This window comes from Vibrio kyushuensis, from assembly GCF_050337325.1.
GTDB lineage: Bacteria > Pseudomonadota > Gammaproteobacteria > Enterobacterales > Vibrionaceae > Vibrio > Vibrio kyushuensis.
The window spans coordinates 1-50,780 of record NZ_JAKJSV010000018.1 but is presented as its reverse complement, the minus strand read 5'-3'; the positions used below and the strand labels follow the sequence as shown (position 1 = coordinate 50,780).

At 41.6% G+C, this 50,780-nt stretch carries 40 protein-coding genes and 8 pseudogenes; 31 read left to right on the top strand and 17 right to left on the bottom strand.

The genetic code is table 11. The features are described 5' to 3' along the window. Positions 1-1,049 (bottom strand): dihydrodipicolinate synthase family protein (locus tag L4D20_RS23690; RefSeq protein ID WP_428804037.1); only part of this gene is annotated, 1,049 nt, incomplete at its 3' end. Positions 1,050-1,063: 14 nt separating this feature from the next. Continuing rightward, positions 1,064-2,098: an NAD-dependent epimerase/dehydratase family protein gene (locus L4D20_RS23685; protein WP_428804036.1), complete on the bottom strand. Its 1,035-nt coding sequence runs from the start codon at positions 2,096-2,098 to the stop codon at positions 1,064-1,066. Positions 2,099-2,276: 178 nt separating this feature from the next. Here L4D20_RS23685 and L4D20_RS23680 point away from each other — a divergent pair. Further along, positions 2,277-2,949: pseudogene (locus L4D20_RS23680) on the top strand (transposase family protein); the annotation flags it as partial. A 98-nt stretch (positions 2,950-3,047) separates the two neighbouring features. Here the strand turns inward: L4D20_RS23680 and L4D20_RS23675 are convergent. Further along, complete coding sequence (locus L4D20_RS23675; protein WP_428804035.1) at positions 3,048-4,589, bottom strand: Fic family protein; 1,542 nt, start codon at positions 4,587-4,589, stop codon at positions 3,048-3,050. A 1,272-nt stretch (positions 4,590-5,861) separates the two neighbouring features. On the opposite strand from L4D20_RS23675, the pseudogene L4D20_RS23670 reads away from it, so the two are divergent. After that, positions 5,862-6,180: pseudogene (locus tag L4D20_RS23670) on the top strand (IS3 family transposase); the annotation flags it as partial. A gap of 542 nt (positions 6,181-6,722) precedes the next feature. Here L4D20_RS23670 and L4D20_RS23665 read toward each other — a convergent pair. The 3 genes and pseudogenes from L4D20_RS23665 to L4D20_RS23655 all read right to left on the bottom strand — a co-directional run. Then, a pseudogene (locus L4D20_RS23665) lies at positions 6,723-7,078 on the bottom strand (recombinase family protein); the annotation flags it as partial. Positions 7,079-7,083: 5 nt separating this feature from the next. After that, positions 7,084-7,353 (bottom strand): annotated as a pseudogene (locus L4D20_RS23660) (recombinase family protein); the annotation flags it as partial. Positions 7,354-7,934: 581 nt separating this feature from the next. After that, positions 7,935-9,011, bottom strand: coding sequence for a replication initiation protein (locus L4D20_RS23655; protein WP_428804034.1), 1,077 nt, complete (start codon positions 9,009-9,011; stop codon positions 7,935-7,937). Between the two features lie 949 nt (positions 9,012-9,960). On the opposite strand from L4D20_RS23655, the pseudogene L4D20_RS23650 reads away from it, so the two are divergent. The 9 genes and pseudogenes from L4D20_RS23650 to L4D20_RS23610 form a co-directional block, all read left to right on the top strand. Then, positions 9,961-10,349 (top strand): annotated as a pseudogene (locus L4D20_RS23650) (hypothetical protein); the annotation flags it as partial. 17 nt (positions 10,350-10,366) lie between these two features. Then, a pseudogene (locus L4D20_RS23645) lies at positions 10,367-10,732 on the top strand (metal-dependent hydrolase); the annotation flags it as partial. Between the two features lie 58 nt (positions 10,733-10,790). Beyond that, positions 10,791-10,955, top strand: a complete 165-nt coding sequence (locus tag L4D20_RS23640; protein ID WP_428804033.1) for a prepilin-type N-terminal cleavage/methylation domain-containing protein — start codon at positions 10,791-10,793, stop codon at positions 10,953-10,955. 692 nt (positions 10,956-11,647) lie between these two features. Further along, positions 11,648-12,757, top strand: a complete 1,110-nt coding sequence (locus L4D20_RS23635) for a tetratricopeptide repeat protein (RefSeq protein WP_428804032.1) — start codon at positions 11,648-11,650, stop codon at positions 12,755-12,757. A 15-nt stretch (positions 12,758-12,772) separates the two neighbouring features. Then, on the top strand, positions 12,773-14,296 hold the full coding sequence (locus L4D20_RS23630; RefSeq protein WP_428804031.1) for a 4Fe-4S dicluster domain-containing protein: 1,524 nt from the start codon (positions 12,773-12,775) through the stop codon (positions 14,294-14,296). Next, entirely contained in the window at positions 14,296-14,604 is a 309-nt protein-coding gene (locus L4D20_RS23625) for a hypothetical protein (RefSeq protein WP_428804030.1), read from the top strand. The genes L4D20_RS23630 and L4D20_RS23625 overlap by 1 nt, the downstream gene beginning before the upstream one ends. 96 nt (positions 14,605-14,700) lie before the next feature. Beyond that, entirely contained in the window at positions 14,701-15,855 is a 1,155-nt protein-coding gene (locus L4D20_RS23620) for an FMN-binding protein (RefSeq protein ID WP_428804029.1), read from the top strand. Continuing rightward, a complete protein-coding gene (locus L4D20_RS23615; RefSeq protein ID WP_428804028.1) occupies positions 15,855-16,064 on the top strand; it encodes a hypothetical protein in 210 nt (69 codons plus the stop codon). Before L4D20_RS23620 ends, L4D20_RS23615 begins: the two co-directional genes overlap by 1 nt. Positions 16,065-16,124: 60 nt before the next feature. After that, complete coding sequence (locus L4D20_RS23610; RefSeq protein ID WP_428804027.1) at positions 16,125-17,003, top strand: helix-turn-helix domain-containing protein; 879 nt, start codon at positions 16,125-16,127, stop codon at positions 17,001-17,003. A 198-nt stretch (positions 17,004-17,201) separates the two neighbouring features. On the opposite strand, the pseudogene L4D20_RS23605 reads toward L4D20_RS23610, so the two are convergent. The 4 genes and pseudogenes from L4D20_RS23605 to kdgR all read right to left on the bottom strand — a co-directional run. Beyond that, positions 17,202-17,669 (bottom strand): annotated as a pseudogene (locus L4D20_RS23605) (ParB family protein); the annotation flags it as partial. Between the two features lie 150 nt (positions 17,670-17,819). Beyond that, positions 17,820-18,548, bottom strand: coding sequence for a 3'-5' exonuclease (locus tag L4D20_RS23600; RefSeq protein ID WP_428804026.1), 729 nt, complete (start codon positions 18,546-18,548; stop codon positions 17,820-17,822). A 5-nt stretch (positions 18,549-18,553) separates the two neighbouring features. Beyond that, on the bottom strand, positions 18,554-20,422 hold the full coding sequence (locus L4D20_RS23595) for a DUF294 nucleotidyltransferase-like domain-containing protein (RefSeq protein WP_428804025.1): 1,869 nt from the start codon (positions 20,420-20,422) through the stop codon (positions 18,554-18,556). A gap of 82 nt (positions 20,423-20,504) precedes the next feature. Continuing rightward, a complete protein-coding gene (kdgR, locus tag L4D20_RS23590) occupies positions 20,505-21,290 on the bottom strand; it encodes a DNA-binding transcriptional regulator KdgR (protein ID WP_428804024.1) in 786 nt (261 codons plus the stop codon). A 253-nt stretch (positions 21,291-21,543) separates the two neighbouring features. On the opposite strand from kdgR, the gene kduD reads away from it, so the two are divergent. From kduD to L4D20_RS23545, 9 genes are all read left to right on the top strand, one after another. Then, positions 21,544-22,305 (top strand): 2-dehydro-3-deoxy-D-gluconate 5-dehydrogenase KduD, encoded by a 762-nt coding sequence (kduD, locus tag L4D20_RS23585; protein WP_428804023.1) that lies wholly within the window; start codon positions 21,544-21,546, stop codon positions 22,303-22,305. A 32-nt stretch (positions 22,306-22,337) separates the two neighbouring features. After that, entirely contained in the window at positions 22,338-22,853 is a 516-nt protein-coding gene (locus L4D20_RS23580; protein WP_428804039.1) for a YgjV family protein, read from the top strand. Positions 22,854-22,872: 19 nt separating this feature from the next. Continuing rightward, positions 22,873-23,193, top strand: a complete 321-nt coding sequence (locus L4D20_RS23575) for a cupin domain-containing protein (RefSeq protein WP_428804022.1) — start codon at positions 22,873-22,875, stop codon at positions 23,191-23,193. 44 nt (positions 23,194-23,237) lie between these two features. After that, positions 23,238-23,873: an RpiB/LacA/LacB family sugar-phosphate isomerase gene (locus tag L4D20_RS23570; RefSeq protein WP_428804021.1), complete on the top strand. Its 636-nt coding sequence runs from the start codon at positions 23,238-23,240 to the stop codon at positions 23,871-23,873. 196 nt (positions 23,874-24,069) lie between these two features. After that, positions 24,070-24,999 (top strand): 2-dehydro-3-deoxygluconokinase, encoded by a 930-nt coding sequence (gene kdgK / locus L4D20_RS23565; RefSeq protein WP_428804020.1) that lies wholly within the window; start codon positions 24,070-24,072, stop codon positions 24,997-24,999. Positions 25,000-25,030: 31 nt separating this feature from the next. Continuing rightward, positions 25,031-25,654, top strand: a complete 624-nt coding sequence (locus L4D20_RS23560) for a bifunctional 4-hydroxy-2-oxoglutarate aldolase/2-dehydro-3-deoxy-phosphogluconate aldolase (protein WP_428804019.1) — start codon at positions 25,031-25,033, stop codon at positions 25,652-25,654. A 485-nt stretch (positions 25,655-26,139) separates the two neighbouring features. Continuing rightward, a complete protein-coding gene (gene uxaC, locus L4D20_RS23555; RefSeq protein ID WP_428804018.1) occupies positions 26,140-27,546 on the top strand; it encodes a glucuronate isomerase in 1,407 nt (468 codons plus the stop codon). A 7-nt stretch (positions 27,547-27,553) separates the two neighbouring features. Beyond that, on the top strand, positions 27,554-29,554 hold the full coding sequence (locus L4D20_RS23550) for a heparinase II/III domain-containing protein (RefSeq protein ID WP_428804017.1): 2,001 nt from the start codon (positions 27,554-27,556) through the stop codon (positions 29,552-29,554). A 344-nt stretch (positions 29,555-29,898) separates the two neighbouring features. Continuing rightward, positions 29,899-30,330, top strand: a complete 432-nt coding sequence (locus tag L4D20_RS23545) for a GNAT family N-acetyltransferase (protein WP_428804016.1) — start codon at positions 29,899-29,901, stop codon at positions 30,328-30,330. Between the two features lie 251 nt (positions 30,331-30,581). Here the strand turns inward: L4D20_RS23545 and L4D20_RS23540 are convergent, their stop codons facing one another. Next, positions 30,582-31,619 (bottom strand): LacI family DNA-binding transcriptional regulator, encoded by a 1,038-nt coding sequence (locus tag L4D20_RS23540; protein ID WP_428804015.1) that lies wholly within the window; start codon positions 31,617-31,619, stop codon positions 30,582-30,584. Between the two features lie 224 nt (positions 31,620-31,843). On the opposite strand from L4D20_RS23540, the gene L4D20_RS23535 reads away from it, so the two are divergent. The 4 genes from L4D20_RS23535 (at position 31,844) to L4D20_RS23520 (ending at position 36,673) form a co-directional block, all read left to right on the top strand. Further along, positions 31,844-33,625 carry a glycoside hydrolase family 36 protein gene (locus L4D20_RS23535; protein ID WP_428804014.1) on the top strand — a complete coding sequence of 594 codons (1,782 nt, stop codon included), beginning with the start codon at positions 31,844-31,846 and terminating at the stop codon, positions 33,623-33,625. A 66-nt stretch (positions 33,626-33,691) separates the two neighbouring features. Next, positions 33,692-35,056: a melibiose:sodium transporter MelB gene (gene melB / locus L4D20_RS23530; protein ID WP_428804013.1), complete on the top strand. Its 1,365-nt coding sequence runs from the start codon at positions 33,692-33,694 to the stop codon at positions 35,054-35,056. 166 nt (positions 35,057-35,222) lie between these two features. After that, positions 35,223-36,341 carry a carbohydrate porin gene (locus tag L4D20_RS23525; RefSeq protein WP_428804012.1) on the top strand — a complete coding sequence of 373 codons (1,119 nt, stop codon included), beginning with the start codon at positions 35,223-35,225 and terminating at the stop codon, positions 36,339-36,341. Positions 36,342-36,409: 68 nt separating this feature from the next. Then, positions 36,410-36,673, top strand: a complete 264-nt coding sequence (locus L4D20_RS23520) for a hypothetical protein (RefSeq protein ID WP_489686424.1) — start codon at positions 36,410-36,412, stop codon at positions 36,671-36,673. A 145-nt stretch (positions 36,674-36,818) separates the two neighbouring features. Here the strand turns inward: L4D20_RS23520 and L4D20_RS23515 are convergent, their stop codons facing one another. From L4D20_RS23515 to L4D20_RS23505, 3 genes are all read right to left on the bottom strand, one after another. Continuing rightward, the gene (locus L4D20_RS23515) at positions 36,819-37,895 is read right to left on the bottom strand and encodes a ParB family protein (RefSeq protein WP_428804011.1); all 1,077 of its coding nucleotides are present in this window, start codon (positions 37,893-37,895) and stop codon (positions 36,819-36,821) included. Next, positions 37,895-39,094, bottom strand: coding sequence for a ParA family protein (locus tag L4D20_RS23510; protein ID WP_428804010.1), 1,200 nt, complete (start codon positions 39,092-39,094; stop codon positions 37,895-37,897). The genes L4D20_RS23515 and L4D20_RS23510 overlap by 1 nt, the downstream gene beginning before the upstream one ends. A gap of 441 nt (positions 39,095-39,535) precedes the next feature. Next, a complete protein-coding gene (locus tag L4D20_RS23505) occupies positions 39,536-40,909 on the bottom strand; it encodes an MATE family efflux transporter (protein WP_428804009.1) in 1,374 nt (457 codons plus the stop codon). 36 nt (positions 40,910-40,945) lie between these two features. On the opposite strand from L4D20_RS23505, the gene L4D20_RS23500 reads away from it, so the two are divergent. Continuing rightward, positions 40,946-41,149 (top strand): IS66 family transposase, encoded by a 204-nt coding sequence (locus tag L4D20_RS23500; RefSeq protein WP_428804038.1) that lies wholly within the window; start codon positions 40,946-40,948, stop codon positions 41,147-41,149. Positions 41,150-41,394: 245 nt separating this feature from the next. Here L4D20_RS23500 and L4D20_RS23495 read toward each other — a convergent pair whose 3' ends face one another. Further along, on the bottom strand, positions 41,395-42,336 hold the full coding sequence (locus tag L4D20_RS23495; protein ID WP_428804008.1) for a TonB-dependent receptor: 942 nt from the start codon (positions 42,334-42,336) through the stop codon (positions 41,395-41,397). 795 nt (positions 42,337-43,131) lie between these two features. Here L4D20_RS23495 and L4D20_RS23490 point away from each other — a divergent pair. From L4D20_RS23490 to L4D20_RS23470, 5 genes and pseudogenes are all read left to right on the top strand, one after another. Further along, a complete protein-coding gene (locus tag L4D20_RS23490; protein ID WP_428804007.1) occupies positions 43,132-43,899 on the top strand; it encodes an FCD domain-containing protein in 768 nt (255 codons plus the stop codon). Between the two features lie 126 nt (positions 43,900-44,025). Next, on the top strand, positions 44,026-45,210 hold the full coding sequence (uxuA, locus tag L4D20_RS23485) for a mannonate dehydratase (protein ID WP_428804006.1): 1,185 nt from the start codon (positions 44,026-44,028) through the stop codon (positions 45,208-45,210). 39 nt (positions 45,211-45,249) lie between these two features. Continuing rightward, positions 45,250-45,336: pseudogene (locus L4D20_RS23480) on the top strand (cupin domain-containing protein); the annotation flags it as partial. A gap of 67 nt (positions 45,337-45,403) precedes the next feature. Next, positions 45,404-46,336 carry a 2-dehydro-3-deoxygluconokinase gene (gene kdgK, locus L4D20_RS23475; protein ID WP_428804005.1) on the top strand — a complete coding sequence of 311 codons (933 nt, stop codon included), beginning with the start codon at positions 45,404-45,406 and terminating at the stop codon, positions 46,334-46,336. A gap of 54 nt (positions 46,337-46,390) precedes the next feature. Beyond that, entirely contained in the window at positions 46,391-47,014 is a 624-nt protein-coding gene (locus L4D20_RS23470; protein WP_428804004.1) for a bifunctional 4-hydroxy-2-oxoglutarate aldolase/2-dehydro-3-deoxy-phosphogluconate aldolase, read from the top strand. Between the two features lie 618 nt (positions 47,015-47,632). Here the strand turns inward: L4D20_RS23470 and L4D20_RS23465 are convergent. Beyond that, positions 47,633-48,817: an alginate lyase family protein gene (locus L4D20_RS23465; protein ID WP_428804003.1), complete on the bottom strand. Its 1,185-nt coding sequence runs from the start codon at positions 48,815-48,817 to the stop codon at positions 47,633-47,635. Between the two features lie 701 nt (positions 48,818-49,518). Here L4D20_RS23465 and L4D20_RS23460 point away from each other — a divergent pair. Beyond that, positions 49,519-50,253 carry a site-specific integrase gene (locus tag L4D20_RS23460; RefSeq protein WP_428804002.1) on the top strand — a complete coding sequence of 245 codons (735 nt, stop codon included), beginning with the start codon at positions 49,519-49,521 and terminating at the stop codon, positions 50,251-50,253. Between the two features lie 237 nt (positions 50,254-50,490). Here the strand turns inward: L4D20_RS23460 and L4D20_RS23455 are convergent. Continuing rightward, on the bottom strand, positions 50,491-50,780 hold a 290-nt coding region (locus L4D20_RS23455), incomplete at its 5' end, for a hypothetical protein (protein ID WP_428804001.1).

Here is a 50,780-nt window from a genome sequence, read left to right as displayed (position 1 = left end):
TCAATATGAGTGCTCACAAACTCATCATCATGAAGATGAGGGTAGCTTTCATAAACCCGCTCGATTTCAGTCTGCTGGCCCGGTGAAAGATCGCCATTTCCAGGATAACAATAGATCCCTTCAAAGAACCCTTGCTTCCTCAATACTTCGTGGATCCCAGCGATACATCCGTCAAAGTTGCCTAGAACGTCAAAGAAAGCGCTGTTAGCATCGGTCACTTCCACAGCTCTGGTCAGCATTTCTTGAGAGACTGTGCTGCCCTGTCGCTGTTCTTTAATATCTTGAAAGAGATCGACCGCCGTTTTCGCCCACACACTCCAGTGCCCCAGAAGTCCACCACGCACAGGCACCTTAACTTCTTCACCTTCTACGTTAAAGGTATAGGTCGTCAGGAGATCGGTAACGATGGAATCATCATTACCCGTGTACAGGGCAACCGGAACTTTTCGCTTCGCCGCCGTGTTCGCACAAGCGCGCGCCACTTCGATAGTGCGGTATCGATCGAAAGGCGCGGCTTTAACGCCAACGACTCGTTCGTTTTGTAATACTTGCTCCCAGAACTCGTAAGGCAGTTCACGCCCGCCCACAGAGGTTTGCATGTAGAACCCAAATACAGGGGTAATTTCTGAAACCGCGCGATAATAATCTACCAACACATCCAAAGGCGTGTCATTGGAGTAGGCTGAGACAGAAAGTAGCCCTACATCGTAGCCAAGCGTTTGAATGTAATCGGCTTCACGCTTTGCCTGCTCTAGCTCACCACTAATACCGGCAACCCGTAGAATTTGTTTCCCTGTGCGAGACTCAAATGCGTCGATTTCCTCAAGAACCAACACCATGAAACGCTCATATGTCTCTTTGTGTTGGCGAATTTCAAATTGAGTGGTGTGCACCGCTGCAGCGATCCCGTCCACCCCAGCGTCGAGGTAGTAACGTACTAAAGCTCTTTGTCGCTGCTCGTTAAACGACAGGTCTTCATTTAAGGCAAGAGGGATAGCCGGGATAAAAGCCCCATCCATCACAAGGTCATATTTTTGTTGAGACAACATATCTTCATTACTCCTTAGTACTTACCATCACGCGTTTCAAAATGGGTTGGCTTATTTAGGGTTTCCCCACTATTGGCCACCCAATGAGCGGTCCAGTCAATCATGGAAAGCAGAGAGACCTTCGGGTAGCCGAAGAGCTGTGAAGCTCGGCTGGCATTGCTCAGCAAAGCTGTCTCTTTCTCCACACCCGTAAATTGCACCTCTTTCCCGAAACGTTTTGCGAATTCCTGAGCCAAATAACGGACAGGCACGGTTTCTGGGCCAGTAATATTCAGCGGTCGAGCCGGGGTTTCGCAATGGTTCAAAGATAAGATGGCTTGACGGACGACATCCCCTTGCCAGATCACATTGACATGCCCCATGGTGACATCAATAGGTTTTCCGGCGTAGACACTTTGTGCAATCTCCAACAACACCCCATAACGCAGATCGATGGCGTAGTTCAAACGAAACAGAAGCGTCGGAAGCTTGTGAGTCTCCGCATAATACTCAAACACACGCTCACGACCGACGGCAGAATTGGAGTAATCACCCACAGGGGTGATATCATTCTCCTCAATAGCCCCCATTTGTTTAATGTCCATCAGATCGTAAACACAGCCCGTAGAAAAGGCCACGAAACGGCTTTCTGAAAAGTGCTCACAGACATTTTTAGGCACCAGAGTGTTCATAGCCCACGTCACGTGGGTGCTGCCGGAAGTCCCAAATTTTTTCCCAGCCATGAAGATGATATTTTTCACCTGAGGCAGTGTTTTCACCTCGTCCAGATTCAGTAGATCACAAGAAATCGTCGTGATCCCATTCTCTTCCAACTCCTGCTTCGCCGCCTGATCTGAGAATCGCGAAACCCCATACACCTGCTTATCAATGCCAAGGGTATCGATTCCTCTTTGTATCATCCCACCCACATGACTGCCGACTTTCCCGCCAATCCCTAGAATCATGATGTCGCCATCCAGTTTAGACAGCATGTCCATCACTTCTTGGTCGGGACGGGTAATGAATTCATCCAACTCCTGCTCGGAATTAAAATGCTCTGGCTTTGCCAAGAAACTCTCTGTATTTACCATAAATATCTCACGAAAATAAACAAACCATATAGTTGGTTTATATACTGTTAAGTATCGGGGATCATGTCAAGAGCTATCTTTCCAGTTTGTTTGTTTGATCCGAACCAGCAGTTTTAGACATTGATTTAAGTGAGTCTAATCACTAACGAGGTGAACAATGACCACGAAGAAAACACGAATCAAACATGCTCCTTAATTTAAAGCAGACGAACTCAAGCTAGCCAAGAAAGTGAGCGTCGCTGCTGCGCGTTATATGAATCTCAAATCTATGGAAGGCGTAAAGCTGTCAAAAAAGATACAAATGCGAGCGATAGAGAGAAAGAGTTAGACATCGTAAAAAAGGCCACCACCTACTTCGCGAAAAATCTCAAGTAGATTGCTAAGAGCTTATGCTTGAACACCTGATGTAATATAGGGTTGCCCGTATGACTAAGGTGTTTGGGGTTTCTCGTAGTGGATTTTATTATTGGATTGAAAGGCGCCATAAAGTCACTCAACGCAACGAGCACTGTAAGCAGCTTGATAGAAAAATTCTAGAGGTCTTTGATGATAAAGCAGAACGCGATGATGTAAGACGTATTCAAAAAGAGTTTAAAGAAAGTGGTGATAAACATGATGTGAACTCCATGGCGGCTAGTATGAAGCGACAAAGCCCGGTGGCGAAGGCCGCTCGTAAGTTCAAATGTATGACAGACAGTAAGCATAAGCTTCCCGTTGCCCTAAATTTACTTGAGCCTAATTTCAATGCCACAGCACCAAATCAAAATAGGGCTGGAGACATCACTTACCTAGTGACAAGTGAAGGCTGGATATACTTAGCCTTCATAATTGTCTGACTGAAACAGATCATCAATGGGACTCAATCTAGATTGCTCTATAAAGTTAGGGGGCTATATAGTGCGATAATTAAGTTTGTCTTTCTTGACATTTAAGTCGGCATTAAACCTTTTATAAACTCCGCAAACGGTACAATGTTACTCTCAATCGAGGCCGATTCTAGTGCATTTAGATAGGCGGTACGTTCAGTGACAGGAACAACGGTCCAGTGATAACCACCCAGCAAGAACATAAAATTCATCAAAAATCGACTCGTTCTTCCATTTCCATCCGGGAAAGGGTGTATGTAGCCTAAGAAAAAATGCCCCAGTACGGCTTTTACTGCAAAATTTGGCTCGTTGACAATGAGGTCTTTCAGTTCATCCATACAATCCATAAGCTGCTCACTCTGGGGAGGCATGTGTCTTGATGTCCGGATCATAATTGGCCCTTTACGATAACCGGCCAAATCACGATCATGAACGATCCCCGCAGTCACGCATGGCTTAAACAACGAGGTGTATATCTGCGTAAGGCTAACATCAACAAGATACGCAAGGTCTAAGTCATCTTTACCTTCGTTATACGCTTCCTCAATAAGCACTCGCAATGTTTGAAAAGCTTCAAAGTAACCTCTGGCCGCGAGTGCGTCTTTTTGCTGCTTATCCGCTTGAATATGCTCAGTATTCCATTCCCCGTTTGTGACTCGATTAATCAGCGCTTCGGTGACCCTATACCCTTCAATAGACAGCGAGTGGTAAGCATCGGAGACATACACTTTATCCATTGAATCGAGTTGTTCTTCAAGCGGGCATTGAAAGAAATCTGAAACAATCATATCTGTAAATATTTGCTCTACATCACCGCGAAGTTGTTGCCAAAGCAACCGAACTCTTATCGCAGCCGCACATCTCTGCCGCTTATTTCCCATTTTAATAACGGGCACTTCAAATGGATTCTCTGCTTTAAGCGGCCCTAAGCCGGCAGCATCGATGATATTCATTAGGTTACGAGAGTCGGCCTTCTTGCCGATCTCCAAATACGCGCCAATCAAACGATTCGTCGACTGTACATTCTTTGTGATCAGCAAGCTTCTTGCTACAGCATTCACATCAGATTGACCGAGCGCTACCTGCACCGCCAGAGGGTTTGAACGATAAATACTAGGGGCGAGACCGGCCAATCCAAACTCCAAAGAGAGTACGTTCACGCCATTTATCTCGATGATCTCTTCTGGCCTCTCTGATTTTTTGATCACCATCAAGCTCATATTATTAGGTAACAGAATATGCTTCGTTGTCCCCTCGCAGGTAAAGATGACAAGCTGTTGTGGTAAAGCGTTGTGCGCCGTATGCAGGTCAATCGATGCTTCTGGATTTAGCCAATAATCATCACCATAATACTCATTCAGGTATTGACCAATAAAATGCCAAATCGATTGATACCATAGTGCAGACTCTCCGGCTTTATTCATAGAGACATCGGCATCAAACAGGTACCATCCACGGACAATCTGCTTTAAGTAGCCTTGCTTAACTAATAGGGTTCGAGTTGGTGATTTTAGATTACGGCTGTTAACTATATTTCCAGATCGTATCGCCGTTGCCTCTCTCAGCGCGTCCGCTAATTTTTCATTACCCGTTTTTGCCATCATAGTGCCCTTCTCTTAATGTCTACGCTGCTTAACTGAAAACAGAACTATCACTTACGAGACTATAGCACTTTCTATTACGAGTTTGAATTACTCTCAGTTATGCGTGTTATTTACTCTTACTTGTGCATGTAATTCACTCAATGAAGATCTAAAGCGCTCCAATAAGCTAGAAAAACTAGAAGCGTCGAATGTTAGTAGCAAGGTGAACCCTTTCAAACTTACCTCTTGTTATCAAAATTCAGCCTGAACATTGACAACTTTCTCCAACATCAAAGTTTCTAACAATAACGTATGTTTTTGTATGACGTTCCATTAAACAAGCCCCAAAAAAACGTGTTTTTATTTTGGTGGCATACCTGCTTTGCGTATGAATTTTATGTACCAATTGGAATCTTGTTCTGATTGATTTTATGGGTTAGATCAAATATTTGCGTTTCTTATTTATACCGAATTCGCATATAAATCTAACCCGAAGAGCCTTTGGGTTATTAAGAACATATCGAATTTTTGTGTGACCATTTGTGTGGGCAGACTATTTTGAACCGTAAATTATTTAAATATGCGTGTGACCATTTGTGTGGGCAGATTATTTTGAACTGTAAATTATTTAAATATGCGTGTGACCATTTGTGTGGGCAGATTATTTTGAATTGTAAATTATTTAAACATGCGTGTGACCAAGTGTGTGGGCAGATTATTTTAAACTATAAATTATTTAAATATGCGTGTGACCAAGTGTGTGGGCATCGTATATTGATTGTCTAGCAACCCTCAATACTCCCCCTTTAATTAAATAATAAGTTAATTACCTTTTTTAATAAAAGGGTTTACCCGCCTCTCTCAGAAAACAGCCCAGAAAAAACCGAACCCAGAAACCATCCTGTGCGAAAATTCAAAAAATGGTTCTATAAACTTTAATTCGACAAAAGTCGAAATGTAAGGTTGGTTGATCTTCTAGAAAATTTGGTACAATATTAAATTGCCCTTGGCGAAAGTAATCAGATGGCTAAGGTCATTGGCATCAGATGCCCTTGCATCACCTAACCGGGAGGTCCCATTCACTTCCTACTTTAAATTGGGAAGCAAGCTGAACCAAATACTTAAAAGCGCTTTAAACTAGTTCAGCACTGAAATTTAAAAACAATATCTAAACCAAATAGGGCTGCAGAAATTTAGTCTTTTTTATTCCCTCAAGAACGCTGTCTAAACAATCCCCGCATAATCCGTACTAATAGTTTTGGACACAGAGTTAAGTGAGCACAATCGTGAACAATGACAACTAAGAAAACAAGAATTAAACATGGCCTAAATTTAAATCAGAAGCACTAAAGCTACTCTATAAAATGGGCGTTGCTGCTACGGCAAAACATGAAAGCCAGAGATAGAGATAAATAATTAGCGGTTGAAAGTAGCAAACTCAAACGATTATTAGCCGAGCAAGCCGAAGAGTTAAACATCGCAAAAAGGCCACCACCTATTTCGCGAAAAATCTAAAACAGATTGCTATGAGCTTTTACTCGAACACCTGAAGCGATATAAGATTGTCCGTATAGCTAAGGTGCTTGGGATTTCTCGAAGTAAGTTTTATTACTAGATTGAGATTCGCTATTAACGGTTAGCACATAAACACGTTGTTTGTATTTTGATGCGCAACCCCTTCCCTACTTTGCCGGATTTTAGCAAGACAGGAAAACCTCGCCTGCTTGCTGACGAACAGGCGCGTGCAATTTCGCATTATTCCATATTATGTTGAACTTGAACTGATATCCCCATCCATTTAATAATGATGCGGCCTATCGGGATCATCTTATCCCATGTATTGATATGAGCTTTCTAAGGGTGTCGATGCTCTAGTGACTAACAAAAAACGATCGTATCTAAGAGCTCAACGTCTAGTTAAATCACTTCGCTTCAGTCTCACTAAACCATTCGTTTGTACTCCAATCACCTGAGGTTTGGCTTGTGCGGATTGAGACTAGAAGCTCTATAAGCGTTCGTACTTATTGAGCTCACCTTACTAATATCACCAGTACTATTTTCTATCAGCACCATAGATCTCGATTTTCTAGCAGACGTTAACGTACCAAAATAATTCCAAACAAAATTATTTATCCCTTGCTCTGTAAGCTAATGAATGCGTTTCCTTTCCATCTCCGCAAAGGCTGAAATGGTAGTATAGATGACATACCCAACATCGCTATTTATATCCAAATCCCCAAGATCATGAAAAACAAGCCCAGCCCCATTTCATTAAGCTTGTCAGCGATTTGAAGCGCATCGATGGCGTTACGCGCAATACGGTCAACTTTAGTGACGTGCATGATGTCGCCGTCTCAGCCAAACTCTCGACGGAATAGCTCTTCACGATCTGCTGATTTTCCGCTGGCTTTCTCCTGAAATATTTTCTCACAACTGAGCTGAATTAGTTGCTCAAGCTGAACGTAGAGAGTTTGTTCGTCAGAGCTGACACGTGCGTAGCCGATCTTCAAGGAGACATCGACCCATCAAATTGCATATTTTGCTTAGCCATATAAACATTCACACCCTTATTAAATCAGACTTTTATACCTCTAGTGCTTGTAAGGTTGAACTGGCGATACGGCTTACCTCCGCAAAGATCAGTTTATCCCCTGTATCTAAGCCGTTTATTAACGGCCCTAGCTTTTATTCATGCCACTTCTTTTTCCCGGTAACAGCGTCTTCAAAAAAACTTTGCCACGTTCTGGCTGTCTGATGAAACTCGCAGGTAAGCATAGTTCGCCATAAATTCTCCTTGGTTAATTAGAAGATTTATAGCAACGTTGAAATTGGAAAAAGTATGGTTACACCTAAAATGTGACCTTTAAAAAAACAAAGGGAAAAAAAAGAGAATTTTTGCTGATGTGGTTAAGTGTGTAAATCTTTGATTTTCCACTTATCCACATAGGCTATAAGATCTATATTTAACTATTTATTACTATAAATAGTATAAATACTATAAGAACTATAGAGTAAATAAGTCTTTGTTTTTTAAGAAAAAAAAGGCACTTTGTGATCATATATTAGGTGTTCAAGTAACACTATTTAGGTGTTTATGATCCTTTTTTAGGTGTTGTTGATCACTTATCAGGTGTTTATATGACAGTTTTTAGGTCTAATTGATCACTTATTAGGTTAATAGGTGACAGTTTTTAGGTGATTGCACATAATGTAGGACACTATATAGGTGATTTAGGCTAGGTATTACCGTTAACTAACAGTTTTTAGGTGGTGAAGAGCTAGTTGCACCTAAAATGTGTCTTCTATCACGCTTGAATACCTAAATAATGTCCTTTTTGAGATCTGTATACCTAAATAATGTCTTGTTTAATAGTCTGGGTTGTCACTAAGCTCTGACAATGTATTGATTTTATCGAGTAAAGAATCGAGTTCTTCTTGTTCCGTTTCAATCACTTGCTGATCTTGTTTAAGGTGTCGTTTTGACAGGCTCTGCTCTACTTTTATCGCTTGCTCTTCTTTACCTATATAGCGATAGGCAATCGCGAGCGCTTCCAGTTCTGGTTCTTCTAGAGCGATATTGTGCTGTAACCGTTTTAGCTCAAGCTTTTTAATTGTCTTCATCGCTTCGTGTTGGTTTAGTTCGTCTATCGTGCCGAGTTTTAACCAACGAAAAAGAAACTTGATACCGATGATGGTTTTGCCTTTTTTAACCAGTTCAAAACCTTTGTCCCCTTTGTCACTGTCTAAGAACAGCAGCTCTTTGTTGATTTGAGTGTGCTCTGATAGCTCTTTTATACTCTCTCGAATGCAACGCTTCATGAAGACACTATTATTTTTGAAAGAGCTTTTGTCTTTTTTAAGCTTACCGGCCTCATCGAGTAGCCCAAACACGCCTTTTAGTTCATCAATTTTCTGAGCATGCATTTCAAACCCTTTGTCTTTGAATCGACTAAGTAGCTCATAGAGACGCTTTGAGTACTCTTTCTTTACATCGAAAAAGTTTCTTGTGTTGATAAGAGCAAAACCTTGATTATATTCAATGTATTCAGGCTTTAGCATGTCGTTTGGCACCATGGTCAGCACCCCGTTTTTATAGGCGATATGTTTAAACAAAGGGCGATAATCAAACTCGGTGTCACCTTTTTTGGTTTCCACTTTGATGCCTATTTTTCGACTGGCTAAGCGGTTAGCTACAGGGCTTAAATTACTTCCGATGTGCTTAGATTCGACACCAAGCCACTCTGATAACTGGTGTGATGTGAACTCATAATGAGGGGTGTTTGTAGACCAATCAGCTTCTTTCATATGAGCAATCATAAGGGCAAACATATCAGCTTCACGTGCCGAGAGATCTTGGCGACTAAACACCAATTGATGACCTTTCTTTATATGCTTTGGCAGGTTATCGCTTACTACTGGGTAGTAATACTCTTCATCACTCATAGGTTGCTTCTTATCAGACATAATCTAGGTTAAGTATGACACGATATAGGTATCATAGCGAAGTAATCACCTAAATTGTGTCACACATCAAATTTCGTTTGATTTTTAAGCTTAGAGAGATCACGGTATTAGCCTCTATCGAAATGAAAGGAGGCCGCATTACACGAAAATGGCTCTACATCGGTGATCTTATTATCGGGAAAAATGCTCTTTTCTAGCTTCAAATGAACATGTGTATGTAAGTGATCTATCGACAGCCTATCGGTGTTTGCATCGTTACAATGCAACCTTCACATTTTCGATATTCTATATCAGTATCACTATTGGCCACATAAGCTTTCCTTGAGGGAGTGATACAGACTTCTCGTTTTTAGGGAAGTACAAATTTCTCTCTATTTTTTCTCTATACAGGTATATCCTGCAGCATTTTTTAAGACGTATACTATTAGTACATCAAATGGAAGTAATGATGATTTGAAATATTCTCTTTGCGTAAGCTTCCAACATACTAATTTATCCTTGGCAAAGAACTATAAGGTGAGAGTATGAATGGTAAAGATTTAAAACACTGGTCGATGGTAAGAGATAAAGGTTTTTTTCACTATATCGTAAAGAAGATACTTATCGTGTTCGGCTTTTACTTTCCTATCAATATTCTGGATTATTTAAGAAGGCACAATGTATTTTCTTGGCAAGAATATCTATCAGAACAAGTGTGTATATTGGCTGTTTTTCTAGCGTTATTGTGTTTTGTATTTTTGGCGGGGTGGATTATTCAAGAATCAAGATATCATAATTCCATCATGAAGGAGTAAGAAAGCAATCCTACTGTCGTAGGTCACGAAATCCTACCGCTATCTTAACGCTGTTTAGCTCTTTCTTGGGTCATGAAAACGGATGGGGAATAGATCTTCCCTGGAACCAACCAGAAATAGCGCCCCCTGAAATTATGCCTTACGAATTGCCCATATTGAATGGCAACGAGCAGCACTATAAACCCCTCCCCCGCTCTCTCTCGCCCCTTTGACTGACCTTGATGTGATTATTAATACGGTTTTAAAATGCTACCCAGAAAAGAGTAAACTCAATATTTAATTCACTTAGGTTGCAGGCATGAAATCCAATAGCGATGATTGGCCGGAAGTTTCAGAGTACAACATCGGTGGTGAGCTTTACCAGTGGGTAGCGAATGTCACGGAGGAAGTCGCACTGTTAGAAAAAGTCGCAGCAACGCATCGAGATGTATTGGCGAATGAGGCGAAAATTGAGTACCGTTTGGCTTTAGTCGCGATGTGTGAAGAAAGTTACACCGAACAGATGAACGTTTGTTTGCAAAAATAGCTTACCTGCCAAGACCAACTCATATATTCACGCACTGGCTGATAGCGGTTATCGCCTTCACGCTTGTATGAGATTATCACGGGATAGGGATGGCGTTTGCATGGGGTGGGGTAAGCTACATGTTGACCGATGCGATGACTGTTTCAGACGTGCATTTTTCGCCCTACAGTGACAGGCGTTCTCATCTTTTTTGGGGGCGTTTAATAACCGGAGACCCAGTAGAGTACGTCATATCTTCAGTGGTGGTAATTATCTGCAGTATTTTGTCTCAACTCATTGGAAGACAAGGCTTTGTACCGTTTTTTTATGAATGGTCTGGCATGTGTGAAAGAGGGCTAATAGATGCGTTTGAAGGGAAGGGAAAGCGATTTAGGCTTATTTTTTATTGGAGAAACTTGTCAATGTTCAGGCTGAACATTGACAACAAAAGAGGAAAAAATGAAAGGATTCACTTTACTAGAATTACTGTTCACACTGATGATATTAGACGTAGTACTCACATTTGGCGCTTCTAGCTTTTCTAGCTTGTTGGAGAGTTCTAGAGCCAACCGTTGCAAACAGAGCTTTTCAATTTTTATGTGTATGCTCGTTCTGAGGCGGTAATGCGTAATCAGAGCTTTACCTTCACTTTGTTGGGCCTGATGAGGGCGTGGGCACAACACAAAACTGATGTTTATTGCTAAGTCAAGATGTGACCGTTCCTAGCTGTAGGGATGAGGTAATACAACTTTTATAAGGCAGTTTGTTTGGTAGTATCCACATGGAGCGAGTAACAAGCCTTTCATATATTACTCGAGATGGGGGAGAGCAGAGCTAAATAGCCTCAATATAGAGGAATATGCGAGCTTACTGGGTTATTACGCCAAGCAGGGGTAACCAATACCGTTTAAAGCTCATATTACAGGTTGTCCTCAGGTATGCAGCATTAAACTTAATCTTTAGTACCGAATTTAGACTTACTTTTCCTCATGTATAGAACTTTTTCAATGTGGTCAAATTTGCTAATCCACTGCAGTTCAGCCTTATAGTAACTCAATATAATATACATAATCGTACTTTTATTCATTATTCTATTGGTTGGGCATGTATTTATATTGTTAACTACCAATGACTACCAATTGATATAAGCAATATTATTTATACTTTCATAATAAGTGCGTGATTGTATTTTTTGATACATATCAATCTGTTCATATAAGGTAATAAAAGTATCACTTTGTGTATTATTTTCACCTTATGACCCCTGCTTTAATTCGTTACTGTTTAGGCACTTAGTAACGAAGTAGGGAATAATCATGATCAATAACAAGTGGCTGCAACTTTATAAGCACATAAAACAGAATCATAGTGGCCTTCTTCCTTCGATCACGTTTTCAGGGCTGCTAATTAAGAAAGTAGAACTACTAAAGGAACAGTTCAGTGATCTAAACACTACCGATAATCCCCAGCATAATGATTGGTTAGAGCATGAAGCGTTTACATCAGTTTTCAGTAATTTAATACGAAACATGACGGTATCGAAAACTGATATTGATTTCCTTTATGAGACTTTAATGGCTGCTCAGCTTTGTCAGCTCGCATTATCGATCGTTAATAATCATAAACAGGTATTAGAAACCGATGACCTTGCTTTTAAAACCGGGGTTATTTATCAAAAACTCGGAGATTATGAGCATTCGAAAGAGAAGCTTGAAGAAGCGCTGTCGATCAATCCCCTTAACGATCAAGCAGCGTGCTACCTTGGCTTGAATTATATGTATACAGGTGAGACAGAACATAGCATTTCATTGCTGAAAAAAAGTATTGAGATCAACCCAAACAATGCTGCTGGCTATCAAAATCTGGCTGGTCTGTATTATCAAGAAAGTGAGTTTGAAAAATCGGCTGAGTTATGTGAAGGAGTATTTGTGCTTAATAAGTCAATTACCGCAGCCTATATTACCGCGATTAGTAGTTACCTAGCACTTAATAATATCGGATATGCAGAGCGTTGGATCCAGCGTTCAATATCGAACAATATTTCATCAATGGAGTTGGTTAGATTAGCAGGAATATCAGCACATAAAGCAGAGCGTTATTCTGAATCTATTGAAGCTTTAAGTCACTACTTAAGTGTCTATCCTGAGTCTTTTGATGTGCTTGCCATTCGTGCAAGATCTAAAATTGCACTCGGTTTATGGTCTGAGCTTGAACCCGATTTAAAGCAGTTGCTATCTTTTGACGCCCACGATGTTTGGGTGTTAGAGCAATTATTTTTAACCCACTTTCATACTAAAAAATGGTCCGAGGCTCGCGTTGTTATGAGTGAGCTTAAAAAACTTGGTGGAACATTCAAAATAACCTATCGCAATGAAATTGATGCGATTAACCAAGCCCTGAGTATTGAAGTTTTAGAAATTGACTGATACATGGAGTACAACGTGGAAAAAAATAGTGGAAATAAGACCCATGTAGAAAGCACGTCTCGGCGTGATTTTCTTAAAATGGGAGGAGTCATTGCTGCAACGGCTACAGTGGGGGCTGCTGCTGGCGCAGGTTTTGCGTTGGGTCGTGATCCTGATGCAAATGTGGGCTATGGTCGTACAGAAGCTGGAAAGGACATGTTCTTTAATCGTGAACCCTTCCGAGTTAAAGAAGCTCCAACCCTACATGTTGCCGGCAAGCTCGAAAGACCGGAATGGAGTGATTTTCTTTTCCATCGTACCCGTGTTTTCACAAGTCTAATGAAGGACGGTTGGGTGCCGAGCAAAGACTGGCAAGATATTCCTAATGAGAAAGTGAAGGAATATTACTCGCGTTACCCTGAACGCTGGCTAGATATGTATGATGCATTTATCGAAAAAGACAAACATGCCAAAAATATCGAAAGGCATCGTGACCAATTTGCTTTAGGTTGGGCACACTCGGCTGCATACGCTAGAGGAAACTCATCAAGTAATTTTCCACCTCAGCCAAATGGTCACCCAGATGAAGTTGATTTTCAATGGGTGAAACGTGATCCTATGCCCTTCAAATCACCGAAACATGCCTCTGAATTAATAAGACAGATGGCATTTAAATTTGGCATGAGTTGTGTGGGGATTACAAAGTTAGACCCTAACTTTGTATTCAAAAATACGATGCGTGGCATGCCTTCTTGGGATGACTCAATTCCCAAGCACTGGAAAAACGTCATTATTTTTGGCACCCCAATGAATTGGGACCCACTCTATGCCGCAATTGGTTACTCAACTTCTTACGATGGCTACTTCAGAGCTCAAAATGCGTCTGCGTTAATGTCGGCTTATTTAGGTGAACTTGGCTACTCTGCTCGACCTCAATGGCCTGGTTCTAACTATGAAATCATTGTGCCGCCGTTGGCCATTCAGGCCGGTATGGGAGAAGCATCTCGAAATGGGATTTTGCTTACTCCAGAGTTAGGGCCAAATATTCGTTTAGCGGCGGTAATCACCGATCTGGACTTGGAATATGATGAGCCGATTGATACACGAGTTAGCCATTTCTGTGAAGAATGTAAGATTTGCGCAGATTCATGTCCAAGTGGTTCAATCAGTTTTGCGGATAAACCAGATACAGTCGTTCGTGGTTATCGAAAATTCGACTTTAATCAAGATAGCTGTTGGAAACAGTGGCGAGCAGGACCAACAGAAACTGCGATGGGTTGTCGAGTGTGTATTGCTGTTTGCCCGTACACACGTAAAAACAACTGGATTCATGCCCTTGTAAAAGAAGCCGACCCTCGTGATCCAACCGGATTGACCCGCAAAGCACTGTTAGCGATGCAGCACAACTTCTTCTATTACCCAGATGCTGATGCTTATCAAAGTGATTGGAATGGTGGCCGGTTTGCTGGCTACCATCAACCACCGGAGTGGTTACGTAGTGAGAATTACCTCAATGTTGAAAAAACTTGGGAATACGATGGTAACTGGGAGGGCTTTTAATGTTTCCACAATCAACAATATTAGATCCAATCTTTTGGATGGTTCTTGGTGCCTTACAGGTATTGGTAATCGCAGGAGCGAATCGTTGGTTCAATGAGCTTCAATTAGGCATGAACTGGTGGCGATGGACTTTAGTTGGCGTTTGGTGGGCATCTATGATGCTAACGATTGCAGGTGCGTTTACATTGTTAGGTGAGAATGAAGGCATGGCAGGTTGGTACGTGCTTGGCTTCTTTGGAACTCTTCTTATCATAGCAGGGGTTGTCTTAGCTCGCGTGATTATTATGTTAAAGCCGAAGTCGGCATAATGCGATAGGAATGAGCCACTTTTCACGGTGGCTCATATATTTATGACACTAATTAAAAAAGTAAATAATAAGCATTTTGATAAGTTTTTTAGCATAATGTCTATCACGCTGTTGGCATTTTGTTGGATTGCGGGAGGCCAGCAGCGGCAAGATATTCAAATTGAATTCTTGTCTCATGCCGTGACTGATAATGAGCAATTAGTCCGCTCTGGAAATAACTTATTTAAAGTAATGCCCGTTCTTGATGAGCAAGTAAGCAGCAAGTGGATTAGCATCGACAGTGGCGTAGGCTACGGTGGAGAGTTGTCTGTTGCAACTATCATCTCAGATAAAGGACAGCTTGAGTCTTTATCCATTCTAACCTCACAAGAAACGTCATCTTATTTAGACAAGGTCGTTTCAAATAAATTACCTCACAGCCTGCTAGGAAAAAACATTAAGACTAATTTAACTGCTGATGGTGTGTCCGGCGCAACATTAACGTCGCAGGCAATCGTTGATGCAACAGATAACGCCGCCGATAAAGTACGTAGTAAATTATTTGGTTATCAACTCAAAGAGCACAAGTCATTATTTGCTTACGGCCAATGGGTGGATGCGTTTGCTATCGTGTTTTTTATTCTTGCCGTCTTGCTAAACAAATCACGAGTTAAACAGAAAGCAGCCCTCAATTGGGGATTATTGATTAGTTCGATTGCAGTGTTCGGATTTTATTCGGCAACTCTGTATTCTTCAACAACGATGGGAGCGTTGATCACAGGGACTTGGCTTCAAGGTGTCGCGAGCTATACCCCTTTCATCTTATTATTGCTTAGTGTTGGTTATATCCTTTATTTTAATCGAAATATTTATTGCCAAAGTTTGTGTCCATTTGGTGCTGTGCAACAATGTTTAGCTAAAATTGGTAATGCTAGATCTTCTACGGTAAGAGCAAGTGTATTTATATGGTTTCCAAGGGCACTACTGTTAGTTACGCTTTGTTTAGGTGCCTATTTTAGAAACCCAATGGCTTTCAATTACGACCCTTTTGGTATCATGTTTGGCATGGTGGGTGGCATTTATCTTTTTGTTTTAACCGTAGTGATTGTTTTAACATCATTAGTTGTTCGACGCCCATGGTGCCAAAGTCTGTGTCCTATTAATGCAATGACCGAGTTTGTAGTATTCAATAAAAACTGGCTTAAGAAAAGCTTGAAAAACAAGCAAAAATATTCGAGCTTAGATAAAAAGATCAAAGTGAGAAGCAAGTGATGAGAGAAAAAATCAGCATACTTTTTTTCTGTGTAGCATCGGTATTAATAGTTATGCAGATAATAACCAGTTTCTCAGCCGTTCAGGAAGATAGAGTAGGCGCAAAACCACTATATTCTTTTCATTTGGAGCAGCCAATAATTGAAAAAATTGAGGTGAATATCGATTTTAGAAAACTAGCTGAAGACCTTTCAAAAGATAAATATTAAACTTACGATGACTTGTATTTAACGGCTTAATACAGGTTGGCCCGTTTCGTTGAGAGTATCATGGAAAAAAGACGTATCCCTATTGTGCGGCATGAAGATTCTATTGTTAATCTTGGAACCAAAATATACAAATTGGAAGAGTTGTACCGTAGCCCCTGGCGAAATCAGTTATCAACACCGCATCGCCTCAACTTTAATGCACTAATCTATATATCGGCCGGAGAGGGTGTACATTGTGTTGATAATAAAACCTATAAACTCACTTCAGGCTCAATCGTAGCTATTAGCCAGAATCAAATACATTATTTTTCGACAGAATTATCGCTTGAAGGGTATGTTATTACCTTTGAAAACCATTTTTTGCTCACGGGATTAAATGACCCTCACCATGAAGTAATGAGCATCGCTATGCTAGAAGTGAACCATCTACTTTCAACAGATAGAGTCATTGGGCTATTCTTTGCACAGCTTCATGAAGAGTATAATGCAACTGATTGCATACTAAAGGTCGAAGTCATTCGTCATCTTGTACGCTTAATTTTACTTAAATCAATTGTTCCCCATTTCAATGTAACGCATCAGAATATGCAAAATAGTCCCAGTGACGATTTTTTGAGACTAAAAAACTACATTGATACACATTTTGAATGCAGACCTTCTAAAGCACAGGTAGCGAAAGGGCTGGGGAAAAGTGTCAAGCAATTAGATAAGCTGGCAACAGAAAGTGCACACTGCACCGTTAAAGAGTTAGTTGATACACGTGTCATAGTAGAAGCAAAACGTCTACTAGCTTTCAGTCAGTTTTCAATTTCAGAAATTGCTACTCAGTTGGGGTTTAATGAACCTACTAATATGACCAAGTTTTTTAAACGCCATACTGAGATGAGCCCTAAAGATTATCGTATGCTGTGTCACTCTGATATATTACGGCGTTTATAGCTGGGCTAATTTAGATAATAGAGATAGTAGATTAGAAAAATTGGCCACTTGGTCATAAGATTTTCAATAAATAACATAATCTATGAAATGCTAATTTAGGACGGTGTATAACTCATTCTTGTCCAATAATGAGTCTGATAAGCTAACTGGTTAAAACAAAAAATATCAAAGGCTAACCGAAGTTAGCCTGTTATTCTTTTAATCTGCACTCGTTTCAAACACCTTCGCTATCGTCTCACCCAGATCTTTTTGAACAGTCTTCGACAAGCGGGCAAACTCATACGAGAAGTTACGACCCTTCATACGTTTACGAGCAAACATGCCTTTGCTGTCGAACTGGGCGAGGAGAGTGACTTCTGCTTTATCCGTTTCGCTCTTAGCTTCTACTATTTTAAGATCAGCTTTGATGACCGACAGGACACTATCATTAAACTCATCACTGCTTTGTTCAGACTGAACATTGACAAGATTCTCACTCACTTTCTTAGTAAAAGTCGTGAGGCATTTCTTATCGTTTTCAAATGCTTTCATCACTTTACCGAGTAAGGAATAGTCAGTTTGTGATAGTTTATTGACGACAGGGAATAGGGTGATTATACGCTCATCAATGCTCGCAGCCTTCAGCGCTTTACTCACCGCAAGGCGGCTAATTTCGACCATTTTCGCCATTGATCTGCACCAGATAGACTGGACACTCTATTGGATGTCATGATTGTATTGACTTAACTTCGAGTCTAACGCTCTTAGGGCGGATCACTTGAAGTCGATGAACAAAATTGATCATAGTCTGTTTGTCATCCGCGCCTTGAATTAATATCAACTAGACTTCCAACTTAATTCACCGATGGTTGAAGTGTTGATAAGTTGGAATTTTTTTATTTGCACTAGAAAGAGTTCCGCACAGGCTACCGCATCACTGGCCGCTGAGTGAGAGTAATAAGCGGGTAGATTATGGTGGTCTCGAAGATCATCTAATTGATAGCTAGGGTGATAATTACTTTTTCCTTCATAGCTAAATTGTTTCTCGATTTTCAGTGTATCAATGAAGTAGCAAGGAAATGTTGAGAGGTCATATTTTTGACTCAAATAACGTTCGATAAATTGCTTTTCAATACAGGCACTGTGAGCAACAATCGCTTTACCTGTAATACGTTTAAGTAACCAGTTCATCGCGGTATCGAGATCCACGCCTTGGGCTAGCTGCTTTGGGGTGATCTCATTGATTTTGGCGGTTTCTGCTTTTATAAAATGGCCGTGTTTGATAAAGACCTCTTCACTACTCGATAGGTCTACACCGTCTTGAGTGACATTAACAACCCCAATGGACAAGACTTTGTCTATATCGAAATTTAAACCCGTGGCCTCAAAGTCGAGAGAGACAAACTCAATGTCGTTTAAGGCGTCTTTCGGCTCTGGCTGTGGCGTTTCCAGATATTGTTGTAGTGGAGAGCTCCAGTTTGGATTCGCGCGAATATTACGCCTCACCTTTTCTTGAGAAAGGCTCTCAGAGTGGTGAAGCCATGAATTGAGCCATTTACTAAACATAGCGATTAAGCATCTTTAACGAATCGAAGTTTGGCGACATCTTGCAGTTTATTGATGATCTTAAACGCCTCTTTAAGGTGCTTACGTTCAAAGCTACTGATTTCATCTGGGTAGATATTATTGTTTGGCTCGCTATTCATATTCAGTGCGTTGAGTTGATGTCTGAATCGAACCTGAGTAATAAAACGAAATGCGCCAATGATATTGTCACAGCTATCTTGCGACATCGTGCCGTGTTTCGCGGCGTAACGAAAACGCTCTTCGGTACCCGTAAGTGAGCCACCTGCCGCTAGGCTAAAGATTCTTGCTAAATCAATGATCAGATTAAGTGCGTACTTCTTGATGTTCAGTGTATTGCTGTTTTCGCCCCCTTTTTCGAGCACCAAGCTATTAAAAATACCGAGAGGCGGCTGGGTTTCTATGGCGTCACGTACCAAAGCGGGAATGAATCTTGGGTTGTTTTGGATGCATTCATGCATGTAGTTTTGAATGTTCTCCACGAAATCAGCATTCCCGTGGATAGCACGAACTTCGAGAAAGACGCTGATGCTTAAGAGTCTATTGTATTCAGGGCTAGATACCCATTTGTGGTAATACTCTTTCCAACGTGACACTGGCTGACACCACTTAGGTGTGGCTGCCATGTATTTCCCATCGCACAAAGGGTAGCCACACGCGGCAAGGCCATTGCATACACGCATCGCTAAATGGACAAAATAGAGCTTATGGTCGTCACTGGCATCATCGGCCAAAACGATAGCACTGTCTTGGTCTGAAAGCATATGGACTTCATTACGCGCATGCGAGCCGGCAACGATCCAAGCGTATTCGCAGGGAGCAGGGCCGAGAAGATCCTCGGTGAGCTGAATGAGTCGTCTGGTAAAGGCATCCATGATCATCGACATCACTTGTCCTTGGATCTCGGCGCTGACACCGCTTTCAACTAACGCTTGGAAGATGATCTGCTTTTCACCTTTTAATGCAGCGAGTGCAGTGACTGAATTGGCATATTTAATCTTCTCAATGAGAAACAGTGACTGAGTTTTATGGTTGTGAACTAAGTGAGTCGTTGTGAGCAGCCCAGTGACTTTGCCCTCTTTGATAACAGGTAAGCAGCGAATGTTGTATTGCAGCATGAGCGATATCGCTTGAATGACTTTATCGTCGCTTTGGATTAACACTGGAGAAGCTTTCATGACTTCTTTGATCGGCAGGTTGGTATCAATCTCAGCCGATACCACATTTCTCGTCATATCACGATCGGTGACCATGCCTACAATATCACCCTCTTTCATTACCACAGCACATGAGCTGCGTTGATCACCACACATGGTTTTCGCTACGTCTTTAATCGAAGTGCTATCATCAACGATCGCGACATTTTCACTTGCCACCTCACCGACGCTACGAAAAAACAGTCCTTTCTCTTCTTTACGACAAACGTAATCAACCGCTGAGCTTAATCTTACGTTGGCTTGCGCGGCAAAGTTGTCGGCAAACTCTGGGTAGTTAACACAGGCGTTTTTTACTTCTTGATGAGGAAGGAGGTACAGCAAAGTATCTTCAATGGCTTGAGCTTGATAACCCTCTTCAGCATCTTGAAGCGGCTCAAGAAAGGTGAAGCCAAATTGATCCTCTTCCCCTAGACGTGCACGAAGCTCTCCGTTCGGGGTCTTTTGCTCTATAGCGCCGGTACGAATGATGTATAGGTGTCGCTTCTGGCACAGCGCGCTGAACTCAATGATCTCACCTTCGGTTAGATACTTTATCACGACACAGCTGGCGAGTGATTGCATCAGCGATGATGGAAGCTTATCAAAAGGATCGATGCGACTTAAAAAATCACTTATATTTGGTGTGACAGAAGTACCCATAGAGATTACCTTATTATAAAACGACGTTTCACAACATAATTTAGTGGCAAAAAAAGCAGCGAATCGCTGCTTCTTATTTTTTTTAAGCCGATGGGTATTCGTGGTACCCGAGCTGTTCTGATATGTTTTTCCCCGCGTTATGCAAAAGACCAACATAGTATTCCATGCGTGCTTCATCAAAACGAATGGTTGGGAAAGAGATAGAAACACCCGCTATGATTGTTCCAAATCGGTCATAGATTGGAGCTGCGATACAGCGCAAGCCGGGCTCCTGCTCTTCGTTATCTTCGGCAAAATGCTGTTGACGCACCTCTTGAAGCGCAGAGAGTACCTGATCGGTATTTTCTAGCGTTTTTCTTGTGTGTTTAACAAAATCAACATCGGCGAGTTTGTTTCGTACGAACGCTTCGTCTTTATCTGACAACAAAACCTTGCCAATAGCCGTACTGTACAGCGGATTACGACGGCCAATTTTGGATTGCATGCGAAGGTTGTAACCTGAGTCAATTTTGTGCACGTATATGATGGCGCTTTCATCTAGAGCCCCAAGGTGCAGTGCCTCATTAGTCTGCTCTGAGATAATACGCATCTCTTTATCAGCAAGCTCGATAAGTTCTACATACTCTAAAGATTTTGCGCCTAACTCATAAAGCTTAAGCGTTAGTGAGTATTTGTCCGCCTCTCCTTCTTGAGAAACATAACCAAGCGTCTTCATCGTTTGTAAAAAGCGATAGGTTGTTGCTTTAGACATCATTAAACGTTGAGAAAGCTCGGAAACCCCTATCGCTTTTTGATCGCCCAATGCCTGTAAAATACTAAAAACCTTTAATACTGAAGATACAGCTTCTGGTTGTGTCGACTTTTCCATAAAACGGCCCTAATTGTTATCTGTTTGCATTATATCTGTAGTCACTATCATTACCAGTAATTTCAAAATGCCTTTTCAGAAATTTGTAACCGCGCACCATCGCTTATTCTTAAAAAAGAAGTCCCTTGTCGATATTTTTGAAACGCTCTTTCAAAAAAGTTTGTCAAAGTGAAAATAAATCTGTTATGTTTGCGTCATTGCAGTGAACCACGAACACGTTCACGTTACTTATTACCTCTAAGGAAGTTTTAAAATGACACTTGAATCATTTAATCTGAAGGGCAAAGTTGCCCTTGTTACTGGTTGTAATACTGGCCTAGGTCAGGGTATGGCTCTTGGTTTAGCAAAAGCTGGCTGTGACATTGTTGGTATTAATATTTCAGAAGCAACTGAAACACAGCAACAAGTAGAGGCACTAGGACGTAAGTTTGTCGATGTTCGCGCTAATCTAATGAAGCTAGACGATATCCCATCAATTGTTGATCGTGCAGTAACAGAGCTCGGTCGTATCGATATCCTAGTGAACAACGCTGGTATCATTCGTCGCAATGACGCGATTGACTTCTCAGAGCAAGATTGGGATGACGTAATGAACATCAACGTTAAGTCTCTATTCTTCATGTCTCAAGCTGTCGCTAAGCAGTTCATTGCTCAAGGTGAAGGTGGCAAGATCATCAACATCGCATCTATGCTTTCTTTCCAAGGCGGTATTCGCGTTCCTTCATACACAGCTTCAAAAAGTGGTGTTATGGGCGTAACGCGCTTAATGGCAAACGAATGGGCTGCACACGGTATCAACGTAAACGCGATTGCACCGGGTTACATGGCAACAGACAACACAACTGCGCTACGTGCTGATGAGCAACGTAACAAAGAGATCGTTGACCGTATTCCTGCGGCACGTTGGGGGCTGCCATCAGACCTAGAAGGTCCTTGTGTGTTCCTAGCGTCAAGTGCATCTGACTACATTAATGGCTACACAATTGCTGTTGATGGTGGTTGGTTGTCTCGCTAATAAAGAGTCTTTATAGGCAGTGAGACAATATGATGGAATATCTAAATTTGGCTCAAGTTTTGGGTTACGTAAGTTTTGTTTTAGGTGTTTCAGCTTTCTATCAAAAAGACGATAAAAAGCTAAAAATCATCATGGTTATCTTTAACCTTAACCACATGCTTCACTATCTATTATTAGGTTCTATTGTCTCGGTGTTGAGTGCGCTACTTTCAACGCTGAGAACCGCAGCCGCGATATATGTTTCATCTAAAAAGGTTGCTGCAGTATTTATTTTTATAAGTTTGGTCAGTGGTGTTTGGTTGTCCAACTCCATTTGGGAACTCTGGCCAATATTAGGGACGATAATTGGGACTTATTCTGTCTTTGTGCTGAAAGGTATTCAGATGAGAATCGGTTTTTTAATTGGTGCAACGTGTTGGCTGACTAACAATATTCTCGTGGGTTCGATAGGGGGCACGTTATTAGAAGTCACGCTTATTAGTGTGAATTTGATGACGATATTCCGCCTGCTTAGAGAGCAGCGCCAAACACTTGCAACAAGCAAATAAACAGATTATTTGGTGACACATGTTTGTATACAATAATGACGTTCAATTAGAAGACCTAGGTGATGGTATCTCGCGTAAGGTTTTGGCTCATAACGACAACATGATGGCTGTTGAAGTGCATTTTGAAAAAGGCGCAATTGGCGTAATGCACAACCATCCTCATGAGCAGCTTACCTACGTTCTTTCTGGTGCGTTTGAATTTACGATCGGTGATGAAACTAAAATCGTGAAAGCAGGCGACACTATGTATAAAGAGCCGAGCATTGAACATGGCTGTGTATGCCTAGAAGCGGGAGTATTGATTGATAACTTTACTCCAATGCGCAAAGACTTTGTTTAACTATAAAATTCAATTTATCGCAGTGTAAACTGCAGGAGAAACACATGAAAATCGCTCTAATGATGGAAAACAGCCAAGCACCAAAAAACGCTATGGTTGCAGGAGAACTAAACAACGTTGCTGGTGACCTTGGTCACGATGTATTCAACGTAGGTATGACGGATGAAAATGATCACCACCTAACTTACGTTCACCTAGGCATTCTAGCTAGCCTTGTTCTTAACTCTAAAGCAGCAGATTTTGTTGTAACGGGTTGTGGTACAGGTCAAGGCGCAATGATGGCGAGCAACCTGCACCCTGGTGTTGTTTGTGGTTACGCTCTTGAGCCATCAGATGCTTTCCTATTCAACCAAATCAACAACGGTAACGCGATTTCTCTGGCATTCGCTAAAGGCTTTGGTTGGGCTGGTGAATTAAACGTTCGCTACATCTTCGAAAAAGCGTTCACTGGCAAGCGTGGTGAAGGTTACCCGATCGAGCGTGCTGCTCCACAACAAGCGAACGCAGCTATCTTAAACGACGTAAAATCAGCCGTTGCTAAAGACGTTGTTGAAGGCCTTCGTTCTATCGATCAAGACCTAGTTAAAGCCGCTATCGGCGGCGCGCACTTCCAAGAGTTTTTCTTCGCGAACTGCCAAGTTTCTGAGGTTGCTGAGTACGTTAAGTCTCTACTAGACTAGTTCAGTACTCACTCATTTATCGGGAAATAAATTGAGTTATGAAAGCTAGCCTTAATCGGCTGGCTTTTTTTTCGTTTTCAATCGCATTAAACACAATTAAAGGGTTGGTTCATGTTTATTAAAACAAAGGTTTATTTATTCTTGTCAACTTTGTGCTTTATGGGATAATGAATACATAAATTGAGAGGAGAGTTTTATGACCCCCATTACTCGTGTCGCTGTGATTGGCGAATGTATGGTTGAATTAACAAAAAATCAGGGCCAGTTAAAGCAAAGCTTTGGTGGTGATACATTAAATACCGCTGTGTATCTTTCGCGATTAACGAAGCAGCACGGAGTGAGCACGTCATACGTGACAGGGCTAGGTCAAGACTCGTTCAGCCAAGAAATGCTAACCGCATGGCAAGAAGAGAAGATCAATACCGAGATGGTATACCTCTCTGCGACAAAACTACCAGGTATGTACTCCATCGAGACAACTGAAGACGGTGAACGTAACTTCCATTACTGGCGAAACGACTCTGCAGCGAAGTATTGGCTTCGTGATCATTCGATTGAAGATCTAGTGAATCAATTTTGCCAGCATCAAATAATCTATTTAAGTGGTATTAGTTTAGCGATTTTGCCCCAGGATTGTTTAGACTCTCTGATCAAACTGCTTAAGGTTTGTCGCAATGAAGGCGTAAAGATCGCGTTTGATAACAACTTCCGCCCTGCATTATGGAATGACTTAGATGTTGCCCGCTCTGTGTATAAAGAGATTCTATCGATCACTGATATTGCGTTTTTAACGTTTGATGATGAAGTGCTGCTTTGGGGCGATGACACCGAACAGCAAGCCATTGATCGTACGCAAGCTCTTGGGGTAGAAGAGATAGTGGTGAAACGCGGTGGTGACGAGTGTTTCGTTGTGAACCAGGAGAGGTTTGAGTCGGTTGCAGCAAATAAAATTGACAAGATTGTCGACACAACAGCGGCGGGTGATTCTTTTAGTGCCGGTTATCTTGCAAAACGTATTCTTGGCGGTGATATGACGAACTCCGCAAGTACAGGCCACTTAGTTGCTGGGACAGTAATCCAACATCGTGGTGCGATTATTCCTACAGAAGTCATGCCGACTATCTAAACGAATTAAAGTAACAATTAAGGGAAACAGAATGAAAACGCTTAATGAACGACTATCTGAAATCAAAGTTGTACCTGTTATTGCAATCAAAGATGCCTCGAAAGCGGCGAAGCTTGCTGAAGTTCTGATAGAGAACGGTTTGCCGTGTGCTGAAGTTACCTTCCGTACTGAACAAGCCGTTGACGCTATTAAAGCAATGCGTAAAGCCTTCCCTGAAATGCTGATCGGCTCAGGCACGGTACTAACAACCGAGCAAGTTGATCAGTCGATTGAGGCGGGTGTGGATTTCGTCGTTAGTCCAGGCTTTAACCCAACTACTGTAAAGTACTGCCAACAACGTAATGTAACGATTGTTCCTGGTGTGAATAATCCAAGCCTAGTTGAGCAAGCGATGGAAATGGGTCTACGCACATTGAAGTTCTTCCCTGCTGAACCTTCTGGTGGCGTTAACATGCTTAAAGCGTTAACGGCCGTTTACCCAGTTAAATTTATGCCAACAGGTGGTGTAAGCCCTAAGAACGTGAATGATTATCTAGCCATTCCAAGCGTACTAGCGTGTGGTGGTACTTGGATGGTACCTAACGACTTGATTGATAACGAGAAGTGGGATGAGCTTGCAACTTTAGTTCGCGATGTTGCTGGTATCATCGACTAAATCGTCAAACCTACTAAGCAACAAAGAGCGCAGATGATTGAATCAGCCGAGCCGATGAATCAAGCGTTGTCGAAAAGTGAACCTGAAGTGTACGAGTTCATTAATAGAATCGTAAATCATTAACCTTATTTTAGGTTGTTGCTACTGGATGAACTAGGAACTGACTTCAATTCGGTCTAGTGGCAATCTATGTTAATGATTATTAGCAATAAAAGTTGATATCAGATCATCGGCATCGACTTTATTCATAGAGGACTTAAGCGCAGTAGTAAACTCAACTGTGCTGATTTGCAAAAATAAAACATCGTTTCAAGTGTCACGTTTTCAATCTTTTGATCTGTATTTACAACAGCAAAAATCATACAATTAAAATGCAGTATTTATTAAATTAAACCATGATTTTATTATTTTGTTTTCGCAATCTTGTTGGAAGTTAGTACGTACAAGATCGTGTGAGTTGTATACGAGAGAATGAGAACACCTCAATGGCACATTGTTATGTATCTGAAGATTTCCTTCTAAAAACGCCTTTAGCCGAGCAGTTATATCATCAGTATGCCTCGGCTATGCCCATCATCGACTACCATAGTCACCTAGAAGCTAAGGACATATACCTCAACCAATCTCACGAGAATATCACTCAAGTTTGGTTAGCATCTGATCACTATATTTGGCGAGCAATGCGCAGCGTAGGGATTGATGAGCAGTACATTACCGGCACTGCCAGTGATCAAGATAAGTTTGCAAAGTGGTGTGAAGCGATGCCTAAGCTTGTTGGTAGCCCGCTATACCAATGGTGTCATCTAGAGTTAAAAAAGTACTTCAATATTGATGTGTTGATTTGCCCTGAAAACCAAGAATTTTTATGGCATCAGTGTAACGAAGTTATTTCTTCTCAGGCCTTAACGCCACAAAATGTCTTGAAGATGAATAAGGTACATACCGTTTGCACAACAGATGATCCAACAAGCAACCTAGAGTTTCATCAAAAACTCGCGAACGAACCGTGCTCGGCTAATGTTCTACCAACATTTCGCTTCGATGGTTTGATCAATCTTTCTAATCTTGAGATTTATGGGCAATATCTCGATAAGCTTTCAGGTTCTGTTGGCTATGAAATCAAAGATCTAGCCTTGTTAAAGGCTGCCATTAGAGAGCGTGTAGCATTTTTTGACGCTGTGGGTTGCAAGATTTCTGACGTTGGATTGAATAATTTTCATTTCATTGTTTCGTCAGAGCAGAGCGTAGCAGCTTCTTTCGAACTCATGCGTTCTGGAGCCGCTATATCGGACGAAGAGTGCCTTGCGATAAGAAGCCACCTTTTAGTCTTTTTAGGACAGTGCTTCTGTGAATTTGGCTGGGCTATGCAGATTCACCATGGCGTATTAATGAATGTTAATGAGAGACGCTTTGACACACTTGGTCCAGCAACAGGATTTAGTGTTATGGATGATGCACCGCTTATTAGGCCGTTATCCCAATTTCTAAGCCAGTTAGATCTAATCAATCAGCTACCTAACACCATTCTTTATAGTTTAAACCCTAAAGATACATGGCCTCTGGCATCACTTATTGGTGCATTTCAAGAATCGGGTAGCGCGAGTAAAATACAACTGGGCGCAGGGTGGTGGTTCAACGACCATAAGCACGGGATGATTGCTCAAATGACCGCTCTCGCGAATTTGGGAGCATTGGGATGCTTCGTCGGAATGCTCACAGATTCACGAAACATTCTATCTTTGTCTCGCCATGACTATTTCCGTCGAGTGTTATGCGACATGCTAGCAGATTGGGCTCACTCTGGTGATGTACCTAATGATGAAGCGCTTCTTTCAGAGACCATAAAAAACATCTGCTTTAATAACGCACAGCAGTATTTTGATTTTCATTGAGGTAACCATGATTCAATTTTCCCAACCGCAATTAGAGCGTATTCGTCAAAAAGCGTCGGCAGCAACGATTGAGCAGATTAAGCGAGATAACCAAGTTGTTCTCGACTATGAAATATTGGTTCCTGAGGACAATCGAGCAACGTGGAATCTATATTATTTCTGCCCTGAACATGGGGTGCGTTTGACATGGAACCGCCATAATTCAGAGGAACATTGTTGCCCTGTTGATGGTAAAGCATTCACAGGTGAGCCTTATGACGGTGCTTGGTGGCGTTGGTTGAACGGGCTAAATGCGAAAGCGTGTCGCGAGCTAGGTTTACTATGGCAAATAACAGGAGAACAGCACTACTTTGACAAAGTAAAAGCCATTTTACTCCAATACGCGAAATACTACCCTGACTATGAAGAACATGGTGGTATTCCCTACAATGGGCCAGGTAAAGCGAATGCTCAGACATTGTGTGAAGCGAATTGTAATTTGGATTTCGCGCTTGGGTATGACTTTGTCTGTGAAGCTTTAAGTGGTGAAGAGCGTCTGTATATTGAAGAGCGTTTATTACGGGAAGGGGCTGAATTTTTAATGCAGCACCGAACTGATCAGCTGCATAATCATGAGATGAAAATAAACGCAACGATTGGTATTATCGGTTTATTACTTAATGAAGATAAATATCTTGATTTTGCGCTTCACAGTAAATATGGCATTCACTATCAGTTAAAGCATGGTATGAGTGCAGAGGGTCTATGGTTCGAAGGTTCAGTTCATTATCACTATTATGCACTGCAGGCATTGCTAGCATTTGAGAAACTGGCACGCAATACTGACTATTCGGTGCGAACTAACCCGAATTACCACACCATGCTGCAATTTCCATTAAAGCTCGTGCTAAATACAGGTGAGTTCCCAAAACTTAACGATTGCATCGCTGGGCAAGAAAAACTGAACCATGTCCACCTATTTGAATTTGCTTACGCTGAGTTCCAAACCCCAATCTTTGGTTCTGCGTTAAACACCATTTATCAAAGTATGTCTCGCGATAATATTGATGCCTTATTGTATGGCGTAGATAAGTTACCAAAATTGCCTTTGATCACAGGGAGTGCGATTCATGCATCGGAGTCTGGCATTACGATCTGTGTCGATAAAGAGCGAAACAACTCACTGCTCTACAAACATGCCCCTTATGGTGGTGAACATGATCATTATGATCGCTTGGGGTTAATCCTGATTAAAAATGGTAAGGAAATCCTACCAGATCTTGGCACAACGGGTTATGGCGCTGAACTTCACTATGGCTATTACAAAAACACCGCAAGTCACAATACATTAGTGGTTAATCAAAATAATCAAACACCAGCGATTCCCAAATTACAACGCTATATCGAAAATGAAGAATTTACGTTTGTTGATGCAGTCGTAGATTGGAGTTTGCCACCTGCCACTGTTGATAGCCATACTTTGGTTCATTGGGATGAAAATAGCTATAAAGATATAGTATTTAGACGTTCGATTCTTTGGCTTGGAGATTCTGCAATTGAAATTAACCAGGTGAGTAACCCGCATAAACAGCAACTGGATCTGACACTGCATACTCGTGGTGAAATGATAAAGGCTTCTGCCGAACTAAATGACGTAGTCAATACGCTAGAAGGCCCGTTAGCGAGAATGACCAACTGCAGTACCACCGTAGCATTACCAGACATGGTGAAATTTGACTATGACGTAGCGCTTGATACGACTTATTCTCAAACGATCTACTCTGAGGGTGGTGATTCTATCTTAACGGGTAATGCTCCAGACAACCCCGCCACATCAGAATTAAGCTATGTACTGCTTCGTAGTCAGCAACCTCAATTGAAAAGTATTGTTGTGCATGATTTAGAGGGTTCTATCAACCTTACTCATGCTGATTGGTCAGAAGAAAAGCTTACGATGAGCATGGATAGAAACGGAAAAAATCAAATCGTGAAGATTTCTTTCCTTAATGGAGAAGTGACTGTAAATTAGAATACCAAACTTATTTTTATTATTTAGTCCCTTTTTTAGGTTTGCCCATTAATTGAATGGGCATTGTTATGGTTACATCGCCAAACTGTAGTGGGTGAGTTAATTTGGCCACTAGCGTAGAGGTTTTGTTATACCCCCAGTAATCAATGAAGTACTAATTTAGGGAAAGATGTAACTCAGAAATGCCCCAATCGGTGTTAGCCTTGCTATTCATCCTTATGCTGATTGTTGATATTCTCCTAAATAAAAGTAATGTCGATGCTAAATGGACGGACATATACTTTGTCGGTAAAATGCGCTCTCGCGGCTGCACATGAATTTCAGTCAACTTTAGAGAAAACCTAATGATTGTAGAAAATGTGCTTCCTGAACATTACGCAGAAATGCTTAATGTTTGGGAGAGTTCAGTCCGAGCAACTCATGACTTCATATCAGAAGAAGACATTGAATTTTTTAAACCAATTATCATTGAGCAGGCTTTTCCTGCTGTCACGTTAAGATGTGTGAAAAATGAAAGTGGTTCAATTCAAGGTTTCGTGGGGATCTACGACTTAAAGATTGAAATGCTTTTCATCTTAAACGAGGCCAGAGGGCAAGGAGTTGGTAAGGTTCTGCTGCAATACGTAATAGAGCAGCTAGGCGCAACCAAAGTCGATGTAAATGAACAAAACCCACTGGCAGTAGGTTTCTACGAGCATATGGGCTTCAAAATCGTTTCGCGCTCGCCACTTGATGATATGGGAAAACCTTTTCCAATTCTGCATATGACACTTTAAAGCTCGGTTTGTCGTAACCAAGTTTGTTAGAAGATACGCCCAAAGCTAATAACTTTGGGCGTTTCCGTATACGCGAGCGTTGTTATGACTTGACTAACTTTTTTACCTTTCTGTTTTAGTTGAATTTATCAATAGTCCTAACTCTAGAGCTAAATGGTTAAGTTTAACTGATACTAGAAGGTAGCATACTCGCCAATAAGCTGAGAATTATGCTCTCAGCTATAATTTGTTCGTCAATAATGTATACGTACTCAACGTCCTATGAAACTTGAATCTCTTTTGTATAGTGACATTGGGACAGTGTACTTCGTGGTTTCTGTACTACCTAATAGGGCTTCTATAGTTGTGACTGCTATTTGGCTATAGTCCACGCCAACAGAGCTAAGCGCTGGCCTTTGATACTGATTGAAAGGGCTGTTATCGAATCCTACTATGCCAATTTGATCAAGATAATCAGGTGCTTGCTCCCTAAGCGTTTGAATGAAACCATAAGCAATCACGTCAGCAGAACAGACAAAAGAGTCTGGACGTGATGTCATTGCTAGCACTTTTTGTGCAGCTTCCTGTCCTGATTTTTCTGAAAAAAGTGCATCAAATACAACGTGCTCTGCACCTGCTTTATTGATGGCTTTTGTGTAGCCTTCTAGTCGGCTACGAGCCGAGTGTTTATTGTCTGAACCACCGATAAACGCAATAGAGTTAAATCCTTGTTCATATAAATGCTCAACGGCGAGTCTAGCGCCACCTGAATCGTCGGTGAAAATATTAATACTAGACTTGGCCTCTTTGACCTCTCGGTCTAGCACTGCGATTCGATAGTCATCATTAATGAGGTTATCTATAAAGGTAACGTCATTTGACAGTCCTAGAAAAACCGCAGCTGCAATTGTTTTAGAATCAAAGTCTTTACGTATTTGTAACTCAACTTCTTGTTCGTCATCTCCATATTCTATGAGTTCCACAACAAGCTTATGGTTGTGGTTTTTTGCTGCTTTAATGAAGTTGGATATTATTCCCATTACATAGGGTGATTCTAAAGAGCTAAGAGAATCACTCTCCATATCCACCTCGTAAGCGTATGCATATAGTGCAATCACGGTTTGTGGTACGCCTTTGAGTACCTGAGCAAAGGCATTTGGTTGATATTTGTGCTTATCAATAACAGATAGAACTTTGTTTTTTGTATCTTCGGGGATATCTGGATAATTATTGATGACTTTCGAAACTGTGCTTCGGGATACGCCCGCGAGCTTAGCTATTTGCGTTGCATTGATTGGTTTGTGAGACATGACAACCTCTATAAAATGGCTGCGAAAATAATACCAGTAAAAGCGTCTCTGGATTGAATAAATATTTCAGGGTCGAAAAGTTGGTTTGTAGATCTGAATCACAATTTACAATTAGAGTTTAGTGAATGTGCTTTGGATCACTTACACGTAATTAAAATTTCTATAAGTTTACGAACAGCTGTTCGTAAGCCTGTGATTTCTGATTTTAGTAGATAGAGATATATATGAAGCTAGTAGATTATTTGACGTTTGAAGCAACTTGTCTTGATACAAGTGCTATGGAAGTGACCGCAATCCCTCGTTTTGAAGAGGAGATTGTGTTTTTGGATATTGAGGTTAAAGCAAAAGAACCAACTAGGTTCCCTGAAGTCACGGTAGACGTTCATTTTCCCTTTATCGACATGCACAACCTTTGGACGCCTTGTCCTCATGGTAATCCTAAGGCATTGCGCAACAAAGGTATCCCAGAATGGTGGCCTTCTTACTCGAGTCATATTAGCCACGTAGCTCCGGTCGGGTGTTTTTACTCTCAAAGTAGCCAAAGCCGCTTGGCTTTTGCATTTTCGGATTGCAAGAACATTGTTAACGTTCATGCGGGTGCATACGAGGAAGAAAACGTTGGCCGAATTAGACTTCGCCTATTTAGCCTGTCAAACGAGGAACTTACTAGCTACCGAGGAACACTGCGCTTAGATACAAGAGAAATGCCAGTATTTGACGCCATTGAATCTATGGCCTTGTGGCATGAAGAACAGCTTGGTGGAACTCAAATGCAAGTTCCTGAAGCCGCTTTGGAACCCGTCTATTCAACCTGGTATGCGTTTCATCAAGATCTCTCTCAACAGGAAATTGAAGCGCAGTGCGAGATGGCTGTATTGGCAGGTTGCAAAACAATTATCCTCGACGATGGTTGGCAAACGGATGACAGCAATCGTGGCTATAAATACTGTGGTGATTGGCAGGTAGCGACAACGAGATTCCCTGATTTTGCAGCGCATGTGAGCAATGTACAGAGTTTAGGTATGAAATATATGCTGTGGCTCAGTGTGCCGTTTATGGGCAAGGGATGCGAAAGCTGGAACGAGTTTGAAGATTATTTATTGTTCTATAGTGAACAAAATGAGACCGGAACGCTTGATCCGCGTTATCCGCAGGTTCGCCGTTATCTAGTAGAAACTTTCAGTAGAGTAGTACGTGAATACAATCTTGACGGTTTAAAGCTGGATTTTATTGACGAGTTTGACATGAAAAATGCTGAAGGGAATGCGCTAAAACCAGACCCACGCAGAGATACAGAATCTCTTCCAGAAGCAGTAGACATGATGATGATGGAAGTTCGACGATCTCTGGAAGCGATTAACTCTAATATAATGATTGAGTTTAGACAGAGATATATCGGTTCAATGATCCGAAAATATGGCAATTTGTTTAGAGTTCATGATTGTCCAAATGATCCTATTGCGAATCGAATGGGTATTCTTGATCTGAGAGCTTTTTCAGGAAATACCTCCGTTCACTCTGATATGTTTACTTGGTCACCTGAAGATACGGTAGAAAGTGCGAGCTTACATTTTATTAACTCTCTATTCGCTGTGCCTCAAATCTCTCCCAATATGCGGAAATTATCCGATTCTCACCTAGCGATGGTTAAGCATTGGCTTGGCTTTTGGACGAGACATAAAAACATTTTAATGAACGGCAAGATTAAGACTTGCAGCCCTGAAATGCAGTACCCAATCGTCGAGTCTTCACTGCAGCATGAAAAGGTAGTCGCCGTCTTCTCTGATACACCCGTTGAAGTGTTTCACGATGGCATAACCGATATTACCATCGTCAATGGAACCATGAGCGAAAGAGTCATTCTTCGGAGCTCTACCGAGAAATCAATAACAGTCAGCACTTTCGATTGCTTAGGGAGCCATTTAGAGGACAAATCAATGGAACTGCAAGCCGGTCTTACTGAGCTCGAACAGCCAATCTCAGGCTATATAAAAATTAGCGCCTAATCGATTTAAAGCCTGAGACCCTACACTCAGGCTTAGTCCAAATAAAAACAATTTTAAGGAATGATAATGAGTAACGTGATAACAGGTAAGGTGAGTAATCAAACCAAATGGTCGTTTGGTTTGGGTGGATTTGGCAAGGATTTTGGTCTGGTGCTAGTAAACGTCTTTGTCATGTTTTACTACACTGATGTTGCGGGTATTTCCCCGATATTTTTAGCGGGTATGTTTCTTCTCGCTAGGGTGTGGGATACAGTCAACGATCCAATACTTGGCTATATAGTTGCTAAAACGAATACCCGTTGGGGCAAATACAAACCTTGGATTCTTGTCGGAAACGTTTTAAACGCTTTCTTTTTGGTGGGTATCTTTGCCGCGCACCTTTTTGAGGGTAACACGCAGCTATGGTGGGTTGTGTTTACTTACGTGGGTTGGGGTATGACCTACACGATGCTAGATGCACCTTTCTGGTCATTAGTCCCTAAGATCACTCTAAATAAAGATGAACGAGAGGGGTTAATGCCTTACCCAAGAGTATTCGCGACAGCAGCAAGTTATATTGTGCAAGGGGTAGTCGTTTATGCTGTAGTGTTCTTAGGTGCGGGTGATGATGGGCGCGGATATATGCTGTTTGCTGCGTGTGCAGGCGCTATGGCGATCATTAGTGCTTTGATTACCTGTAAATGGGTAGAAGAATCTTTTGAAGAGGATAAAACCGCTTTAAAGAACTTCAATCTAAAGCAAGCTTACTCGTTGATACTTAAAAATAGGCAGTTCCTCTGCTTGCTAGCCATTGCCCTTTGTTACAACGTGGGGACTGCTCTCATGGGTGGCTATACAATGTACTTCTATACGTATGTATTAGGTGATGCTACAAAGCTAGCTGTTGCGTCTGCCTGTGGCGGTATTGCTGGAATTAGTACACTACTATTCTTTAAACCTATTGTTAAAGCGATTGGTCGCCAAGCTTTGTTCTCTGCTTCACTCGTTTTCCCAGTCATCGCAGCTATTTCTTTGTGGTTTGCTGGTAACTACGCACCAGACTCGAACCTGCTCATTGGACTTTCTGGTGTATTCGGTGGAATCTCTGGAGCGGTTTACTGGTTAATCATTCTGATCATGGTAGCGGATACTGTCGATTACGGAGATAAAACCATTGGTATTCGCGCTGAAAGTGTCTCCTACTCAGCTCACACATTAATTTCTAAATGCTCTGGTGCTCTAACGGGTTCTCTTATCGGATTGGGGCTGGCTGCAATTAACTTTGTACCAAACGAAGTCCAAACGGCAGAGACGTTAACAGGTTTACAGTTCTTATATTTATCTCCAGCGATACTATGTGCCCTTGGTTTATTCATTTATTCTAAGTTCTATAAGTTGAATAATGAAAATCTCGATAAATTGCAAGATGATCTTAGAGCTAAATATGCGTAAAAACTGTGGGCAGTAGCTTTGCCCCCTCACCGCCTCTTTGTTGAGGGGTACAGTTAACTCTTCAATACAGCCATCCAACTAGTCTGTAGCCAACCTAACTAATACCAAAACAAAAAAGGCCCTCTCTAGGGAGGGCCACTTATTGCCAATAATATAGGGGACTGATATGAATAAGGTACTAAAAATGTCGTTTGCAGCGACATCAATTTTGATTGCAATGACAGCCAATGCTGAGGTCACCATCGTAGACAACGAAGAGGGGAATTTCTCTATCGGTGGTAACGTAGAGCTTAACTTCAACTACCAAGATCGTGAATCACATGTTAATGATGACAGTGAATTTAACCAAGATGGTCGCGTACTTATCGAATTTTCGGGTGAGAAATACACAAGCAACGGCCACTATGTTGGGGTAAAAGCGCAACCTCTCTTTGAAAGTACTGGCAATATTGCTCTCGATGACGCTTATTTCGAGTTCGGTCAAAAAGATAGTTGGACAATCAAAGCGGGTCGATTTGAAGCTTACGACATGTTCCCTGTCGGGCTAGATGTATTCCTAGAGTATTCAGGTTCTACAGCAAATGATCTATATAGTGATGGTGCCGCTTATACTTACCAAATGAAAGAAGCTCGTGGTCGCGGTTCTGACGGGCAAATCATGTATAGCCAAAACTTCGGTGGCCTTTATGTTGAAGTCGGTGCAATGCTAGGCGATCGAACAAACTTATTTGATGGTGGACTTGAAGGCAAATACCACGGTCAGCAAATTGAATCGAGTAAAGATTCATTCTTAGTTCGCCCTGTGGTTGCTTATCAAATGGGAGACTTCAAGGTAGCAGCTTCGGTCGAAACTAACCTAGTTTCAGACGCAATCGTTGCCAATGGTGTTGATATTTCTGACCGCACAGGTTACGGCTTAACAGGTAACTGGACTAGTGGTGATTGGAGTGTAAACACGAACATTGCTTACTTAGATGCAGTAGATGAAAATAACCTGTCAGCAGGTGTTAACGCGCTTTGGAGTAACTTTGGAGTAGGCTACGTTTACTCGATTAATGAATACGAAAATAAAGAGTTTTCATCTTGGGCTGAAGGTGACGTAAACGTGCAAACCTGGTATGCATCATACGCATTCAGTGATGTACTGGAGGTACAAGACTTTTCTGTTCTTCTAGGTACTTACTACACGATGGTTGATAACAAGTTAGAACAGCAAGCGAATGCATCAACTTTCGCTGAAGAAGATGACTTCGGTGCTCGTGTACGTCTGTACTACGAATTCTAAGAGTAACCCCGGAATTAAATGCTGCTCAGTGGATGCACACTGTTCTATGCTTTGGCTAACGAACCTTCATGAAGTGCAACAATGGAAGCGATGAAGCGATGAAGCGTATCAAAGCCGCTGGTGGTTACATCAGCTTCGACCCTAACCTCAGGGATGAAGCGGGGGATGCGTTTGTCGGTGGTTTACTGGCGAAGCTTTCACAGAGTGAAGAGTGGTGTTCGTGGCCTCAAATTGAAGCCACCGTGAGTTTGGGTAATGGTTGTGGTGCACTTGCAACCACTCATTTGGAGCAACTAACGGAGTTGATTGGAGATTATCGTTTTAGAGGTTAACAAATAAAAGTCGCTCAACAAGAGCGACTTTCCATATCTTTAAATATTTATAAAGCCCCTAACTCATTCTTGTCCAATAATGAGTCAGAGGAGCCAACTGGTTAAAACAACAAATTAAAGGCTAACCGAAGTTAGCCTGAATAATCTAATCTGCGTTTTTCCTAAGCACTGAGGCTATCGCCTCATCCAACTCGTTCTGAACCTCTTTCGACAAACGCCCAAATTCATACGAGAAGTTACGACCTTTAACGCGCTTACGCGCAAACATACCTTTGCTATCGAACTGGGCAAGGGGAGTGACTTCTGCTTTATCCGTTTCGCTCTTAGCTTCTGTAATTTTCAGCTCAGCCTTAATGGCAGTCAGAACACTATCTTTAAACTCATCGCTGCTTTGTTCAGGCTGAACATTGACAAGGTTTTTGCTCACTTTTTTCGTAAAGCCAGTGAGGCCTTTCTTATCATTTTCAAACGCTTTCATCACTTTACCAAGTAACGAATAGTCGGTGTGTGATAGCTCATTAACGACAGGGAACAGGGCGATGATGCGCTCATCAATGCTCGCCGCTTTAAGCGCTTTACTCACGGCAGGGCGACTAATACCCACCATCTTAGCCACGTCTTCTTGGGTGTAATCGCCACTGTCCATCAGTGTTTTGCACTGTAAGCCGATCTCGCGCTGGTTGTGCTCTTTGGCAGTTTGTAGCTGCTTGGCGAGTGCCTTGGCATCGGCAACGGAAACCTCGTCTTGAGCGACAAGCATTTTGAACGTTTTTATGCGACCCTCTTGGAGTAAGAACCATGCTCGGCGGCGAGAACCATCGAGCACATCAATTTTACCTTCGACCTCTCGGCCTACCGCTGGGTAAAACTGCTGAAATTCAAGAGAGTTTAAATCTTGCAGTGATTCTTTGGTGAGAAGTGATTGATCACGGCCATTAACATCAAAGGTAACGAACGTCGTATCTCGCACTTGCTCATGTGACAATGTCACCTCGTTAAAGATGGCTGATTTCCCAGACGCTAGTTGCCAAGTCATCGCTTGGCCAACCGATTCAATACCAAATTGTTGCTTTAGGTATTCTGCGCTGTTTTCACCCGAGCTTTCTAACTCTGAAACGAGTTGCTTTGTCAGAGAATCAAGGTTGGCTTTTGCTGCTACCTTTTGCGCTTCGGCTGAACCGGGTGCATTTCCTAAAGGGCTACCGCCACGTTTTTTCGCCATTATGCGTTCTCCTGTTCACGCCATACGTTAAGAATGTCGCGCTGAATCTGGCTGGTTACTTCGTAGCTGTTTTGCTGCGCGGTTTGGAAAGTAGATTTGCTCTTTGGGTACTCACTTTTTGACATATCGAACACGGTTGAGAGTAGGGAAGAGGCTTGACGGATCGCTTCGCTATGCTTGAACTCTTTCGAGTATAAGTAAGGCGCAAAGTGATCATATAGGCTGTTCATTAGCTCGGTTGTGGTTGAGCTATCACGGTGATTGGTGAGCAATACTTTCATAAAGTCGTAACCATCGTGATTAGCGTTTTCAAGCAGTGCCCAAACCTGCGGAATATAGCTAAAGTATGAGCACGTTGCATCGATGTCGTTTTCGGTAATCGATAGTGGGAAAACCACACTCGTTGCAGCGAAATAGGCGTTGTACGTAGCGTAACCAAGAGACGGTGGGGTATCGATAATGATGATATCGAACTCATCTTTCACCGCGTCAATTACATCGTTTAAAATCGAGTAAGGGGAGGGCAGTTTGTGACTAAACACTTGCTCATGGAACCAACCTTCTATCGCCCTATCGCTTTGTGCGGCAGGAAGAATACGTAAATTAGGGATCGTCGTCTCTAAGAACGCTTCAGATACAGCGTCGTTGAACGTCTCATCTTCATCTAAATCAAAATTACGCATCATCAAATCACCGACCGATAGGTTACCCTCTTGGTCGGCTTCTGGTGCGTAATACATAGAGAGCGTTGCTTGACCATCCATATCAATGAGACCAATGCGATACTCTTGATGAAACTCAGTGGCTAGGCCAGACGCGATAGTCGCGGCAGAGACAGTTTTACCGACACCACCTTTCTGGTTTTGGATCACGATGACCTGAGCGCCTTGCTTATCACTGCGCTTGAACTTGAGCTCTTTACGTAGAGCTTCGGGCAGTAAATCACGGACACGGTACATTTCAGCGATATCGATAGACCATTGCGAGTCTTCATGACGGCGAGGATCGATTTCAGCTGCTGCCACGTATTTATCAAGTGTTTTGGCATCGATACCAAGATAAGCCGAGGCTTCTGCGCGGGTAAAGTTACGCAGTTCTTTACGGTGATTGGCCAATAAACGCAGGTTACGGCGTTTGATATAGCTGTCTGCGCCTTGCTTAAGTGACTGAAAGTGCTTTGTCGTTGGGTTTGTGTCCATTTCTAGCTCCCTACTGGAATTGGAAATAGTATATCCCTTAATTTTTGAGGTTGGTAGTTAAAACTGAGGTGTTGCGTGATAAGTTGGTTATTTCCCATATATAAGGTGCTGTACTAGCTAATATGATCTGATGTTAAGTAAGCGCTTTAATAAGTGCTTGTTGCAAAAATAATCAGAGATTAACTTCGACTATTGCAATGTTCAATTTTAGTTGAAAATCACCTCGTTCCCGCGATAAAGTTATCGGCTGATCTCTTCTCAACCCAAAACCTATTGACCTCAATTAACATTCGCAATGACGAGAAATATAGAATCGTTGACCAGCCCGTTTTCGACATTTGAACCTACCGGTTGCTACGATGAAGTAGTTTCAGCCTTACGCGGATTTTTTCGTATATTCCTATCATTGAGCGGGGAATCACTGATTACTATTGAGTACCTTTAGTCATACATCAATTTGTCAGCGATCTTGTCATCAAATTCGTTTAAAGACTTTCTAGCTAAATGTCTAAAAGGCAAAGCTTTGATTAGCTCTTCAAATGGCTGGATGGCGAATGCCCAGAAGACTGAGCCGTCAAAGACAAAAATGATTAAAGCGCATAAAGGTATAGAAATGATCCATTGGCCAGTGAAGTTGATTTTAAACACTGAGGTGGTTTTCCCAAGCGCCCTTAGTACATGACCATGTACCGTGTTGTACCCTCTTATTATGGGCAGTAATATGTAGAGTGGCGCAATGGTTGCTAGAGCTATGTAAGTTGATTGATCAAGATCGGGGTAAATATCCTGTATTACCAATGAAAAACCAGCGAAAAACAATGCACAAACAAACGACATAATGACGGCCACATCGATACTTGTATTCACGTTTTTAACCAAATCATCCATTTTTCTTGACCCAATAGCCTGACTAATAGATATAGCGGAAGAGTGCGCCCATGCGCTCATAAACTGGGTACCTGCACGTACCCAGGGTGCGACGAGCGTGATTGCAACATAGGCGTTGATGTTTAATTGGGAATAAAGAAGTTGATATACCGTCGCACCAATAGAGAGAATGGTCATATTCGCTGCAACTGGAAATATTTCGATCACGTGGTTCTTAATATTACGCCCTAACTCCTGACGCGTTGCTTCAAACCTTAGAGATATAGCACCATCAAAGTGAACGCATGCGACTAAAAATATCAGGCGTATAGTGATCGCTATGATACTTCCGAGTGCTGCGCCTTGCACTCCCATCCCTTCGTAGTTAATGCCAGTTCCGAGAGAGAAACCATGGATAAGAACGTAGGAGAGAATCGCGTTTATTGGCAGCTCAATTAGGTACCCCTTAAAGGGGACTTTTGAACGACCTAAACTATTGAATAGGGCGATGATAACTTGAGTGACTGCGGTGTAGAGAACGAGATATTTGGAGATCTCAAGATAGTCAGCGATCTGATGATATAACTCTTCATTATTGGTTAGAGTGTAGATCAAATTCTGGTGAAAAATGGTGAGTAGTGCCAAGAATAAAAGAGCCACCCCAAAGTTGATGCTAGAACCTGCCCAAAATGCCTTAGAAAGGGACCGCTTAATCCCTGAACCTACGGCCCGACTTAACACCAATTGTGTACCGTTGGCTAGTGCCATCTGAATGCCTAGTATGAAAGCAATAATAACGGTTGCGATGCCCATCGCTGCCAAGGCGATTTCACCTAAGGGAGATACTAGCAGCGTGTCAATCATAAGCATCGACTGCATTAATAGAGCATTTAAGGCGAGGGGCCAAGCAAGGGAGAAGTTTTTTCTAACGTAGGATCGAGATGACATAATAAACCTTAATTCGGATTCGTTTTTCCATCAACGATAAGAAAGACAACGTATATAAATCCTACGTTTACGACTGAAGGTGACCCGAAAAGTAAGCTGGGTGAAGCGATTAACTACATTATAAATCACTGGCCGACGCTAGTGCGAATTATCTATGATGACCGCTTAAGAAGCATGGATAACAACCGAGTGGAACGTGCTGTGGGTCCTTTGTTATCGAAAGTTCTCGACTACCGATGAGAATGACAGATACCGCCCACTAAGGCGGTATCTGTGTTGATATTAGGAGTTCAATGAGCCGCTTTGAAGATATTTAAAATTTATCAGTGATAACAAGGTTACAATTCTTTAGCTCACTCCAAAGTTTTCAGCAACCTCACCTGCATAAGTAGTTATTCGGTATAGCGTTAGTCATGCTTACCGAATAAAACACTACCTTTGGTACGATAAAATTCTGCTCAATGACCAACCATTGTTCGAGTGGTTTAGAAGTTATATCTCACACCAAGCTGATACACCATACGCTCAACGGCACCAGCCGCGACATCGTTGTTACTCCAGTCTCTCTGATCTTCAGTCTGCCAGTTTAGACCAAATGTTAAATCAAGCTCGTTAGTCATTACATACGAGCCATTAACACCAAATCGATGTCTGATATGTTCACGTTCGTTTCCAACTGCGTCAGTGTCATCACGCAATAATCCGATTCGAGCGAAAGGTGAAAGCGTTAGGTCGCCAAATTGGTGTCTGTAAACAAATCGAAGTTGAAGTTCATTTCTGGTCTCTAATTCACCCGCATTTGCGACCCCCCCAATTTTATTGTAAACACTCATAAGTGAAGTAGTTAAACGAGAAACGTCACTAAATTTGGTCATAAACCTGAAGTCAAGCTCATGCAAGTAATCAGTATAGTCAAATCGGTCATTTGGCTGTGCAGAGTTTTGGTCATTACCACGAGCTCCCATATCAGCACTAATAGGAGCGATAAAACCATCGACTCCAAGTGACACGGTATCATTCACTTGGTATGTCATATTTGGATAGACACGCCACTCTGTTCGTCGAGTGTCATTCTGACTGTATTCTTCATGACGTATGCGAAATCCTGGAGAAAAAGTAAAATTGTCGGTTACGTTGTATCGGTAAGATACGAGGTATTCCTGCCTAGAACGGTCGTTTCGGTATGGGTTACCATCTTCCGGCATTATTTGATTCATCATTTGGCGATCATTAAATCTTACACCAACGCGCAACGGACTGTCGGGTAACGGGCTAAAGCTTGTATAGAGGTAAGGTAAAAGCAAGTCGTTATGGGAGTAATTAGAATTGTAATCTTCATATTCTGTACCAACTTCAATAGAGCCAGACGCTATAGCACTAGCAGAAAACGAGGCAATAAGCGCAGCGAGCAAGGGGTTAAGTTTCATTATGTAAACCTTATTTCTTGGATAAAATTAGTTCGAAGTAATTAATGAAGGCTTGCCGCTACTAGGTACTGTGATGTAATCAATATTCATAGAATTATCCACTGCTCGGAAAAATATACATAGCAATATTAAAATGACTCCCACCATAAATTTTATGAATGGTACTGGATGGGGTTCCATTAAGTTCAATTACATGCGCACCTAGTTGCTCATTGCGCTTCATTAGTTTTGTCCTTAACAATGAAGCTACAGTCACACGCGCTAATCTCGATTAGAGATTGAAACACGGAGAAAACAGCATCGATTATTAGAAGGGCTTGGCCTATCTGGCGTAAAAACAGCCTCAGTAGAAAGTAAAGCGGGAACGACAGAGGGGGTTACACCATGTTCAACACAAACAGCTTTTAATTGGTTAACTAAATGGGCTCGCACGTTAATTTCATTATCATGCGGCCCTTTTTTATTATTGGTCAACCAAACCGGACGAGATTAGGCTACATGCTGCTGTATTGGTTGTCCAATGTGCGAATTTGTAAGTGTGATTATGATCAACCAACTATTTGGTTTGTTTTAAAAGTGTGATATATAGACATAATCTCTTAAGGTCAAAGAGATTGCGTTCTTCTATTAACTACTATGCTGCTGTTATTGGAGTCATGAAAAATGCCTAATGGCATAGGTTGAACTTACAGGTGAATAGCAAGGTTTTGCTGTACTATGTGATATAGTGGTTGACCAATTTTGTTGTGGTTATTATTATGTCCTATGAGAGTAATGGAACAATAGTGAATTATCATGATGCCTTTTGAAGCAAAGCGACCTTACCAAGAGTTAGGATTATTACTAAGACAAGAACTAGCTGATGGTTGCTATTCTGTTGGTGACCGTTTGCCGCCAGAACGTGATATAGCTGAGCGGCTTAATGTAAGTCGTACGGTGGTGCGTGAAGCCATTATCATGCTTGAGCTAGAAAACCTTGTGGAAGTTAAGAAAGGTTCTGGTGTTTATGTATTAAATATTCCAAGTGATTTAAATGGACGTGAGCATGTAATCAGTGACGACTCTGGTCCATTCGAAATGTTGCAAGCCAGGCAGTTGCTTGAAAGTAATATTGCTGAATTTGCCGCTATTCAAGTAACGCCTAGTGACATTGTGAAAATGCGAAATGCGTTGGAAATCGAGAGAAATGAAATAGCGAGCGGATCGGAAAATTGCGTTGGAGATGAGACGTTTCATCTTTGTATTGCTGAAGCTACTCAAAATTCCGTATTGATCGATATGCTGAAACATTCGTGGGCACGTCGAGAAAATAGCCCTATGTGGAAAAAGCTTCATACTCATATTGGTGGAGTGGATTACCGTGAAGAGTGGCTTGAAGACCATGCACGAATCCTCGCAGCGATGCAACGCAAAGACCCTATAGCAGCGAAAAATGCCATGTGGCAACACCTTGAGAATGTTAAACAGCGCCTCTTGGAGCTGTCTGATGTTGATGACCCAAATTTTGATGGTTATTTGTTTGACTCCAATCCAGTTGTTTCTTTGGATTCTGAGCGACGTTAACCTCCAACCGGCGAAGACCGGTTAATATTTGATGGCTACTTAACGTAGCCAACTCCCCTAAATCATAATGCACTTAACTTAAATTAAAGTTGAGCGGACAAGTGCATCTAAAAAAAGGTAGACATTATGGAACAAACTTGGCGTTGGTATGGCCCAAATGATTCTGTTTCTCTTGATGATATTCGTCAGGCAGGCGCAACAGGTATTGTAAATGCACTACATCATATTCCTAATGGTGAAGTGTGGCCCAAAGAAGAAATTTTAAAGCGTAAAGAGATTATTGAAGCTAAAGGACTAACTTGGTCCGTCGTTGAAAGCGTGCCTGTACATGAAGAAATCAAGACACAGACGGGTAACTACCAACAGTGGATAGACAATTATAAACAGACATTACGTAATCTTGCTGAATGTGGCATAGACACGGTTTGTTATAACTTTATGCCAGTACTCGATTGGACTCGAACTGATTTAGAGTTTGAAATGGCGGATGGTTCGAAAGCACTGCGCTTTGACCAAATAGCTTTCGCTGCTTTTGAATTACACATTCTTAAGCGCCCAGGCGCTGAAGACGATTATTCGGTTGAAGAAAAAGCTCAAGCTAAAGAGTACTTTAACAGTATGTCTGAAGCGGCTGTGGCTAAATTAACAGGTAATATCATTGCTGGTTTACCCGGTGCTGAAGAAGGCTATACATTAGAAGAGTTCCAAGCGCAGCTAGACCGTTATGCTGGCATTAGTAAAGATAATCTTCGTCAGCACATGGCGTACTTCTTAAAAGAGCTTATGCCAATTTGTGATGCTAACGGATTAAAAATGGCAGTTCATCCAGACGATCCACCACGTCCCATTCTTGGTTTGCCACGTATCGTATCAACGATTGAAGATATTGATTGGTTGACGAAAGAAGTACCAAGCAAGATGAATGGAATCACCATGTGCACTGGTTCTTATGGTGTCCGAGGTGATAATGATTTGGTCGATATGATCAAGCAGCACGGCGAGAGAATTTACTTTACGCACTTGCGTTCTACACAACGAGAAGACAATCAATTGAGCTTCCACGAAGCCGCTCACCTAGAGGGTGACGTTGATATGTATGACGTGGTTAAGGCGATTTTGGAAGAGGAGCACCGCCGAGAAGCAAGTGGTGATAAGCGCCTCATTCCAATGCGGCCTGATCATGGTCATCAAATGCTTGATGATTTGAAAAAGAAAACAAACCCTGGTTATTCAGCAATTGGTCGCCTGAAAGGCCTTGCCGAAGTTCGAGGGCTAGAAATGGCATTGAAGCGTGCTTTCTACACTAAATAAAAGGGCTTGTTGCAGTAAGCCCGTAAAATCGTTGGTTACAATGTTATTCACGGTGCCGTTGCACTAGAGCAAGCCAGCATTCTTTTAGACGCATTTTCACCACTGCGTGCAGATTTCTTAAAATAATCAACATACCCAAATAGCGAAGATCGTTATTTGGGTATAGCGCAACCTCAGTTGCTAAGGTATCACTATGAAACCATTTAACATCGCGGTCATTGGCGAGTGCATGGTTGAGCTACAGACGAAAGAAGAAGGGCTTAAACAAGCATTTGGTGGTGACACGCTCAACACCGCTCTTTACCTATCTCGCTTAACTAAAGAGCACAACATTAAGACCGCTTATGTCACAGCGCTAGGAAAAGATTCATTCAGCACTGACATGATAGCAGCGTGGCAATCGGAAGAGATCGACACCACTTTAGTTAACCGCATGGACGATAAACAGCCTGGTCTTTACTACATCGAGACTGATAACACTGGCGAACGTAGCTTCTTCTATTGGAGAAACGACGCAGCCGCTCGTTACCTATTTGATCAAGAAAATGCTCCTGAGCTAGTCAATTCCTTACTTGAATTCGATGCTGTTTATTTAAGTGGTATTACTCTGGCTATTTTAACGGAAAATGGCCGTAACGTTCTATTCAGCTTCTTAGAGAAGTTTAAAGCCAAAGGTGGTCAAGTTTTCTTCGACAATAATTACCGCCCTAAGCTTTGGGCTAGTCAGAGTGAAGCTATCTCTTATTATGTGAAGATGCTAAATCTAACCGACACTGCCTTACTGACATTCGACGATGAACAAGAGCTATATGGCGACGTTAACGTTGAACAATGTATTGATCGTACGGCAAGCGCCGGTGTAAAAGAGATCATCATCAAGCGTGGTGGGGAAGATTGCTTAGTTGTCGAGGGTGAAAATGCCTCTTATGTATCACCGAACAAAGTTACCTCAATAGTGGATACGACCGCAGCTGGTGATTCATTCAGTGCAGGCTTTTTAGCTAAACGTCTGTGTGGTGGTAATGCTCGTGATGCCGCTTTTGCTGGTCACTGTGTTGCTGGTACCGTTATTCAATATCAAGGCGCTATCATCCCGAATGAAGTAATGCCAGATCTATCCCTTTAATTTTTAATAGGATTTATTTTAAATATGTCCTTAATTAGACACGAGACTATAGTCATGACAACACTTAACGAACAGTTAGCAAACCTTAAAGTAATTCCAGTTATCGCGATCAATAAAGTCGAAGATGCGATACCACTGGGCCGAGCACTGGTTGAAAACGGTATGCCATGCGCCGAAATTACACTTCGTACCGAGTGTGCTATTGACGCGATTCGAGCCATGCGCAAAGAGTTCCCTGACATGTTGATAGGTTCCGGTACTGTACTGACTAACGAACAGGTAGACGCGTCTATTGAAGCTGGTGTTGATTTCATCGTTAGCCCTGGCTTTAACCCACGTACTGTTCAGTACTGCTTAGATAAGGGTGTTGCTATCGTTCCTGGTGTTAACAACCCTAGCCTTGTAGAGCAAGCAATGGAAATGGGTCTGCGTACTCTTAAGTTCTTCCCAGCAGAGCCTTCTGGCGGTGTTGGTATGTTAAAAGCATTAACTGCCGTTTACCCAGTAAACTTCATGCCAACAGGGGGGGTTAGCCTGAAGAACGTTGACGAATACTTGTCTATTCCTTCTGTTCTTGCTTGCGGCGGCACATGGATGGTTCCAACTAAGTTAATGGATGAAGGTAAATGGGAAGAGTTAGGTGAGCTTGTACGTGACGCGGTAAAACACGTTAACTAAGACCCAGCCCTCCTCTACAGGCCTAATGGCTAAAGCCAGTCAGTTTACTGACTGGTTTTCTTCATATTAGGGTACTTTTTGATACTGTTGTAAATTTTGCTAAAGTACCAAACGTTCTGTTTTATAAACGCACATACCTTGTAATTCCGTAGAATTTTTCAGCGGCAGTATCTCCATCAATCACTATCTTCTCTAGTAGTACATTCTGCACTATCACCTATTCAGAAAGGATTTCACAGCGGCTTTATCCTTTATCACGAGTCGGGCACCGATAATAATCGATAACGTCGCTAAACTTATCAATGGATCGATAGTAGCTGACGGTTTCGAGAGTAACTTCAGAAGGAAAGTGGCAACCTTTAAATATTAAGATTCAGAGTATAGGTCAATTTGGGTGAGTTTTTATCTGTATTACCAGACTCAAATTTAATCAGATAGAACGGCTTTGGAAGGTAATGAATTGGCACGAGAAAAATAATGTTTAGTTCTAAGTTATCAATACTTAAGACTACTGTCGTTAAATTCATCACTGTTGTTTTGTCATTATTTTAGACTAGAATTAATGATAACTTGAAGACACTCACCTAAGTGACTTCAAGTTGATTATGGAGATGTAACCTAATATTTAATTAATGTTAAGTTCTCTATTTTTTTGATGTTTAACTTGTCTTCCTGTAATTCAGATAACGCTTTATCAAAGACCGGATCGTCATATGCTCGCTGTGCGTACAACATATTTTTATATGAGTAGTTAGGTTCTAATCCTTTTAATCCCTTATACTCCCAAGGTTTATCTTCAGCGAGGTAAGAAGCTAGATAGCTATATCCAGCCTCAAGAGAATGGTGATCAAATTTATAATTCCAGACATCTACATCTACAAGTTCGCCAAAGTGACCCAAATAGTTGTATGCCTCTAAGTTGAAATTAGAATAATGCCAAGGGCGTGTTCTCAATAATTCCCCTGGTTGTTTTCCTTCATCGCCAAAGTGGCCTCTAATTCGGCGCATTTGTGTGATTTTTAGTTGTTTTTTGGCCAATTCTTCTTCACCAACGAACAGTGAGAATGCAACCACTTGTGCATCATACCAAGTTCCAAGGTTGTTAGGGTAATTGTCTAGATCGAAACCGTGATCACTGGTGATAAGCCAGTTATTAAACTGCGCATACCAATTAACAATTGACTCATATTGTGACTTCGTTAGATGCTCTTGAATTAAATAGACGCTATCTATGACAGGGATTAGAAGTCGACTATCAATAATACCAATCCCGCGTCCATCAAGGATACCCGGGATGGCTTGAGCATATTCAAGGTGAGGATTCATTATGGTTTCTGGATTAATGAACCATGCATCTAGTTGTTCAACAGCCTTCTTCGCGTAACGATCATCATCAGTGAAGTAGTAAGCGAGACCTAGGTCTGTTACGTCGTTAGCAAATTGAATAAATCTTTGTTTGTCTGTTACCGAAGTCAAGGTATCTCTATTGTATTCACCGTCGCGGCGAACATACGGTAGCCCATCTTCTGTATCTGGATTCGGCCACCAGTAAGGACCGAAGCTAAAGTAATCGTGTTTGTTACCACTTGCAGGCAACAAGGTTTTATTTGTTACTGGATCAATTTCGGATTTTAATGCTTCATTCGCTTTCTTTTTTAGTTCATTAAGTGCTAGTTCCTTCTCGGCAAGGTGACTTTTATTGTACTGAAGTGCCTGTGCATCATAAGTTATTAGTTCGATATTAGCGCTCGCAGAGGAGGCAACTAACAATGATAATATAACAACTCTTTTAAAATTAAACATAACGTTTATCCTTTGTAATAAAATACGCTGAAAATATAAATTAAATACCGTTGTTAATTTGTGAGATTAATTGTAAAAACATGATTAATCTCGATTGATATATAAATTCGTGACCTTTGGTTGTTGTTTCGCCTCTGTCACAAAAATAGATAAAACATCTTAATATTTTCTTGATTATTCCGGAAAGTGTTGCGAAAGAATAAAATGATCCCCATGTTTATTTATTCGTTACTTCTTATTAAAGTAGTGGATTGAATTATGACAGATTCAACCTTATTAGAATTTTTAATAATAAAATTAGGAGGAATGTAAAATTCAACATTTAATAATAAAATCTATCGTATTATTGATAGTGTAAATATAAATATTATTTACTAAAAATATATATTGATACGTTACTATATTAATCGGATTTAATTCAGTACCCGTCGATCTACCGCCCTACCCTGTCTCCATGTCGTTACTTGGCATAAAAAAGTGACACTGTAATATTCTATTGAGAATTAAAAACACGCGCACTATCACTAGAATTTTCCATTTTTATGCTCTAGAATTCTAAATACTCTATTTGAATTCTAGATAATCACTCTGAATTTGTGTATTGTCTATATTATTCAATAAGTTATATAGTTCACGTTACCGTTTTGGCTGCATTCTTGGCAGAGCCAAAATGGCTATTAGAATCCGTAGAGGTGAAAATAGTGACCAACCATACCAAAGGTATCGATCGACATGTACCGACTCGCTCAAGAGCGCCCAAGCGACTCACCGATACGAAGATCATCATCAATGAAGTTTCGGAGATCAATCCCATGGTTGGGTTCATGATCCACATGCAATACCTCACTGGTTTGCGTTTCTCGGATGTTCGCGAGACCCAAACCAGCGATTTTGCTGACCGATTTGGTGATCGCGATGAGTTTGATGTCGTTCAGAACAAAATCTATAACGCCACATTAACCCGTATCAAGAACCATGAAACTAAGAGTCAATGGCCCATCGAAAAGCAGATGTCGGTGGCCAAGAGTAAAGCTAGACACACTGTGTTTATTACCGAAGCCGTTCGTGACCTATTTAACGAAGTGATGGACTTTCAAGAGTACAACAATCCATATTTTAATGGCCACGACCTGTTTTCAAGTGCATCTCCCCGAAGCTCGGGCAAGCCGTATAGAAAAGAGTACGCCAATAAGTTATTAAAATCACCCGAATTGACGCAAAGGTTACGACCACATGGGATCACCAATCGTCACCTTGGCACGCACAGCTTTCGTAAAGCGCCATCTCAAGAGCTGCTGGCCAACAAGGTGCATGTTCGAATGATTATGGATTTTCTAGGGCAAACATCATTGGAAAGTACCTTGAAATACATCGAATCAAATGAAGAGGAAATGCGTCAATCGGTAGCGCTTATTGGTACGTTAGCCAAAGGTTAACGTTATATAAAAGGAAGCTGACAGGGATAGGGTCGTCGATTGAGAGAAACGTTTTTGACATTTCAAAGCGTTTGGTTTTGAAAGCGTGAGCAGAACAGGGGAGTTGGTGAGTTGCACGGATCTTTTGCAACAGCCCCTGAGAATGATAGATACCGCCTTAGTGGGCGGTATCTATGTGTTGATATTAGGCAGTCATTGAGTCGATTCTCAGACGCTTACCTATTTTCTATTGATTGTTTATTTGAACCAGGAATCAATATGAGTGCTCACAAACTCATCATCATGAAGATGAGGGTAGCTTTCATAAACCCGCTCGATTTCAGTCTGCTGGCCCGGTGAAAGATCGCCATTTCCAGGATAACAATAGATCCCTTCAAAGAACCCTTGCTTCCTCAATACTTCGTGGATCCCAGCGATACATCCGTCAAAGTTGCCTAGAACGTCAAAGAAAGCGCTGTTAGCATCGGTCACTTCCACAGCTCTGGTCAGCATTTCTTGAGAGACTGTGCTGCCCTGTCGCTGTTCTT

What these genes read in the sequence shown, in the direction of transcription:
- uxaC (WP_428804018.1), top strand. Translation starts at nt 26,140, where the DNA reads ATGGCACATTGTTATGTATCTGAAGATTTCCTTCTAAAAACGCCTTTA.
- kdgK (WP_428804020.1), top strand. Translation starts at nt 24,070, where the DNA reads ATGACCCCCATTACTCGTGTCGCTGTGATTGGCGAATGTATGGTTGAA.
- L4D20_RS23520 (WP_489686424.1), top strand. Translation starts at nt 36,410, where the DNA reads ATGAAGTGCAACAATGGAAGCGATGAAGCGATGAAGCGTATCAAAGCC.
- L4D20_RS23515 (WP_428804011.1), bottom strand. Translation starts at nt 37,895, where the DNA reads ATGGCGAAAAAACGTGGCGGTAGCCCTTTAGGAAATGCACCCGGTTCA.
- L4D20_RS23525 (WP_428804012.1), top strand. Translation starts at nt 35,223, where the DNA reads ATGAATAAGGTACTAAAAATGTCGTTTGCAGCGACATCAATTTTGATT.
- L4D20_RS23635 (WP_428804032.1), top strand. Translation starts at nt 11,648, where the DNA reads ATGATCAATAACAAGTGGCTGCAACTTTATAAGCACATAAAACAGAAT.
- L4D20_RS23675 (WP_428804035.1), bottom strand. Translation starts at nt 4,589, where the DNA reads ATGATGGCAAAAACGGGTAATGAAAAATTAGCGGACGCGCTGAGAGAG.
- L4D20_RS23540 (WP_428804015.1), bottom strand. Translation starts at nt 31,619, where the DNA reads ATGTCTCACAAACCAATCAATGCAACGCAAATAGCTAAGCTCGCGGGC.
- L4D20_RS23490 (WP_428804007.1), top strand. Translation starts at nt 43,132, where the DNA reads ATGATGCCTTTTGAAGCAAAGCGACCTTACCAAGAGTTAGGATTATTA.
- L4D20_RS23615 (WP_428804028.1), top strand. Translation starts at nt 15,855, where the DNA reads ATGAGAGAAAAAATCAGCATACTTTTTTTCTGTGTAGCATCGGTATTA.
- L4D20_RS23505 (WP_428804009.1), bottom strand. Translation starts at nt 40,909, where the DNA reads ATGTCATCTCGATCCTACGTTAGAAAAAACTTCTCCCTTGCTTGGCCC.
- L4D20_RS23570 (WP_428804021.1), top strand. Translation starts at nt 23,238, where the DNA reads ATGAAAATCGCTCTAATGATGGAAAACAGCCAAGCACCAAAAAACGCT.
- L4D20_RS23495 (WP_428804008.1), bottom strand. Translation starts at nt 42,336, where the DNA reads ATGAAACTTAACCCCTTGCTCGCTGCGCTTATTGCCTCGTTTTCTGCT.
- L4D20_RS23620 (WP_428804029.1), top strand. Translation starts at nt 14,701, where the DNA reads ATGTCTATCACGCTGTTGGCATTTTGTTGGATTGCGGGAGGCCAGCAG.
- kdgK (WP_428804005.1), top strand. Translation starts at nt 45,404, where the DNA reads ATGAAACCATTTAACATCGCGGTCATTGGCGAGTGCATGGTTGAGCTA.
- L4D20_RS23580 (WP_428804039.1), top strand. Translation starts at nt 22,338, where the DNA reads ATGGAATATCTAAATTTGGCTCAAGTTTTGGGTTACGTAAGTTTTGTT.
- L4D20_RS23575 (WP_428804022.1), top strand. Translation starts at nt 22,873, where the DNA reads ATGTTTGTATACAATAATGACGTTCAATTAGAAGACCTAGGTGATGGT.
- L4D20_RS23640 (WP_428804033.1), top strand. Translation starts at nt 10,791, where the DNA reads ATGAAAGGATTCACTTTACTAGAATTACTGTTCACACTGATGATATTA.
- L4D20_RS23595 (WP_428804025.1), bottom strand. Translation starts at nt 20,422, where the DNA reads ATGGGTACTTCTGTCACACCAAATATAAGTGATTTTTTAAGTCGCATC.
- melB (WP_428804013.1), top strand. Translation starts at nt 33,692, where the DNA reads ATGAGTAACGTGATAACAGGTAAGGTGAGTAATCAAACCAAATGGTCG.
- kdgR (WP_428804024.1), bottom strand. Translation starts at nt 21,290, where the DNA reads ATGGAAAAGTCGACACAACCAGAAGCTGTATCTTCAGTATTAAAGGTT.
- kduD (WP_428804023.1), top strand. Translation starts at nt 21,544, where the DNA reads ATGACACTTGAATCATTTAATCTGAAGGGCAAAGTTGCCCTTGTTACT.
- L4D20_RS23535 (WP_428804014.1), top strand. Translation starts at nt 31,844, where the DNA reads ATGAAGCTAGTAGATTATTTGACGTTTGAAGCAACTTGTCTTGATACA.
- L4D20_RS23550 (WP_428804017.1), top strand. Translation starts at nt 27,554, where the DNA reads ATGATTCAATTTTCCCAACCGCAATTAGAGCGTATTCGTCAAAAAGCG.
- uxuA (WP_428804006.1), top strand. Translation starts at nt 44,026, where the DNA reads ATGGAACAAACTTGGCGTTGGTATGGCCCAAATGATTCTGTTTCTCTT.
- L4D20_RS23560 (WP_428804019.1), top strand. Translation starts at nt 25,031, where the DNA reads ATGAAAACGCTTAATGAACGACTATCTGAAATCAAAGTTGTACCTGTT.
- L4D20_RS23465 (WP_428804003.1), bottom strand. Translation starts at nt 48,817, where the DNA reads ATGTTTAATTTTAAAAGAGTTGTTATATTATCATTGTTAGTTGCCTCC.
- L4D20_RS23610 (WP_428804027.1), top strand. Translation starts at nt 16,125, where the DNA reads ATGGAAAAAAGACGTATCCCTATTGTGCGGCATGAAGATTCTATTGTT.
- L4D20_RS23655 (WP_428804034.1), bottom strand. Translation starts at nt 9,011, where the DNA reads ATGAGTGATGAAGAGTATTACTACCCAGTAGTAAGCGATAACCTGCCA.
- L4D20_RS23510 (WP_428804010.1), bottom strand. Translation starts at nt 39,094, where the DNA reads ATGGACACAAACCCAACGACAAAGCACTTTCAGTCACTTAAGCAAGGC.
- L4D20_RS23600 (WP_428804026.1), bottom strand. Translation starts at nt 18,548, where the DNA reads ATGTTTAGTAAATGGCTCAATTCATGGCTTCACCACTCTGAGAGCCTT.
- L4D20_RS23545 (WP_428804016.1), top strand. Translation starts at nt 29,899, where the DNA reads ATGATTGTAGAAAATGTGCTTCCTGAACATTACGCAGAAATGCTTAAT.
- L4D20_RS23625 (WP_428804030.1), top strand. Translation starts at nt 14,296, where the DNA reads ATGTTTCCACAATCAACAATATTAGATCCAATCTTTTGGATGGTTCTT.
- L4D20_RS23470 (WP_428804004.1), top strand. Translation starts at nt 46,391, where the DNA reads ATGACAACACTTAACGAACAGTTAGCAAACCTTAAAGTAATTCCAGTT.